The 57,001-nt window shown below is 73.8% G+C and carries 46 protein-coding genes and 2 pseudogenes (2 of these 48 running past the window's edge); 28 read left to right on the top strand and 20 right to left on the bottom strand.

Translation table 11 applies throughout. The features are described 5' to 3' along the window. The 4 genes from AMK24_RS23195 to AMK24_RS23180 form a co-directional block, all read left to right on the top strand. Positions 1–645: the 3' portion of a LytR/AlgR family response regulator transcription factor gene (locus AMK24_RS23195; protein ID WP_073770774.1), read on the top strand. The gene continues 108 nt to the left of window position 1, outside the view; only the last 645 of its 753 coding nucleotides appear in the window; its start codon lies off the left edge, out of view; its stop codon occupies positions 643–645. 102 nt (positions 646–747) lie between these two features. Beyond that, positions 748–1,110, top strand: coding sequence for a hypothetical protein (locus AMK24_RS23190; protein WP_073770773.1), 363 nt, complete (start codon positions 748–750; stop codon positions 1,108–1,110). Then, the gene (locus tag AMK24_RS23185) at positions 1,107–2,612 is read left to right on the top strand and encodes a sodium/solute symporter (RefSeq protein ID WP_073770772.1); all 1,506 of its coding nucleotides are present in this window, start codon (positions 1,107–1,109) and stop codon (positions 2,610–2,612) included. The genes AMK24_RS23190 and AMK24_RS23185 overlap by 4 nt, the downstream gene beginning before the upstream one ends. Continuing rightward, positions 2,609–3,799 (top strand): sensor histidine kinase, encoded by a 1,191-nt coding sequence (locus AMK24_RS23180; RefSeq protein ID WP_073770771.1) that lies wholly within the window; start codon positions 2,609–2,611, stop codon positions 3,797–3,799. Before AMK24_RS23185 ends, AMK24_RS23180 begins: the two co-directional genes overlap by 4 nt. 48 nt (positions 3,800–3,847) lie before the next feature. On the opposite strand, the gene AMK24_RS23175 is transcribed toward AMK24_RS23180, so the two are convergent. Continuing rightward, positions 3,848–4,360 carry a hypothetical protein gene (locus AMK24_RS23175; protein WP_073770770.1) on the bottom strand — a complete coding sequence of 171 codons (513 nt, stop codon included), beginning with the start codon at positions 4,358–4,360 and terminating at the stop codon, positions 3,848–3,850. 112 nt (positions 4,361–4,472) lie between these two features. Here AMK24_RS23175 and AMK24_RS23170 point away from each other — a divergent pair, with 112 nt between their 5' ends. Next, positions 4,473–4,670, top strand: a complete 198-nt coding sequence (locus AMK24_RS23170; protein WP_073770769.1) for a zf-HC2 domain-containing protein — start codon at positions 4,473–4,475, stop codon at positions 4,668–4,670. Here AMK24_RS23170 and AMK24_RS23165 read toward each other — a convergent pair. Continuing rightward, a complete protein-coding gene (locus AMK24_RS23165) occupies positions 4,604–5,176 on the bottom strand; it encodes a sigma-70 family RNA polymerase sigma factor (protein ID WP_073770768.1) in 573 nt (190 codons plus the stop codon). The two genes, AMK24_RS23170 and AMK24_RS23165, sit on opposite strands and share 67 nt — an antisense overlap. A gap of 267 nt (positions 5,177–5,443) precedes the next feature. On the opposite strand from AMK24_RS23165, the gene AMK24_RS23160 reads away from it, so the two are divergent. Next, positions 5,444–6,658, top strand: coding sequence for a CapA family protein (locus AMK24_RS23160; protein WP_073770767.1), 1,215 nt, complete (start codon positions 5,444–5,446; stop codon positions 6,656–6,658). On the opposite strand, the gene AMK24_RS23155 is transcribed toward AMK24_RS23160, so the two are convergent. Beyond that, entirely contained in the window at positions 6,659–7,126 is a 468-nt protein-coding gene (locus AMK24_RS23155; protein ID WP_073770766.1) for a universal stress protein, read from the bottom strand. Between the two features lie 152 nt (positions 7,127–7,278). On the opposite strand from AMK24_RS23155, the gene AMK24_RS23150 reads away from it, so the two are divergent. Continuing rightward, positions 7,279–8,130: a polysaccharide deacetylase family protein gene (locus AMK24_RS23150; RefSeq protein WP_073770765.1), complete on the top strand. Its 852-nt coding sequence runs from the start codon at positions 7,279–7,281 to the stop codon at positions 8,128–8,130. Between the two features lie 280 nt (positions 8,131–8,410). Here the strand turns inward: AMK24_RS23150 and AMK24_RS23140 are convergent, their stop codons facing one another. Further along, positions 8,411–9,073 (bottom strand): class F sortase, encoded by a 663-nt coding sequence (locus tag AMK24_RS23140; protein ID WP_073770763.1) that lies wholly within the window; start codon positions 9,071–9,073, stop codon positions 8,411–8,413. A 327-nt stretch (positions 9,074–9,400) separates the two neighbouring features. Here AMK24_RS23140 and AMK24_RS23135 point away from each other — a divergent pair, with 327 nt between their 5' ends. After that, positions 9,401–9,880, top strand: coding sequence for a hypothetical protein (locus tag AMK24_RS23135; RefSeq protein WP_073770762.1), 480 nt, complete (start codon positions 9,401–9,403; stop codon positions 9,878–9,880). A 91-nt stretch (positions 9,881–9,971) separates the two neighbouring features. Here AMK24_RS23135 and AMK24_RS23130 read toward each other — a convergent pair whose 3' ends face one another. Both AMK24_RS23130 and AMK24_RS23125 read right to left on the bottom strand, forming a co-directional pair. Further along, positions 9,972–10,535 carry a hypothetical protein gene (locus AMK24_RS23130; protein ID WP_073770761.1) on the bottom strand — a complete coding sequence of 188 codons (564 nt, stop codon included), beginning with the start codon at positions 10,533–10,535 and terminating at the stop codon, positions 9,972–9,974. Positions 10,536–10,818: 283 nt separating this feature from the next. After that, positions 10,819–11,583 (bottom strand): bestrophin-like domain, encoded by a 765-nt coding sequence (locus AMK24_RS23125; protein ID WP_073770760.1) that lies wholly within the window; start codon positions 11,581–11,583, stop codon positions 10,819–10,821. A gap of 1,504 nt (positions 11,584–13,087) precedes the next feature. On the opposite strand from AMK24_RS23125, the gene AMK24_RS23115 reads away from it, so the two are divergent. Together AMK24_RS23115 and AMK24_RS23110 are read left to right on the top strand one after the other, a co-directional pair. Further along, positions 13,088–13,906, top strand: a complete 819-nt coding sequence (locus AMK24_RS23115; protein ID WP_073770758.1) for an SAM-dependent methyltransferase — start codon at positions 13,088–13,090, stop codon at positions 13,904–13,906. Beyond that, positions 13,903–16,077, top strand: coding sequence for a putative bifunctional diguanylate cyclase/phosphodiesterase (locus AMK24_RS23110; RefSeq protein ID WP_073770757.1), 2,175 nt, complete (start codon positions 13,903–13,905; stop codon positions 16,075–16,077). Before AMK24_RS23115 ends, AMK24_RS23110 begins: the two co-directional genes overlap by 4 nt. Before the next feature lie 30 nt (positions 16,078–16,107). Here the strand turns inward: AMK24_RS23110 and AMK24_RS23105 are convergent, their stop codons facing one another. Beyond that, complete coding sequence (locus AMK24_RS23105) at positions 16,108–17,004, bottom strand: LysR family transcriptional regulator (RefSeq protein WP_073770756.1); 897 nt, start codon at positions 17,002–17,004, stop codon at positions 16,108–16,110. A gap of 132 nt (positions 17,005–17,136) precedes the next feature. Here AMK24_RS23105 and AMK24_RS23100 point away from each other — a divergent pair, with 132 nt between their 5' ends. The 3 genes from AMK24_RS23100 to AMK24_RS23090 are packed head-to-tail and all read left to right on the top strand — an operon-like array spanning position 17,137 to position 20,499. After that, on the top strand, positions 17,137–17,805 hold the full coding sequence (locus tag AMK24_RS23100; protein ID WP_073770755.1) for a succinate dehydrogenase cytochrome b subunit: 669 nt from the start codon (positions 17,137–17,139) through the stop codon (positions 17,803–17,805). Position 17,806: 1 nt separating this feature from the next. Beyond that, the gene (locus AMK24_RS23095) at positions 17,807–19,756 is read left to right on the top strand and encodes a fumarate reductase/succinate dehydrogenase flavoprotein subunit (RefSeq protein WP_073770754.1); all 1,950 of its coding nucleotides are present in this window, start codon (positions 17,807–17,809) and stop codon (positions 19,754–19,756) included. Beyond that, positions 19,753–20,499 carry a succinate dehydrogenase/fumarate reductase iron-sulfur subunit gene (locus tag AMK24_RS23090; protein WP_073770753.1) on the top strand — a complete coding sequence of 249 codons (747 nt, stop codon included), beginning with the start codon at positions 19,753–19,755 and terminating at the stop codon, positions 20,497–20,499. Before AMK24_RS23095 ends, AMK24_RS23090 begins: the two co-directional genes overlap by 4 nt. 60 nt (positions 20,500–20,559) lie before the next feature. Here AMK24_RS23090 and uvrA read toward each other — a convergent pair whose 3' ends face one another. Together uvrA and AMK24_RS23080 are read right to left on the bottom strand one after the other, a co-directional pair. Then, on the bottom strand, positions 20,560–22,974 hold the full coding sequence (gene uvrA / locus AMK24_RS23085; protein ID WP_073770752.1) for an excinuclease ABC subunit UvrA: 2,415 nt from the start codon (positions 22,972–22,974) through the stop codon (positions 20,560–20,562). Between the two features lie 56 nt (positions 22,975–23,030). Next, positions 23,031–24,146, bottom strand: coding sequence for an MsnO8 family LLM class oxidoreductase (locus AMK24_RS23080; RefSeq protein WP_384579214.1), 1,116 nt, complete (start codon positions 24,144–24,146; stop codon positions 23,031–23,033). Between the two features lie 70 nt (positions 24,147–24,216). Between AMK24_RS23080 and AMK24_RS23075 the strand changes: the two genes are divergently transcribed. Then, entirely contained in the window at positions 24,217–24,705 is a 489-nt protein-coding gene (locus AMK24_RS23075) for a phosphatase domain-containing protein (RefSeq protein WP_073770751.1), read from the top strand. Between the two features lie 19 nt (positions 24,706–24,724). Here AMK24_RS23075 and AMK24_RS23070 read toward each other — a convergent pair whose 3' ends face one another. Further along, positions 24,725–24,940 carry a dodecin gene (locus AMK24_RS23070; protein ID WP_073770750.1) on the bottom strand — a complete coding sequence of 72 codons (216 nt, stop codon included), beginning with the start codon at positions 24,938–24,940 and terminating at the stop codon, positions 24,725–24,727. A gap of 203 nt (positions 24,941–25,143) precedes the next feature. Here AMK24_RS23070 and AMK24_RS23065 point away from each other — a divergent pair, with 203 nt between their 5' ends. The 3 genes and pseudogenes from AMK24_RS23065 (at position 25,144) to AMK24_RS23055 (ending at position 28,393) form a co-directional block, all read left to right on the top strand. After that, positions 25,144–26,400 (top strand): extracellular solute-binding protein, encoded by a 1,257-nt coding sequence (locus AMK24_RS23065; protein WP_073770749.1) that lies wholly within the window; start codon positions 25,144–25,146, stop codon positions 26,398–26,400. Positions 26,401–26,703: 303 nt separating this feature from the next. Continuing rightward, positions 26,704–27,516 carry a GNAT family N-acetyltransferase gene (locus AMK24_RS23060; RefSeq protein WP_073770748.1) on the top strand — a complete coding sequence of 271 codons (813 nt, stop codon included), beginning with the start codon at positions 26,704–26,706 and terminating at the stop codon, positions 27,514–27,516. Then, positions 27,513–28,393: pseudogene (locus AMK24_RS23055) on the top strand (lysophospholipid acyltransferase family protein). Before AMK24_RS23060 ends, AMK24_RS23055 begins: the two are co-directional and overlap by 4 nt. Here AMK24_RS23055 and egtD read toward each other — a convergent pair. Genes egtD through egtA form a run of 4 tightly spaced genes read right to left on the bottom strand, consistent with a single transcriptional unit; the run spans position 28,336 to position 32,922 of the window. Beyond that, positions 28,336–29,298 (bottom strand): L-histidine N(alpha)-methyltransferase, encoded by a 963-nt coding sequence (egtD, locus tag AMK24_RS23050; protein ID WP_073770747.1) that lies wholly within the window; start codon positions 29,296–29,298, stop codon positions 28,336–28,338. The pseudogene AMK24_RS23055 and the gene egtD sit on opposite strands and share 58 nt — an antisense overlap. Next, positions 29,295–30,050: an ergothioneine biosynthesis protein EgtC gene (gene egtC / locus AMK24_RS23045; protein ID WP_073770746.1), complete on the bottom strand. Its 756-nt coding sequence runs from the start codon at positions 30,048–30,050 to the stop codon at positions 29,295–29,297. The genes egtD and egtC overlap by 4 nt, the downstream gene beginning before the upstream one ends. Then, complete coding sequence (gene egtB / locus AMK24_RS23040; protein WP_073770745.1) at positions 30,050–31,468, bottom strand: ergothioneine biosynthesis protein EgtB; 1,419 nt, start codon at positions 31,466–31,468, stop codon at positions 30,050–30,052. Before egtB ends, egtC begins: the two co-directional genes overlap by 1 nt. Further along, positions 31,465–32,922 carry an ergothioneine biosynthesis glutamate--cysteine ligase EgtA gene (gene egtA, locus AMK24_RS23035; RefSeq protein WP_073770744.1) on the bottom strand — a complete coding sequence of 486 codons (1,458 nt, stop codon included), beginning with the start codon at positions 32,920–32,922 and terminating at the stop codon, positions 31,465–31,467. Before egtA ends, egtB begins: the two co-directional genes overlap by 4 nt. A 146-nt stretch (positions 32,923–33,068) precedes the next feature. Here egtA and AMK24_RS23030 point away from each other — a divergent pair, with 146 nt between their 5' ends. Further along, a complete protein-coding gene (locus AMK24_RS23030; RefSeq protein ID WP_073770743.1) occupies positions 33,069–33,890 on the top strand; it encodes a TIGR02452 family protein in 822 nt (273 codons plus the stop codon). 90 nt (positions 33,891–33,980) lie between these two features. Here the strand turns inward: AMK24_RS23030 and AMK24_RS34855 are convergent. Then, positions 33,981–34,229: pseudogene (locus tag AMK24_RS34855) on the bottom strand (type II toxin-antitoxin system PemK/MazF family toxin); the annotation flags it as partial. A 145-nt stretch (positions 34,230–34,374) separates the two neighbouring features. Here AMK24_RS34855 and AMK24_RS23020 point away from each other — a divergent pair. After that, the gene (locus AMK24_RS23020) at positions 34,375–35,397 is read left to right on the top strand and encodes a LacI family DNA-binding transcriptional regulator (protein WP_073770742.1); all 1,023 of its coding nucleotides are present in this window, start codon (positions 34,375–34,377) and stop codon (positions 35,395–35,397) included. A 55-nt stretch (positions 35,398–35,452) separates the two neighbouring features. Beyond that, a complete protein-coding gene (locus AMK24_RS23015) occupies positions 35,453–35,728 on the top strand; it encodes a hypothetical protein (RefSeq protein WP_073770741.1) in 276 nt (91 codons plus the stop codon). Between the two features lie 137 nt (positions 35,729–35,865). Here AMK24_RS23015 and trxA read toward each other — a convergent pair whose 3' ends face one another. Next, positions 35,866–36,264, bottom strand: a complete 399-nt coding sequence (gene trxA, locus AMK24_RS23010) for a thioredoxin (RefSeq protein ID WP_073770740.1) — start codon at positions 36,262–36,264, stop codon at positions 35,866–35,868. 122 nt (positions 36,265–36,386) lie between these two features. Here trxA and AMK24_RS23005 point away from each other — a divergent pair, with 122 nt between their 5' ends. Then, positions 36,387–37,844, top strand: coding sequence for a dihydrolipoyl dehydrogenase family protein (locus AMK24_RS23005; protein ID WP_384578479.1), 1,458 nt, complete (start codon positions 36,387–36,389; stop codon positions 37,842–37,844). Positions 37,845–37,989: 145 nt separating this feature from the next. Then, a complete protein-coding gene (locus AMK24_RS23000; RefSeq protein ID WP_199876484.1) occupies positions 37,990–38,469 on the top strand; it encodes a hypothetical protein in 480 nt (159 codons plus the stop codon). A 329-nt stretch (positions 38,470–38,798) separates the two neighbouring features. On the opposite strand, the gene AMK24_RS22995 is transcribed toward AMK24_RS23000, so the two are convergent. The 4 genes from AMK24_RS22995 to AMK24_RS22980 form a co-directional block, all read right to left on the bottom strand. Continuing rightward, positions 38,799–40,058 (bottom strand): serine hydrolase domain-containing protein, encoded by a 1,260-nt coding sequence (locus AMK24_RS22995; protein ID WP_073770739.1) that lies wholly within the window; start codon positions 40,056–40,058, stop codon positions 38,799–38,801. A 311-nt stretch (positions 40,059–40,369) separates the two neighbouring features. Then, positions 40,370–41,260, bottom strand: a complete 891-nt coding sequence (locus AMK24_RS22990) for a 3-hydroxyacyl-CoA dehydrogenase family protein (protein WP_073770738.1) — start codon at positions 41,258–41,260, stop codon at positions 40,370–40,372. A 161-nt stretch (positions 41,261–41,421) separates the two neighbouring features. Then, positions 41,422–42,330 (bottom strand): hypothetical protein, encoded by a 909-nt coding sequence (locus tag AMK24_RS22985; RefSeq protein ID WP_073770737.1) that lies wholly within the window; start codon positions 42,328–42,330, stop codon positions 41,422–41,424. A gap of 62 nt (positions 42,331–42,392) precedes the next feature. Next, positions 42,393–43,310: a 3-hydroxyacyl-CoA dehydrogenase NAD-binding domain-containing protein gene (locus AMK24_RS22980; protein ID WP_073770736.1), complete on the bottom strand. Its 918-nt coding sequence runs from the start codon at positions 43,308–43,310 to the stop codon at positions 42,393–42,395. Between the two features lie 140 nt (positions 43,311–43,450). Here AMK24_RS22980 and AMK24_RS22975 point away from each other — a divergent pair, with 140 nt between their 5' ends. The 6 genes from AMK24_RS22975 to AMK24_RS22945 form a co-directional block, all read left to right on the top strand. Continuing rightward, positions 43,451–44,389, top strand: a complete 939-nt coding sequence (locus AMK24_RS22975; protein WP_073770735.1) for a LysR family transcriptional regulator — start codon at positions 43,451–43,453, stop codon at positions 44,387–44,389. A 354-nt stretch (positions 44,390–44,743) separates the two neighbouring features. Beyond that, complete coding sequence (locus tag AMK24_RS22965; protein WP_073770733.1) at positions 44,744–45,523, top strand: S1 family peptidase; 780 nt, start codon at positions 44,744–44,746, stop codon at positions 45,521–45,523. A 391-nt stretch (positions 45,524–45,914) separates the two neighbouring features. Then, complete coding sequence (locus AMK24_RS22960) at positions 45,915–46,775, top strand: DUF4132 domain-containing protein (RefSeq protein WP_073770732.1); 861 nt, start codon at positions 45,915–45,917, stop codon at positions 46,773–46,775. Next, the gene (locus tag AMK24_RS22955) at positions 46,772–51,970 is read left to right on the top strand and encodes a hypothetical protein (protein ID WP_073770731.1); all 5,199 of its coding nucleotides are present in this window, start codon (positions 46,772–46,774) and stop codon (positions 51,968–51,970) included. Before AMK24_RS22960 ends, AMK24_RS22955 begins: the two co-directional genes overlap by 4 nt. Further along, positions 51,967–53,190, top strand: a complete 1,224-nt coding sequence (locus AMK24_RS22950) for an AAA family ATPase (RefSeq protein WP_073770730.1) — start codon at positions 51,967–51,969, stop codon at positions 53,188–53,190. The genes AMK24_RS22955 and AMK24_RS22950 overlap by 4 nt, the downstream gene beginning before the upstream one ends. A 3-nt stretch (positions 53,191–53,193) precedes the next feature. After that, on the top strand, positions 53,194–57,001 hold the 5' portion of the coding sequence (locus tag AMK24_RS22945; protein ID WP_079190596.1) for a vWA domain-containing protein. Its footprint extends 197 nt past the window's final position; 3,808 of the gene's 4,005 nt are visible here — the first part of the coding sequence; the start codon lies at positions 53,194–53,196; the stop codon falls past the right edge of the window.

Raw genomic sequence — 57,001 nt, 5'->3', positions numbered from 1 at the left:
ACCGAGGCCCTGCGCCGCATCGCCGGTGCGGTGGACGCCGGCCCCGAGGACCCCTCGGCCATCGACGTGGTCTTCCTCGACATCCACATGGCCGGTCTCACCGGCCTGGACGTCGCCCAGCTCCTCGCCGGGTTCGCCGCGCCCCCGCTCATCGTCTTCGTCACCGCCCACGAGGGCTTCGCCCTCCAGGCGTTCGACCTCAAGGCGGTCGACTACGTCCTCAAACCGGTCCGCCGGGAACGACTCGCCGAAGCCGTCCGCCGGGTCGCCGAGCAGGTGGGGGACCGGTCCGCCCCGGTCCACGACGGCGCCGCCGACCAGATCCCGGTCGAACTCGGCGGCGTGATCCGCTTCATCCCCATCGACGAGATCGCGTACGCCGAGGCTCAGGGCGACTACGCGCGGCTGCACACCGCCACGGGCAGCCACCTCGTCCGCATCCCGCTCACCACCCTGGAGGAGCGCTGGCGCTCCCGCGGCTTCGTCCGCATCCACCGCCGCCACCTCGTGGCCCTCGGCCGGATCGACGAACTGCGCCTGGACGCGGGCAGCATGAGCGTACGCGTCGGAGAGGCCGAGCTCGCCGTCAGTCGCCGCCACACCCGCGCGCTGCGCGACCTCCTGATGCGCCAGGGCGGCCGCTGACGGATCAGGAGGTCGCGATACGGCACGGCGTCGCCGCTGACCTGGGGAGACCTTTCGCGTTCCCTTCCCAGCGCGGCCCGCCGACGCCTACACTCCGAGCCCATGTCCGCAGAGCCAACCCCCCGGCGGGAAGTGGTGACGGGGGAGCCGCGCCGGGTGCGCCCGCTGCCCCGCTACCGCACCCAGGCGGAGATCGACGAACAGACCGCACTCGGCGGGGCCTACGTGCGCTCGCTGATGCGCGGCCAACTGCGCGCCGGGCTCACCGTCTTCGGCGTGCTCGCCCTCGTCACGGGTACCCTGCCGCTGCTGTTCGCCGCGCTGGACAGCTCCGCCCTGGTCTGGGGGGTGCTCGGCTTCGCCGCCTACCCGCCGCTCACCCTCGCCGCCTGGTGGTACGTCCGCCGGGCCGAGCGCAACGAGCGCGACTTCGCCCGGCTGGTGGAGGGCCGCCCCGCGCCGTGAGCACCCCCGACCACACGGCGTCCTGGGTGGCCGTCGCCCTCGTCGTCCTCGCCACCGTCCTCGTCGGCGGCTTCGGCCTGCGGATCTCCCGTACGACCTCCGACTTCTACGTCGCCTCCCGCACCGTGCGGCCCCGGCTCAACGCCGCCGCGATCAGCGGTGAATACCTCTCGGCCGCCTCCTTCCTCGGCGTCGCCGGGCTCGTCCTCGTCCACGGCCCCGACATGCTCTGGTACCCGGTGGGCTACACCGCCGGATACCTCGTGCTCCTCGTCTTCGTCGCCGCGCCCCTGCGCCGCTCCGGGGCGTACACCCTGCCCGACTTCGCCGAGGGCCGGCTCGAATCACGGCGGGTCCGCCGCCTGGTCAGCGCCCTCGTCGTCGGCGCCGGCTGGCTCTACCTCGTCCCCCAGCTCCAGGGCGCCGGACTCACCCTCAAGATCCTCACCGGCGCCCCCGGATGGCTCGGCGACGTCCTCGTCGCCACCGTCGTGACCGCCGCCGTCGCCGCGGGCGGCATGCGCTCCATCACCTTCGTCCAGGTCTTCCAGTACTGGCTGAAGCTCACCGCCCTCCTAGTCCCCGCCCTCTTCCTGGTCCTCGCCTGGCAGGGCGACGGCCGGCCCCGCGTCGGCCTCGACGACCAGCTCGCCGTCTTCCGCGCCGACCACCCCCTCTACGCCACCTACGGGCTGATCGTCGCGACCTTCCTCGGCACCATGGGCCTGCCCCACGTCGTCGTCCGCTTCTACACCAGCCCCAACGGCCGCGACGCCCGCCGCACCACCGTCGCCGTCCTCGCCCTGGTCGGCCTCTTCTACCTGCTGCCGCCCCTCTACGGGGCGCTCGGCCGCCTCTACACCCCCGAACTGCGGTACGGGGGAGACGCGGACGCGGCCGTCCTGCTGCTGCCGGCCCGGGTGATCGGCGGCGTCGGCGGCGACCTCCTCGGGGCGCTGATCGCGGGCGGGGCGTTCGCCGCGTTCCTGTCCACCGCCTCCGGCCTCACCATGGCCGTGGCCGGTGTGATCACCCAGGACGTGCTGCCCTCGCGCGGGGTACGCCACTTCCGCCTGGCCACCGTCCTCGCCATCGCCGTACCGCTGCTGATCTCGCTGCTGGTCAGCCGGGTGCCGGTGGCCGACGCGGTGGGCATGGCCTTCGCCGTCTCCGCCTCCTCCTTCTGCCCCCTGCTGGTCCTCGGCATCTGGTGGCGGCGGCTCACCCCGCCCGGCGCGGCAGCCGGGCTCCTGCTCGGCGGGGGGTCCGCGCTGCTCGCCGTGGCCATCACCGTCAGCGGAGCCGTACGCCCGCCGGGCTGGCCGCACGCCCTGCTCGCCTGGCCCGCCGTCTGGTCGGTTCCCGTGGGTTTCCTCGCGATGATCCTCGTCTCGCTCGCCACCCCCGGACGCATACCCCCGGGCACCAACGCCGCCATGACGCGCTTCCACCTCCCCGAAGCCCTCACCCCGGCGCGGGCGGCCCCCGGGAGGGAGCGATGACCGGAGCCGGGGCCGCCGTCCTCGTCGTCCTGGCCGCGCTGCTGTTCGGGGCCGGTCATCTGCTGGGCCGCCGCACCGCCCGGCCGGTGCGCCCCAGCGACGTCGGCACCCCCGTCGAGCACGCCACCTTCGAGACCCTGCACACCGCGTCGCTGGCCGCCCCGCCGCTGCGGGCCGGACTCACCGAGGAGAGCGCCCGGCGCGCCGCCCGCAGGCTGCGCTCCCTGCTCGGCACGGACGCCCTCTGCCTCACCGACCGGGACCGGGTGCTGGTCTGGGACGGGGCCGGGCACCACCACGGCAAGGACGTGATGGAGCACCTGAAGGCGCTGCTGGACAACGGCCGCGGCACCGCCTTCGACAGCGGCTGCGCCGACCTCGACTGCCCGCTGCGCTGGGCCGTCGCCGTACCGCTCACCGTCGAGAACCGGGTCCTCGGCGCGCTCGTCGCCTACGCCCCGCGCGAGTCGGCGGTGCTGGCCCGGGCGGCGGGGGAGGTGGCGCGCTGGGTCTGCGTCCAGCTCGAACTGGCCGAGCTGGACCGCTCCCGCACCCAGCTCATCGAGGCCGAGATCAAGGCCCTTCGGGCGCAGATCTCCCCCCACTTCATCTTCAACTCGCTCGCGGCGATCGCCTCGTTCGTCCGGACCGACCCCGAACAGGCCCGTGAACTGCTGCTGGAGTTCGCCGATTTCACCCGCTACTCGTTCCGCCAGCACGGGGAGTTCACCACGCTGGCGGACGAACTGCACTCCATCGACCAGTACTTGGCGCTCGTCCGGGCCCGCTTCGGGGAACGGCTCGCCGTGACCCTCCAGGTCGCCCCCGAGGTGCTGCCGGTCGCGCTGCCGTTCCTGTGCCTCCAGCCGCTCGTGGAGAACGCCGTCAAACACGGCCTCGAAGGAGCGGTCACCCGCAGCCGGATCACCATCAGCGCCCTGGACGCCGGTTCGGAGGCCGAGGTGGTCATCGAGGACGACGGGACGGGCATGGACCCCGAGCGGCTGCGGCGGATCCTGCGCGGCGAGGGCGGCGCCTCCGCCGGCATCGGCCTCCTCAACGTGGACCAGCGGCTGCGCCAGGTCTACGGCGACGACTACGGCCTGGTCATCGAGACCGGGGTCGGGGCGGGCATGAAGATCACGCTGCGGCTGCCCAAGTACCGCGCCGGAGTGCACGGTTCCTGAGCCCGGCCGACGGCGCCGAGGCCCCGCTCCCGCCCCGGGGGGCCGCTCTCAGTACAGCTGGACGGCCAGGTGGGCGAGAGGCAGCCCCAACTGCCAGGCGGGTGTCCAGACCCGGACCTCCTGATCGCCCGCGGGGCCGGCGGCGGCCCAGGGCGCGGGGCCGATCGCGTCCAGGTCCGCGGCCGGCAGCTCGGTCTCCTCCAGCCAGCGCCACGCCGACCGGGCCAGCGCCGGATCGGGGTCCTCGGGGCCGGTGCGCGGCCCGGCCTCCGCCAGCCGCTCGCAGATCCAGCCGCGCCAGGCGCACGCGTACGCGGTGAGCTTCCGCAGCTCCTCCACCCGCGCGTCGGGCAGGACGGCGAGGGCCGCTGTCTCCCCGGGGCGCTCGCACAGGAACATCGTCAGCGCGAGCGCGTCGCGCCCGGCGCGGAACTCCGGCGTGCCCGGCTCCATCAGATCGCCGGTCCGCAGCAGCTCGTCGGCCATGTACTCGGTGACCAGCCAGGTCATCGGTACCCGGAGCCCGTTCCCACCGGTCCCCTCCGTATCCTCGGGACGCATCCCGTCTCGCCTCTTTCCTCGCTCGGTGCCGGGCTTCACGCAGCATTGAACCGGGGGCGGGCCTCCGGCGTGGACAGAAGGGGAGGATCGCCCAGGAGATGCGAGGCTGCGAATGAGTGCCGACCCCGGCGACGACCCGCATGTGCGCCTGCTGCTCGGTGCGTACGTCCTGGACGCCCTGGACGCTCTGGAGACGCGCCGCGTCGCCCGGCACCTCCGGGGCTGCGACGGCTGCGCCCAGGTCTACGTGGAGATGGCCGAGGCGTCCGCCCTGCTGGCGCTGGTCCGGGCGGAGGACCTGCGGGAGTAACCGGGCAGGGTACGCGCGAGGACCCGCAGGGCGTAGTACGAACGGGACTTGACGGTCCCCGCGGGGATGCCGAGCACCTCGGCCGTCTCGCCGACGCTCAGGCCCCGGAAGTAGATCTGCACCAGCACCGCGCGGTGCTCGGGGCTGAGGGTGCGGACCGCCTCGCGGACGTCGAGGGCGTGCACGGCGCTGTCCGCGGTGTCCCGGGTGTCCGGGGTGGTCTCCAGAACCGTGTCGGCGACCTCGGCCGGCCGGGCCTGCCGGGCGCGCCGGGCGTCGATCGCGAGGCGGCGGCCGACGGTGAACAGCCAGGGCCGCATCGAGGCGTAGGGGGCGTCGAACGCCTCGGGGTGCTGCCAGGCGCGTACCAGGGTCTCCTGCACCAGGTCCTCGGCCCGCTGCCGGTCCCCGAAGGTCAGGCCGAGCAGGAAGTGGAACAGGGCGGGGCCGTGCTCCCGCTGGAGCTCCGCCAGGGTCCGCTCATCGGTCGTCGTGGTGGTCTTCATGAACGTCCTCTCCCGCCGAGGCCCCTGGCGGCCTCGTTGCCGACTGGCGTATACGAACGCATTCGGCGGCGCGGGAACAGGCGGTGCGCCGAGGCGTGCGACGAGCGGTCGCTCAGTGCGGCGAATGGTGCGGTGAACGGTCGAGGGGCCGTCGGGGTCGGCCGGTACGACCGGTTCAGCTAGGTATGCGGCCATGCTCCTTGCTTATCCGGTATGAAGATCTATGTAGTCGGATAGTCGTAATCATCCGAACATGGAGCCGAGCAGATGACCCAGCGCATCCGACCGGGCGCCGTGGCCGCCCTCGCCCTCCTGCTCGCCGCGGCCACCGGCTGCACCGGGCAGCGGCCCGCGCCCCCCGAGCCGGGCGAGTCCCCCGCCGCGGCCCGTGGCGCGAACGGGCGGCACGCCGAGGGCCCCCGGCCGTTCACGCTGCTCGCCGCGGGCGACGTCCTGCCGCACTCCTCCGTGATCGACCGGGCCGCCGCCGACGCGGGCGGCGCGGGCTACGACTTCGCCCCGATGCTGGCGGGCGTCGCCCCGGTGGTCTCCGGCGCGGACCTGGCGTTCTGCCATATGGAGACGGTCTACGGGAAGAAGGGCGGCCCCTACACCGGCTACCCCAGCTTCAAGTCGCCGCCAGAGATCGCCTCCGCCCTGCGCACCACCGGATTCGACTCCTGTTCCACCGCCTCCAACCACACCCTCGACGACGGTGCCGAGGGTGTACGGCGCACGCTCGACGCCCTGGACCGGGCGGGCGTCCGGCACGCGGGCTCCGCCCGCACCGCCGCCGAGGCCGCCCGGCCCACGATCCTGCCCGCGGGGCCGGGCGAGCACGCCGCCAAGGTCGCCCATCTCGCGTACACCTACGGCACCAACGACATCCCGCCCCCCGCCGACCGGCCCTGGACGGTCGACGTGACCGACGAGCGCGGGATCGTCGAGGAGGCCAGGGCCGCCCGCCGGGCGGGCGCCGACGTCGTGGTGCTCTCCATCCACTGGGGCACCGAGTGGCAGGACGAGCCGGACGCGCGCCAACGGGAGCTGGCCCGGAGGATCACCGCCTCCACCGACCGGGGGCGCCCGGACGTGGACGTCGTGGTCGGTACGCACGCCCACGTGCCCCAGGCGTACGAGAAGGTCAACGGCACCTGGGTCGTCTACGGCATGGGCGACCAGATCGCCGGAGCGATGATCAACGACGAGGGGGTCCAGGACCCGCGCGGCAACCAGAGTTCGATGGCGCGCTTCACCTTCGCGCCGCCCGCCGGACCCGGTGAGCGCTGGACCGTGAAGAAGGCCGAGTTCGTCCCGCAGTGGTACGACACCGTCACCGGCCGCGCCGTCGACCTCAACGCCGCGATCGACGACGGGGCCGAGCACCTGCGCGAGATCCGCGACCGCATCCGTGCCGTCGTCCTCGGCCGGGGGGCGGGGGACGACGGGCTCCTCATGGCCGAGCGGGGCCGAGGGCGGTGACTACGGCACCACGGTGACGGGCCAGCGCCCCGCCTTCACCAGGCGTACGGCCACCGAACCGATGAAGCGGTGCCCCGCCGACTCCGAGGCCCCGACCACGACCGCGTCCGCCTTCAGTTCGTCGGCCGCGGTCACCAGCCCGTTGTAGGGGTCGCCCCGGAAGGTGTGGAACTCCCAGCGCACGTCCCACGCGTCCCGGAAGCGCTCGGCGGCCTCACGGATCTCGGAGACCAGGCCTTCCGCGACCTCGGTCGTCGTGTCGGCCACCGGCACGCCCAGCGCCGCGCCCGCCGTGATGACGGGCTGGACGTACACGAGGGCCAGCACGGCGTTCTGCCGGCGGGCGAGCCCCGCGGCGTAGGCTGCCGCGCGCATCGACGAATCGGAGCCGTCCACCCCCGCGACGATCACCTTGGGGCCGTCCGTCCCGCGTTCGAACCGATGAGGGTGGGGTCGCTGCTCTGTCACGGCTCCGAGGCTATCGGCTCGGCCGAAGGGCGGGGCCCGGGGGCTGCGGCGGGCTCCGAAGATGATGAGCATACTGCGTCGAATGGGTACAAAACGGTCAATGCTTGGTGTCGGCGGCCGGACGAGACCGTGGGCCGTGCGAGCAGTTGGCCATGAGAAGTGATCTCCCCCGACCCGAGCGCCGCACGCTGCTGAGGATCGCCCTCGGCCTCGGAACCGCCACCGCCGTCCACCTGGTCGCCGCCGGTCCGGCGTCGACGCCCACGCGCCCCGCACACCCCGCCGGGGCCCCGCCCGCCGCGGCCGCGGGGCCCCCGGCCGCCGTGCGGGGCCGCCCCTCCCCCTACCGGCTCGAACCCATGACGGGCCACGCCCCGCCCCGGTTCAGACCGGCCCGGCCGCCCGTGCGGAACCGGCCCTTCGAACACCTCCCCGACCTCGGGCACTCGATGGTCCTCAGCTTCGACGACGGCCCCGACCCGCTCTACACCCCGCACATCCTGGCCACCCTGCGCAAGCACCGGGTCCGCGCGATGTTCTTCGTCTGCGGCGAGATGGCCGAGGGCAACCCGGACCTGCTGCGCGAGATGGCCGACGACGGGCACGTGGTGGGCAACCACTCCTGGTCCCACCCGCTGATCCCGAAGCTCTCCCGCGCCGCGATCCGCGACGAGCTGGGGCGTACCAGCGAGGCGGTGGACCGGACGCTCGGGGGCCCGCCGCTGTGGTACCGCGCCCCCTATGGGGCGTGGAACCGCAACTCCTTCGAGATCGGGGCCGAATTGGGCATGGAGCCCATGGCCTGGACCGTGGACACGCTCGACTGGAGGACGCCGGGGACCGGCGTGATCGTGCGGCGGGTGCTGGACGGCGCGGCCCCCGGCGTCGTCGTCCTCTCGCACGACGCGGGCGGCGACCGCTCGCAGAGCGTCGCGGCCCTGCGCCGCTACCTGCCCCGGCTGCTGGAGAGCGGTTACCGCATCACGGTGCCCCACCGCGTCTAGGGCGTGTTTCGAAAGTCCCGCCTGTTCGGCGACGCCCGGCACGCACGCTCGCCGCGTTGTCGGGACCACCCCGATACATCCGGTATCGGGGCGGCCCCCCGCCTTGCGATCGCACGCACCGGACGCCGCCGAGCCCGCCCTCCAGGCGGACGGCGCTACTTTCGAAACACACCCAGAGCGGACCGGCGTGGCGCGCGCGACGGCGCCCCCGACAGGACCGGCGCCGGCGTGATCGCCGGGGGCGCGGCCGTGCGGGGGCGCGGCGTCCGTCGCCGCCGGGTCAGCGGGTGCCGACGAGCCGGGCGAAGACCACCACGTTGCCGTCGTAGCCGTCCGCCTTCGTGTAACCCCCGCCGCAGGTGATGACCCGCAGCTCCGCGTGGCCGGTGTCGCCGTAGACCCGGGGCCCGGGGAAGTCGTTCTTGGAGAAGACCTCGACCCCGTACACCTCGAAGATCCCGACCCGGCCGTCGTACCGGGTGACCTCGACGCGGTGCCCCTTGCGGAGCGAGCCGAGACCGTAGAAGACGGCGGGCCCGGAGTTGTTGTCGACATGGCCGACGACGACGGCGGTGCCGCGCTGACCGGGGGCGATGCCGTTCTGGTACCAGCCGGCGAGGTTGGGGTCCTCGGCGGGCGGGGCCTCGATCCAGCCGGCGGCGTCCAGGTTGACGTCGATGATCGGGGCGTCCACGTCGATGGAGGAGATCTTCACCCGGGAGGCCGGTGCGTACGGCAGCGGCTGTACCGGCTCGCCCTCCACCGGCGGTCCCGCGGCGTCCTTGTCCAGGTCGAGCGAGGCGGCGGCGGCGGGCTGGGGCGGTCCCGCGTCGCCGAACTCCGTCCCGTTGCGCATGAGGGCGAGGCCGCTGAGCAGCACCAGGGCGATCGCCCCCCAGGGCACACGTCTGGTCCGCTCGCCACCGGCGTAGTCCCGGCCCATGGTTCTCCCTTCGTCGCGACGCTGTGAACGTTAAGGGCGGGGCGCGGGAGCGGCGATCGGAGAGGGGCGAACGGGTGGCGGGGGCGCCCGGGGCGGTGCCGGGTGCTGCCCATCGGAGTAATGAACAGATAAAAATCCTGACGGCTCGTGACCTGCGAATCCGTCAGGTTCAGGGGGCTCCGCGCGGCGTGTCGCGTCACCGGGGTGGCGCAACGCCGAAGTGCGACTCCCCGGCCTACTGGTGAGTGTTCGTCATGGGAGGCGTTCACGTCGATCCATCCCCGGGGGAGCAGCCCCTGGGGGCGTTTCCCGCTGGAGGTTCACACGATGCGTGCTTCACGCGCTCTCGCGGTCACCGCGACCGCCTTCGCGGCTGTCGGGCTGGCGGCCCCCATGGCCGCCGCCACCAACGGTCCGAGCAACATCACCGTCAACCCGTACTCGGTCCACCAGGGCGCGACCATGAAGGTCACCGCGCAGGGCTGCGGGCACGGCGGCAAGGTCTGGTCGAACGCGTTCCCGACGACCGAACTCTCCGCAGGCGGCACGGGATACGCCACGGCGCACATCCGTCACAACGCCACGCCGGGGCACTACAACCTCTCGGTGAAGTGCAACGACAACAGCCGGGTGGAGACGCACAAGTTCACCGTGCTCGCCGGCAACGGCGCCCAGGGCGGGCTCGGCGGCTCGATGGGCCCGAGCTCCGTGGAGATGCAGGTCGGCGGCGGTCTGGTGGCCGCCGCCGCGGTCGGCGGCGCGGTCTTCCTCGTCCGTCGGCGGCGGACGGGCCATGCGGCGTTCTAGGGTGTCGAACCTCCTGCCCGGCCCGATACGCCCGTCGCCCCGAGTCCTGGATCAGGACCCGGGGCGACTGCCGTACGCCGCATGAGCGCGGTCAGTGGCGGCGGTCGGCGGCGCGGCGGCGCGCGAAGTAGAGGGCGCCCGAGGCCGCCGCGGCCACCAGGGCCGCTCCCGCGGCGATCTCCAGCGTGTCGGTGGAGGCGGCGCTGCCGCCGAGGCCGCCGCGCACCCCGCCCGGCACGAGCGCCGTCGAACTGGCGGTGGGGACCGTGGTGGGCCTCGTGGTCGGGGTGGGGGTGCTCGTGGCGCCGCCGGTGATCGTCAGGTTGACGTTCCGGGAGGTGCCGGTGGAGCCGCACGAGAACGTCACGGCGTAGACGGCGCCCCGGCGGGCGTCGGTGTCGACGGTGGCGGAGCCCGTCGTGCTGCCGCTGGGGATCACGGTCGTGTCGAAGACGCCCGAGCTGACGGTCGTCTCGCCCGTGCACCCGCCGGAACCGAGCGTCACCCGGCCGCCCGGTGCGATGACCGAGGGCGTGATGGTCGGGTTGAACGTGCTGGAAGCCCCGTCCGGCGCGGCGAAGGCGGCGGACGGGGCGATCAGCGCCAGGGCGCCGGCGCCGAGCAGGGCGAGCGGTGCGACACGTATCGCGCGCATGGTGGATCCTCCGGGTTCCCCGAGGGGCAGCTGCGGAACGAATTTCCACATAGCAGGAAAAATGCACCTCGATGCCCGACACGCTAAGAGGGGTCTCCCCGGCCCGCGATCGGGGTCCGGCGAATGGGGCAGCGGGGTCCCCCGGCCGGCCCACCCGCCGACTCCGCCCTCCGGGGACCGCACCTGTTCACCGGACCCGCCCGCCGTGCTCTCTCCGGGCCTGTTCGCCGCGCTCGTCCCGGGCCCGTTCGCCGCGCTCGCCCGTCACCCCATGGAGCCGTCCTCAGTCGGCGACCCCCGGAAACATGGCGAGGAACGGCTCCGCGGTGGCCGAGATGCCCCGGCCGAAGGGCGCGTCGAAGTCCCAGATGAGGAAGAGCAGGAAAGCGATGAGGGCGCTGAACAGGCCCGCCAGGAGCAGTTCGCGGAACGTTCTGCGGATCTGCAGCGTGAAGACCAGCCCCACCGTCACCAGGGCCCCGATGATCAGCCCGAACCAGACCACCCCGGGCATCGTCGCCCCGGCGTTCTGCCCCCGCGAGCTGCGGGCGTCGTCCGCCGCCGCCACCTGGTCGACCAGCGGCTGGTACGCCTGCCCCTCGTGGTCGTTCTGCGGTACGTAGTCGGTCACGTCCGCCCGTACCTTGGCCAGCAGTTCGGTGCCGTGCTCGGTGAGCGTGTGCTGTTCGGACATCACCTTCCACTCGTCGTGGACCACATGGCCGACATAGGCGTCCACGTCCGCCCGGATGCGGTCGCGGACCTCCGCCGGGTAGACCGAAGCCCGCTCCCGCACCTCGTGCAGCGCCTGCGCCTCGATGCGCACGGACTCCTGGGCGGCACTGCGGCCCTCCCAGACGCCCGCGATGGCGAGGCCCAGGACGATCGCGTAGACCACGCCGATCATCATCGTCATGTACTCGATGACGTCAGGTGTCTCGGACGGGTCGTCGTCCTCCCCGATCCGCCGGTTGTTCAGGACGGCGATGGTGAGGACCACCGCGCAGGCGGAGGCCATGGCAATGCTCAGGACGAGCCATTCGGACATGCGTCTCTCCAGGTCAGCGGGATGATCGCGGGCGCAGTACGGCGACGGCGAACACCGCCGGGGCGGTGATGAGCAGCGTCAGGGAGACCAGCGACGGCCCGCTCCTCGGCTGCTTGCGGACGGTTTTGCGGTACGTGGGCAGGGCGACGGCCCGGGGCGACGGCGGCCCGGTCCGCGCCGGGGGCTCCGGCGCGGGCGAGGGTTTCGGCGGGGGAGCCGGGGCCGGCGGTACCGGTCGTGCCGGTGGCGGGGGAGGAGAGGGCGACGGGGGTGGCGGAGGCGGCGGTTCGGCGGCCACCGGCGGCGGTGGATCGGGAGACGGGGGAGCGGGAGGCGGCGGCGAGGGCTTCGGCGGCGGAGGCAGGGGCTTCGGCGGTGGAGGGGGTGGAGACGGAGGAGGCGGGGGTGGCGGAGGTGTGGGCGGGGGCGGTGTGGGCGGTGGCGGGGTGGGGACCGGATCGCAGTCCCCGCTCCCCGCCACCGCGACCGCCGTAATGCCGCCGTCCTGCCCGACCGTGGCCACCGCGCAGCTGTCGGCGGCGGCCGGCAGCGGTACGGCTGTCAGCCAGAGGAGTGCGGCGACCGTCGAGAGCCGCGCGATGCGTGATCCGTGCACGACGGGCAGCATGAACCGTGAAACCGGACGACACGCCGTTCGAGTGGGTGATTCGCCCGATCGTGCGGTTATTGGGTCATTCGTGTTTACGTGGCGGTCCCGGGGCCTCCCGGTGTTTTCGGGACTTTCTTCGAACAAGGCTGACGGCGGCCCCGTCGACTCCCCGCCCCCCCGGGGGGCCTGCGCGGGCCGGCCCCTCAGAGCCGACGGAGCGGCCGGGGCCGAACCGGTCGCCCCCGCCGGGCTTTCGGTCCGAGACGCCCCGGAACGCGGCGACATCGGGGGTGCGGCACGGGCATGACGGTTTACCGGTTCACCGAGGGTTCCCGCCCATGAAGACCGCGTGCAGAGGTGGCTGTTCCAGGAAGTGGCCGGTAGTTGCTCTCGTGGCCAGAAATGCGGTCGTCGGAGTGGGGTGGGAGGGATACGTCGCTTTCGGCCGCCCCCGGTGTCGAGCGGCGGGCCGTCGACTGCCGGCCTCTCTCCCCCTTCGGGTGCGGCGAGAAACCCGGCGACGCCCACGGGCGGTGCGTCGCCGGAACCGGGTGCGCCGTTTTCCCGGATGCGGAACTCCTCGGAGCTCCGGAGTAATCCCGGGTCCCGGCGGACCGCCGTCCAGGATCCCCAAGTGCCCCCGGGCCACCGCCGAACCGCCGCCCAGGAGCCCCAAGTGGCCCCGGACCACCGGCAAACGGCCTTTGGAGTGCCGGTCCGTCGCCGTCCGTATACGCGCAGCGACGGGTGGGCGGGAGATGCCACCGGAGTGTGACCAATAACGGATCGCGAATTTCCGTTTCCACTCGCTCTCCTGGTGGACGATCAGTAGCCTCTGGTCAACACTGACCATGAACATGGCCGGATCGCCGTGGCGACTTGTTGGAGACATCGATGGAGCGTCCCGCCTGGGCACCGCAGGGCATTGACCTTTCGGTGCCGAGCGTGTCTCGCATGTACGACTTCTATCTGGGCGGATCGCACAATTTCGAGGTGGACCGGGAAGCCGCGCGCAAGGCCATGGAGTTCCTTCCGGGCCTTCCCAAGATCATGCAGGCCAATCGCGCCTTTATGCGCCGGGCCGTCCGCTATGCCGTCGATTCGGGCATCGACCAGTTCCTGGACATCGGCTCCGGCATCCCGACGTTCGGCAACGTCCACGAGGTCGCCCAGGCCGCCGACCCCGACGCCAAGGTGGTCTACGTCGACCACGACCCCGTCGCCGTGGCCCACAGCCAGGCCGTCCTCGACGGCGACGACCGCGCGGTCATCGCCGCCGCCGACCTGCGCCGCCCCAAGGAGATCCTGGACCACCCGGAGATCACCGGCCTGCTCGACCTCGACCGCCCGGTGGCCCTGCTGCTGGTCGCGGTGCTCCACTTCATCGAGGACGCGGACGACCCGCGCGGGGCGGTCGCCGAACTGCGCGAGGCACTGGCCCCCGGCAGCCTGATCGTCCTGACCCACGCCTCGTACGAGGGCATCCCGCGCTCCAGGGAGGAGGCGGCCGGCACGGTCGGCGTCTACGAGGACATCCGCAACCCGCTGGTCATGCGCTCGCGCGAGGAGATCGGCGAGTTCTTCGAGGGCTGCACGATGGTCGAGCCGGGACTCGTGGCGATGCCCGAATGGCGGCCCGACACCCCGCAGTCGCCGGCCCAGGAGGACCCGTACGCCTTCTCGGGCTTCGCAGGGGTCGGGCGCAAGGCGTGAGCATCCCCGCCCAGGCGTCCGGAGAGCAGGACGCGGAGCCCGACGGTCCGGAGGGCCGGCTCCGGAGATTCGCCAGGATCTGGAGCCGCGCCATCTTCCCCCTGACGGCCACCTCCCTCACCCGGCCCGAGTTCGAACAGCATCTGCTGCCCCTGGCACGCGAGCTGAACGGCATCCTGCACGCCCACCCCTTCGACGCCTCGCCCGCGCAACGCGTCGGCGCGGCCCTCGTCGAGGCGCACTGCACCGACCCGGACGCCCTCAGCTCCACGCTCGGCGTCGTCGACTCCTACCTCGTCCTCTACTGCGGCGGCAACGGGCCCGGTGCGCTGTCCACCGAGGACGGCCGGGCCCGCTGCGCCCGCATCCAGCACACCCTCGCCGCCGGATTCACCGCCGCCCTGCGCGAGCGCACGCTCGCCGAGCAGGAGGCCATCGCCCGCTCGGCGCTGACGGCCCGTTCGCAAGCCGAGCAGGCCCTGCACGCTACCCAGGCACGGTTCCGCGCGGTCTTCAAGGACGCGGCCATCGGCATCGGCATCGCCGACCTGGACGGCAACATCCTGGAGATCAACGACACGCTCACCAAGATGTTCGGCGGGCTGGAGCACCACGTCCGCAGCCACAAGGTGAACGAGTGGGTCCACCCCGAGGACTCGCCCCTGGTGTGGCGGTACTACGACGAACTGGTCCGCGGCGAACGCGAGCACTACCGGGTCGAGAAGGCGTACTACCGCAACGACGGCACCGTCCTGTGGACCAACCTCACCGTCTCGCTGCTGCGGGACTCCGAGGGACGGCCCGAGTACCAGCTCGCGCTGATGGAGGACACCACCGAGCGGCGGCTGCTGAACCTGCGGCTCCGCTACGAGGCCACGCACGACGCGCTCACCGGGCTGCCCAACCGGACCCTGTTCTTCGAGCGCCTGGAGAAGGCCCTCACCGCACGGGAGGGCGTCGGCTTCGGCCTCTGCTACCTGGACCTCGACGGTTTCAAGGCCATCAACGACAGTCTCGGCCACGCCGCCGGCGACCGCCTCCTGGTCGAGGTCGCGGACCGGCTCCAGAGCTGCGCCACCGCCCCCGGCGAGATGGTCGCCCGGCTCGGCGGCGACGAGTTCGTCGCCCTGACCACCGGCCCGAACACCGCCGAGGAGGTGCACGAACTGGCGGGCCGCATCCTGAACGCGCTCGCCACCCCCATGCGCATCGACGGCCGCGAGCTGACCGTCCGCGGCTCGATCGGCATCGTGGAAGGCCCCTCCGGGGAGCGCAGCGCCGCCGAGGTGCTGCGCAGTGCCGACATCACGATGTACCGGGCCAAGGCGGCGGGCGGCAACCGCTTCCAGCTCGCCGACGCGGAGGCCGACGCCCGCGCCATCACCCGGCACGGGCTGACCACCGCCCTCCCGGCCGCCCTGGACCGGGGCGAGTTCTTCATCGAGTACCAGCCGCTCGTCCACCTCGGCGACGGCACGGTGCACGGCGCCGAGGCCCTCGTCCGGTGGTGCCACCCGCAGCACGGGGTGCTCGGCCCCGACCGGTTCATCCCGCTCGCCGAGCACACCGGGCTCATCGTGCCGCTCGGCCGGTGGGTACTGGAGGAGTCCGTGCGCCAGGCGAACTTCTGGCAGGAGCGGCACAGCGACGGCGGCCCGCTGCGGATCAACGTCAACCTCTCCCCGACCCAGCTGCACCACCCGCGGCTGGTCGCGGAGACGGTCGACGTGCTGGAGCGTTCCGGTCTGGAGCCGGGCGCGCTCTGCCTGGAGGTGACCGAGTCGGCCCTCATCGGCGCCGACGACGATCTCCTCAAACCGCTGTGCCAGCTCGCGGAGATGGGCGTCGACATCGCGCTCGACGACTTCGGCACCGGATACTCGAACCTCGCGAACCTGCGCAGACTGCCGGTGAGCGTGCTCAAGCTGGACCGCTCCTTCACCCGGGGCATGCAGCAGCACCCGGCGGACCCGGTCGACCTGAAGATCGTCGAGGGCATCGTGTCGCTGGCCCACAGCCTGGAGCTGGCCGTCACGGTGGAGGGCGTGGAGACGGGCGCCCAGGCGGAGCAGCTGCGGGCGCTGGGCTGCGACACCGCCCAGGGCTGGTACTACGCCCGCCCCGGCGCACCGGACCGCATCCACTCCCTGCTGCTGGCGGACGCGGTCTGAACCCGGCCGGGGCCCTCGCGCCCCGGCCGGTCAGCCGGAGGCCGGACGGTGCTCCAGCAGCATCCGCTGGAGTTCGCGCGCGGCCCGGGGCGGGTCCACGTCGCTGCGGTGCGCCAGGGCGATCGTGCGCCGCAGCCCCTCGCCCGCCAACCGGGTCCGGCGCAGGTCGTGCCCCGCCCGGGCGGCTGCCATGCTCGGCACCACGGCGATGCCGAGCCCCGCCCGTACGAAACCGAGCACCGCGTCCATCTCGCCGCCCTCGACGGTGAACGAGGGCTCGAAGCCCTCCGCGCGGCACGCGGCGAGCGTCAGCTCCCGCAGGTTGTACCCGTGCCGGAACATCACCAGCGGCGCCCCCTCCAGGTCCGCGATCCGGATCGGGCCGCCCCGCCCCGGGGGTGGCTCCGTCGACGCCGACACCACCACCAGGTCCTCCCGCAGCAGCTCCACCGTGGTCAGCGCTGGGGAGGCGGCCGGCAGGGGCAGCACCACCAGCGCCAGGTCGAGCGCCCCCCGCGCCAGCTGGCGTACCAGGTCGTGCGAGCCGCCCTCCTCCAGCAGCAGCCGTACCCCCGGGTGCCGGTCGTGGAAGGCGCGCAGCACATCCGGCAGCAGTCCGGTGCACAGGCTGGGCGTGGCGCCCAGCCGCACTCGCCCGCTGCGCAGCGACACCACCTCCTGGACCTCCTGGCGCGCGGTCTCCGCGTCGGCGAGGATGCGCCGGGCCAGCGGCAGCAGCGCCTCGCCCGCGTCGGTGAGGGTGATGTTGCCCCGGGCGCGGCTGAACAGGTCCGCGCCCAACTCCGTCTCCAGCGACCTGATCTGCTGGGAGAGCGAGGGCTGCGACACGTGCACCGCCTCGGCGGCCCGGGTGAAGTGCCTGGTCTCGGCGACGGCCACGAAATAGGTGAGCTGCTGGAAGTGCACGAGCCGACGATACCGTGGGTCGATAGCCTCTGCCTATGGAGATCAGCCAGACCATGTCTTGGACTGATCGGCACCCCGCCCCCTACGGTCGTGTGCATGGCATTGGCAACGCGGACGGACCGACGGCCGTCGATGACGCGTACGCTCTGGAACTCGACCGTCGGCAAGAAGACGATCATGGCCGTGACCGGTCTGGTCATGCTCGGATACCTCGTCGCCCACATGGCGGGCAACCTGAAGATCTTCTTCGGGCCCGGCGAGTTCGACGGCTACGCCCACTGGCTGCGCACCATGGGCGCCCCCGTCCTGCATCACGAGTGGGCGCTCTGGATCGTCCGGACGGGGCTCGTCGCCGCCGTCGTGCTGCACGGCGTCTGCGCGTACCAGCTCAGCCGGCGCGATATCCGGGCACGCCCGGCCAAGTACGTCCACCAGAAGCCCCGCGCGAGCTACGCCACCCGGACCATGCGCTGGGGCGGGGTCATCCTCGCGCTCTTCATCGTCTGGCACATCCTCGACCTGACCACCGGCACCGTGCACCCGGGCTTCGAGGCCGGGCGCCCGTACCGGAACGTCGTCGACACCTTCTCGACCTGGTACGGCAACGCGATCTACATCGTCGCGGTGCTCGCCCTGGGCCTGCACGTCCGGCACGGGTTCTGGAGCGCCGCGCAGACCCTGGGCGTCGGCAACGCGACCCGCGACCGCATCCTGAAGACCCTCGCCGACCTCCTCGCGGCGGTGCTGACGGTGGGCTTCGTCTCCGTACCCGTCGCCGTCATGACCGGAGTGGTGAGCTGACATGCCCGACTACACGCAGTACCGCACGGGCGAGCCCGTCGTCGACACGAAGGCCCCCGCGGGCCCGGTCCACGAACGCTGGGACACCCGCCGCTTCCAGGCGAAGCTCGTGAACCCAGCCAACCGGCGCAAACACACCGTCATCGTCGTCGGCACCGGGCTGGCCGGCGGCGCGGCCGGCGCCACGCTCGCCGAACAGGGCTACCACGTCGTCCAGTTCTGCTTCCAGGACTCGCCCCGCCGTGCCCACTCGGTGGCCGCCCAGGGCGGCATCAACGCCGCGAAGAACTACCGCAACGACGGCGACTCCGTCCACCGGCTGTTCTACGACACCGTCAAGGGCGGCGACTTCCGCGCCCGGGAGTCCAACGTCCACCGGCTCGCCCAGATCTCCGTCGAGATCATCGACCAGTGCGTCGCCCAGGGCGTCCCCTTCGCCCGCGAGTACGGCGGCCTCCTCGACAACCGCTCCTTCGGCGGCGTCCAGGTCTCCCGTACGTTCTACGCGCGCGGCCAGACCGGACAGCAGCTCCTCCTCGGCGCGTACCAGGCGCTGTCCCGGCAGATCGCCGCGGGCGGCGTCGAACTCCACGCCCGCACCGAGATGCTGGACCTGATCGTGGTCGACGGAAAGGCGCGCGGCATCGTCGCCCGCGACCTCGTCACCGGGAAGATCGACACCTACTTCGCCGACGCGGTCGTCCTCGCCACCGGCGGCTACGGCAACGTCTTCTACCTGTCGACCAACGCCATGAACTCCAACGCCACCGCGATCTGGCGGGCCCACCGCCGCGGCGCGTACTTCGCCAACCCCTGCTTCACCCAGATCCACCCCACCTGCATCCCGCGCACCGGCGACCACCAGTCCAAGCTGACCCTGATGAGCGAGTCGCTCCGCAACGACGGCCGCATCTGGGTTCCCAAGGCCAAAGGCGACACCCGCCCCGCCGATCAGATCCCCGAGGACGAGCGCGACTACTACCTGGAGCGCGTCTACCCCTCCTTCGGCAACCTGGTGCCCCGCGACATCGCCTCCCGCGCCGCCAAGAACGTCTGCGACGAGGGGCGCGGCGTCGGCCCCGGCGGGCAGGGCGTCTACCTCGACTTCGCGGAGGCCATCGACCGGATGGGTCGCAAGGCGGTGGAGGCGAAGTACGGCAACCTCTTCGACATGTACCAGCGGATCACCGACGAGGACCCGTACACGGTCCCGATGCGGATCTACCCCGCCGTGCACTACACGATGGGCGGCCTCTGGGTCGACTACGACCTCCAGACCACCGTTCCCGGCCTCTTCGCCATCGGCGAGGCCAACTTCTCCGACCACGGGGCCAACCGGCTCGGGGCCTCCGCCCTGATGCAGGGCCTCGCCGACGGCTACTTCGTCCTGCCGTCCACCATCAACGACTACCTCGCCCGCAACCCGCACACCGAGGACGTCGACGCCGCACACCCCGCCGTCGCCGAGGCGGTGGCGGAGACCGAGGACCGGCTCCACCTGCTGCTCTCCGTCGACGGCGACCGCACCCCCGACTCCTTCCACCGCGAGATCGGTGAACTCATGTGGGAGTACTGCGGAATGGCCCGCACCGAGGACGGCCTGCGCAAGGCGCTCGCGAAGATCCCCGGCATCCGCGAGGAGTTCTGGCGGCGCATCAAGGTCCCCGGCACCGGCGAGCAGTTCAACCAGTCGCTGGAGAAGGCGAACCGCGTCGTCGACTACCTGGAACTCGCCGAGCTGATGTGCCTCGACGCCCTCCACCGCGCCGAGTCCTGCGGCGGCCACTTCCGCGAGGAGTCCCAGACCCCGGACGGCGAGGCCGAACGCCGCGACGAGGAGTTCTCCTACGCCGCCGCCTGGGAGTTCACCGCCACCGGCGACGCCCCCGTCCTGCACAAGGAAGACCTCGTCTTCGAGTACGTCCACCCCACCCAGCGGAGCTACGCATGAAGCTCACCCTGCGCGTCTGGCGTCAGAAGGACGCCGCCACACCCGGCGCCATGGCCACCTACGAAGTCGACGGCATCTCCGCCGACATGTCGTTCCTGGAGATGCTCGACACCCTCAACGAGGAACTCGCCCTCGCCGGGGAGGAACCCGTCGCCTTCGACCACGACTGCCGCGAGGGCATCTGCGGCGCGTGCAGTCTCGTCATCAACGGCGACGCCCACGGCCCGGAGCGCACCACCACCTGCCAGCTCCACATGCGGTCGTTCTCCGACGGCGACACGATCGACATCGAACCCTGGCGGGCCTCCGCCTTCCCGGTCATCAAGGACCTGGTCGTGGACCGCTCCTCGTTCGACCGGATCATCCAGGCCGGCGGCTACATCTCCGCCCCCACCGGCACCGCCCCGGACGCCCACGCGACCCCGGTGCCCAAGCCCGACGCCGACTTCGCCTTCGAGCACGCCGAGTGCATCGGCTGCGGCGCCTGCGTCGCCGCCTGCCCCAACGGCTCGGCGATGCTGTTCACCTCGGCCAAGGTCAACCACCTGAACGTCCTTCCGCAGGGCGCGCCGGAGCGCGAGACCCGCGTCCTGGACATGGTGGCCCGGATGGACGAGGAGGGGTTCGGCGGCTGCACCCTGGCCGGCGAGTGCGCCACCGCCTGCCCCAAGGGCATCCCGCTGCCGTCGATCGCCGCGATGAACAAGGAGTGGCTGCGGGCCGCCCGCAAGGTCCGCCGCTGACGCGGAAGCCGATCCGTCGCGTTCCCGGCCCCGGCCCGGCTGGAGCCGGGAACGCGACGGTCAGCGGCGCAACGCCTTCGCGAGGTACGGCGCCGTACGGCTTCCCGCGGTGGCCGCCACCTCCTCGGGCGTGCCGGCCGCGACGATCCGCCCGCCCCGGTCCCCGCCCTCGGGACCCATGTCCACCACGTGGTCCGCGCCCGCCACCACGGCCATGTCGTGCTCCACGACCACCACGGTGTTCCCCGCGTCGACCAACGAGTGCAACTGCCGCATCAGCACCTCCACATCGGCCGGATGCAGCCCGGTCGTCGGCTCGTCCAGCAGATACAGCGTGTGCCCCCGCCGGGCGCGCTGGAGCTCCGCCGCCAGCTTGATGCGCTGCGCCTCGCCGCCCGACAGCTCCGTGGCCGGCTGCCCCAGCCGCAGGTAGCCGAGCCCCACGTCCAGCAGGGTCCGCAGCGGACGTTCGGCGGCAGGCGTACCGGAGAAGAACTCCGCCGCCGACTCCACGGTCAGGTCGAGGACCTGGGCGATCGTCAGCCCCTCCAGGGCGACCTCCAGGGTCTCCGGGTTGTACCGCGCGCCGTGGCAGTCCGGGCACGGCGTGTACGTGCTCGGCAGGAACAGCAGCTCCACCGAGACGAAGCCCTCGCCCTGGCAGGTCTCGCACCGCCCGCCGCTCACGTTGAACGAGAACCGCCCTGCCGTGTACCCCCGCTCCCGCGCCGTCTCCGTCCGCGCGAACAGCTTGCGCACGGCGTCGAACAGGCCGGTGTACGTGGCCAGATTGGACCGGGGCGTGCGGCCGATGGGCTTCTGGTCCACCTGGACGAGCCGGTCCACCGCCTCCAGACCGGTCGCCGTCGCGCGGTACAGGTCGCCCGTCCCGGGCTCCTCGCCCGCCTGCCGGTCGGCCAGCACCCCGGCGAGCACCTGGCCCACCAGCGTCGACTTGCCCGAACCGGAGACACCGGTCACCGCCGTGAACACCCCGAGCGGGAACGCCGCGTCGACGCCCCGCACATTGTGCCGCTCCACCCCGGTGAGCCGGATCCACCCCGAGGGCGTCCGCTTCCGCCGCAGGGGCTTGTCCGGCTCCTCCCCGGGGAAGAGGAAGCGGCGCGTCGCCGACTCCGGGACCAGGGCCAGCCCCTCGGGCGGCCCGCTGTGCAGCACCCGCCCCCCGTGCTCCCCGGCCAGCGGGCCCACGTCCACCAGCCAGTCGGCCCGCCGCACCACGTCCATCTGGTGCTCCACCACGAAGACCGAGTTCCCGGCCTCCTTCAGCCGGCCCAGCACGCCGAGCAGCGCCTCGGTGTCCGCCGGGTGCAGCCCGGCCGACGGCTCGTCCAGGACGTAGACGACGCCGAACAGGCCCGACCGCAGCTGGGTGGCCATCCGCAGCCGTTGCAGCTCGCCCGAGGAGAGCGTCGGAGCCGTCCGGTCCAGGCTCAGATAGCCCAGTCCCAGCTCCGTCACCGTCCCGATCCGCGCCAGCAGATCAGCGGTCAGCACCCGGGCCGTCTCCTCGCCCCCGGCCTCCGCCAGCACCCCGGCCAACGCCGACAGCGGCATTCCGGCCAGTTCCGCGATGGTACGCCCCGCGAACGTCACCGCCATCGCCTCCGGCCGCAGCCGGCTACCGCCGCACACCGGACACGGGACACTGGTCAGGAAGCGCTCCGCCTTCGCCCGCAGGGACCGGCTCCTGGTGTCGGCGAAGGTGTGCAGCACATAGCGCCGGGCGCTCATGTACGTGCCCTGGTAAGGGCGTTGGATCCGCCCGGCCTCCCGCACCGGATGCACCGTGACCACCGGCTGCTCGTCGGTGAACAGGATCCACTCCCGGTCCTCCGCGTCCAGCTCGCGCCACGGCCGGTCCACGTCGTACCCGAGGGCGTCCAGTACGTCCCGCAGGTTCTTGCCCTGCCAGGCGCCCGGCCAGGCGGCGACGGCCCCCTCGCGGATCGACAGGGAGGGGTCGGGGACGAGCAGCCCCTCGTCCGTCCGGTGGATCCGCCCGAGCCCGTGGCACTCCGGGCACGCCCCCGCCGCCGTGTTGGGCGAGAAGGAGTCGGAGTCCAGCCGCTCGGCCCCCGGCGGATAGTCGCCCGCACGGGAGAAGAGCATGCGCAGCGAGTTGGAGAGGGTGGTCACCGTCCCCACCGACGACCGGGCCCCCGGGGCCGAGCGCCGTTGCTCCAGCGAGACGGCGGGCGGCAGCCCGGTGATCTCCCCGACGGCGGGCGCGCCCACCTGGTGGATCAGCCGTCGTGCGTAGGGGGCGACGGACTCGAAGTAGCGCCGCTGCGCCTCCGCGTAGATGGTCCCGAAGGCCAGCGAGGACTTCCCGGACCCCGACACGCCCGTGAAGACGGTCAGGGTGTCGCGCGGGATGTCCACCCGCACGTCCTTGAGGTTGTGCTCGCGGGCGCCGCGCACCCGGACGTACGGATCGTGAGGGGAGGGCATAGGGCTCGGCTCCGTACAGGTGGGGTCTGACGCCTGAAGGGACAAACAGTTCGATTCTAGGCGTCGGCGCCGGTAGGGGCCCTGCGGGGCCGAGCCGAGGCCGGCGTCCGGCCACCGGGCCCCGCCTCTATCGGGCGTCGGCGCGCGGGTGCGGGGCCGGCCCCGCACCCGCGGTCCGGCAAGCGGGCGATCCTGGCGAGTCCGCGCAGCGATTCCACCAGCGCCTCGCGGTCGTACGTGCTGGTGGTGACGAGCACTTCGTCCGCCCCCGTCTCCTCGATCGCGCGCTCCAACTGCGCGGCCACCTGCTCCTCGGTGCCGTGGACGTGCCCGTCGAGCCCCCGTTCGTACAGCGCCCGCTCCTTGGCCGTCATGGCGAGGGCCTCGACGCGCTCGGCCGGGGCCAGCGGAGGGAACTCCCCGTGCGTACGGGAGTACGCCATGGCCCACGCCTCCGGTACGAGCAGCCGGCGGGCCGCCTCCTCGGTGGCCGCGACCGCCACCGTGCCGGCCACGATCACCTCGGGCCGCTCGGCGCGGGCGGAGGGGCGGAAGTCGCGGCGGTAGACCTCGACGGCGCGCAGCACCTTGTCCCGGCCGCGCAGATCGCCGATGACGAGGGGCAGCCCGGCGGCCGCGGCGACCGCCGCGCCCTCCCCGACCGCCAGGACGTACGCGGGGATGTCCAGGCCCTCCGCCGGACGGGCGTGCACCCGGGGGTGGGCCCGTTGGGAGCCGTCGATCCAGCCGAGCAGTTCCGCGAGACGCCCGGGGAAGTCCTCGGCGTCCTCCTTGCCGTGGCCGAGCGCCCGGCGGACGCCCTCGGTGAACCCCACCGAGCGGCCGAGCCCCATGTCGATCCGGCCGGGGAAGAGGGAGGCGAGCACCCCGAACTGCTCGGCGACGACCAGCGGCCGGTGGTTGGGCAGCATCACCCCGCCGGTGCCGACGCGGATGGCGGAGGTCGCGGCGGCGACGGCGGCGGCCAGCACGGTCGGCGCGGACCCCGCGACCCCCGGCACGCCGTGGTGCTCGGAGACCCAGAAGCGGTGGAAACCGAGCGCCTCCGCCTCCCGGGCCAGTTCCACGGTGTCCCGCAGCGCCCGGGAGGCGTCGTGGCCCTCACGGGTGCGGGAGCGGTCCAGGACGGAGAAGCGGGTCGAGGCGATCAGCGCGTTCACGCTCTCTTCAACACCGCAGCCCGCCCAGGATTCCCGCGGGCGGGCTTCCTAAGCTGGGGGAGTGGACGACGACGCACGGCCGCTGGCCGTATTCGACCTGGACGGCACGCTCGCGGACACCGCGCACCGGCAGCACTTCCTGGAGGGCCCGCGGCGCGACTGGGCCGGCTTCTTCGCGGCGGCCCCGGACGACCCGCCGCTCCCGGAGGGCGTACGGATGGCGCACGCGAGCGCCGAGGAGTGCGCGATCGTCTATCTGACCGGACGGCCCGAGCGGTGCCGCCGCGACACCCTGCGCTGGCTGAGCCGTCAGGGCCTGCCCGAGGGCGAACTGCTCATGCGGCGCAACGACGACCGGCGCCCCGCGCGCCGGACGAAGCTGGACGTCCTGAAGCGGTTGGGGCGCTCGGGGCGGGTGCGGGTGCTGGTGGACGACGACGAACTGGTCTGCGATGCGGCCGAAGTGGCCGGATTTTCCGTGGTCCGGGCCCGCTGGGCCGACCCGTCGGCCGTGTTGAAGGACGCCCAGGAGCGGGAGGGCCGTACCTGATCAGGCGTTCATGAGGAGATCAGGCGTTCTCGTCGAGGCGGAAGCCCACCTTCAGACCGACCTGATAGTGCGCGATTCGGCCATCCTCGATATGTCCGCGAACTTGGTTGATTTCGAACCAATCGAGATTGTGCAACGTTTCCGCCGCTCTCGCGACGCCGTTCCGGATCGCTTCGTCGATGCCCTCCTGGGAGGTTCCTACGATTTCGGTGACCCGATAGGTGTGATTTGACATGATTTATCTCCTCTCCTGTGACCACGTTGCATCAATTCGTGGTGTCCCGCGAGGGCAGAGATCGGATGAAATCCGAACAGGTACGCACCTTGACCTCCCGAATGGTCCATACCAAAATTCAGCCAACCACCCGTGCGAGCGACGCCCGCAATCCCCCACACCGGGTCGTGATTCCGTAGTGCCGTTTCGCAGAAGGTGACCACGTGAAGAACCGCATACTGGCCGGCGCCATCGCGCTTGTCTCATCCGTCGCACTCGGCGGATGCGGCTACATATCGGGCTCGGGCAGCGGTGACCGCACGGTGACGGTCTGGCTGATGAAGGACAGCGTCTCGTCCGGCTTCCTCGACAAGTTCACCCGTTCGTACGAGGAGGAGAACCCCTCGGTCGAGCTGGAGTTCAAGGTCCAGGAGTGGAGCGGCATCGGCCCCAAGGTCCTCTCCGCCCTGGAGGGCGACGACGCCCCCGACGTGATCGAGGTCGGCAACACCCAGGTCGCCCAGTACGCGGAGAGCGGCGGGCTGCGCGACCTGACCCTGGAGTCGATGCGCGACCTCGGCAGCGAGGACTGGCTGCCCGGCCTCGCCCAGCCCGGCAGCATCAACGGCATCCAGTACGGCATCCCCTGGTACGCGGCCAACCGGGTGGTGATCTACAACAAGGACATCTTCGAGAAGGCGGGAATCGACTCCGCCCCGAAGACGCGCGCCGAGTGGATCGCCGCCACCGAGAAGCTCAACAGCGGGGGCGACCAGGGCATTTACCTGGCAGGCCAGAACTGGTACGTGCTCGCCGGATTCATCTGGGACGAGGGCGGCGAACTCGCCGACGAGAACGGCGGCGACTGGCAGGGCGCCCTGGACACCCCCGAGGCCCTGGCGGGCATGAAGTTCTACCAGAAGCTCCAGGCGCTCGGCGACGGTCCCACCGACGCCGACGAGGAGAAGCCCCCGCAGACCGACGTGTTCGCCAAGGGCGATGTCGCCCAGATCATCTCGGTTCCCGGCAGCGCCGCGCTCATCGAGCAGAAGAACCCCGAACTCAAGGGCAAGCTGGGCTACTTCCCCATCCCCGGAAAGACCGCCAAGGCCCCCGGCTCGGTGTTCACCGGAGGTTCCGACCTCATCGTCCCGAAGAACGCCGACCAGCGCAGCGAGGGCATCGCCGTCGTCAAGGCGCTGGCGAGCGAGAAGTGGCAGACCGAACTGGCCCGGAGCATGAGCTACGTGCCCAACAAACCGAGCCTCGCCCATGTCATCGAGGGGGACGAGGGCACAGCGGCGATGGCGGAGGGCGCCACCCGGGGCCGCGCCACCCCCAACTCGTCCCACTGGGCCAGGGTCGAGGCGGAGAACCCGATCAAGCCCTACATGACGGCCGTGCTCGAGGGAGGCGACCCGGCCCGGGAGGCCAAGGCCGCGTCCGAGCGCGTCACCGCCCTGCTCACCGGCAGCGGCTGACCCCTCCCGCACGCCGCTCCCCGCCGCCCGCGGCCGGGACGGCGGCTTCGGGGGGAAGACGGTGCTCCCGGGCCCCGCCCCCGTCCCCGGAGGCCCGGGCGTCCCCGGACGCTCCGCGTCCCCGCCGGGCCCACGCCCCCGGGACTCGCGCCGGGACCCCGCGTTCCTGGGATTCAGCCTTCGCACATCCGCCCTCCCCGCGGCGGTCACGTCGAATCCAGGCGGTGACGGAAGAAGTGAGAGGCCGGCACGTCGCGCCCGCGACGGCCCGGCCCCTGACCGCTTCCGTCACCGGAGACCGCCATGACCGTGCTTCCCGCCGCTCCGATCCCGGCTCCCTCCCACGCCCCGGCCCCCGCTCCCCACCCCGCCGGCGCCCCGGCCCCCGCCTACCGGGTCTTTCTCGCCACCGGCCGGGAGGACGTACGCGCGGCTCAGCGCCTGCGTCACCTCGTCTTCGCCGGAGAGCTCGGCGCCCGGCTGGAGGGGCCCGAACCCGGCCTGGACGGCGACGCGTTCGACGCGTACTGCGACCACCTCCTCGTCCGGGAGGCCGCCACCGGGGAGACCGTGGCCACCTACCGGCTGCTGCCGCCGGACCGGGCCCGGCTCGCCGGCCGCCTCTACGCGGAGAGCGAGTTCGACCTGACCCGGCTCGCCCCGATCCGCGACGACCTCGTGGAGGTCGGCCGCTCCTGCGTCCACCCCGCCCACCGCGACGGTGCGGTCATCGCCCTGCTCTGGGCCGGACTCGCCCGCTACATGGAGCGCACCGGCCACACCTGGCTGGCCGGCTGCTGCTCCCTGCCGCTGGCCGACGGCGGCGCGCGGGCCGCCCGCAGCTGGAACACCGTGCGCGCCTCCCACCTCGCACTCCCGGAGCACCGGGTCACCCCGCACCGCCTCTGGGACTCCTCCGCGCACGGCCCGGAGACCGGCCCCCGGGCCGGCCTCCCGCCGCTGCTGCGCGGCTACCTCCGGCTCGGGGCCCAGGTCTGCGGGGCCCCGGCGTACGACCCCGACTTCAACGTCGCCGACCTCTACGTGCTGCTCTCGATGCGCCGCGCCGACCCGCGCTACCTGCGCCACTTCCTCTCGCTGGCCCCGCTGCGATGAGCCCCTGGCTGCCCGCCGCCCCCTGCACCCCGGAGGGCTGCGCCCGGCACACCGGCGCCGCGCGCGCCCCGCTGCCCGCCGCCCTGCGGCTGCTGGCGGGATGCGGACTGGTCCTCCTCGGGGCGACGTGCCTCCCCCTGGTCCGGCTGCTCGGGGCGGGCACGCGCACCCGGCTGACCCGGCGGTGGGCGCGGACCGTCGTCCGGGCGTTCGGCGTACGCGTCACGGTCCGGAGCCACGCCCCGGGCCCGGTCGCGGGCGGCGAACTCGTCGTCGCCAACCACATCTCCTGGCTCGACATCCCCCTGATCGCCTCCGTGCTGCCAGGCCGGACGGTCGCCAAGAGCGAGATCCGGCGCTGGCCCGTGCTCGGCCCGCTCGCCGCGCTCGGCGGCACCCTGTTCATCGACCGGGACCGGCTGCGCGCCCTGCCCGCCGCCGTCCGGGCCGTCACCGACGCCCTGCGCTCCGGCTCCCGGGTCGTGGTCTTCCCCGAAGGCAGCACCTGGTGCGGCCGGGGCGGCGGCGCGTTCCGGCCCGCCGTGTTCCAGGCGGCGATCGACGCCGACGCGACGGTCCGGCCGGTCCGCATCGCCTACCGCACCGCGCGGCACGCCACGGGACCGGCCGCCGGGGCCGTCGCGTTCGTCGGGGCCGACCCGCTCGCCGCCTCCCTGTGGCGGGTGGTGCGGGCGGCCGGGCTCACCGCCCGCCTCGACGTCCTCGCGCCGATCCCCGCGAGCCGGGAGGCGGGGCGCCGCGCCCTGGCCCGCGGGGCCCGGGCGGCCGTCCTCGGGCCCGGCAGCCCCGCCGGCCCCCTCAGACCGCCGTGGCAAGCGACAGGGCGAACCGGCCGGCCGCGTCCGTCCACCACTGAGCCAGTCGCAGGCCGGCGGCCTCCAGCTCCGCACGGACGTCCTCCCGCCGGAACTTCGCCGACACCTCCGTACGCAGTTCCTCACCGGCCTCGAACGGCACCACGAGGTCCAGCTCCCGGATCTTGACGTTCAGCGCGCGCCGGGCCCGCAGCCGCATCTCGATCCACCGGTCCCGCGGGTTCCACACCGCGCGATGGTCGAAGTCGCCGAGCGGGAAGTCGGCCCCCAGCTCGCGGTTGACGACGTTCAGCACGTTCTTGTTGAACGCCGCCGTCACCCCGGCCGCGTCGTCGTACGCGGCCACCAGCGTCTCCTCGTCCTTCACCAGGTCCGTACCGAGGAGCAGCGCGTCGCCGGGGGAGAGCAGGGCCCGCACGGACCGCAGGAACGCCGCCCGCTCCTCGGGCAGCAGATTGCCGATCGTGCCGCCCAGGAAGACCACCAGCCGGGGGCCCGGCGTCCCCGGCAGGGCCAGGCCGCCGGTGAAGTCGGCGATCAGCGCGTGGACGGACAGTCCGGGCCGTTCGGCGAGCAGCGACTCGGCCGCCCCCGTCAGCGCGCTCTCGCTCACGTCCACCGGGACGTAGCTGTGCAGGCCGGGGAGGGCGTCCAGCAGGTGACGGGTCTTCTCCGAGGACCCCGAGCCCAGCTCGATCACGGTCCGGGCCCCCGAAGCAGCGGCGATCTCCCCGGCGCGGGCCTCCAGGATCTCCCGCTCCGCGCGGGTCGGGTAGTACTCCGGCAGCCGGGTGATCTCCTCGAACAGCTCGCTGCCGCGGGCGTCGTAGAACCACTTCGGCGGCAGCGACTTGGGGCGCCGGGTCAGACCGGTGAGGACGTCGGCGCGCAGCGCCGCGCCCGTCGCGTCCTCCGGCAGGGTGCGGGTCAGCAGGAAAGGACTCACGCGGTGGGCTCCTTGAGCGGGGTGAGCAGGACGTCCGTGCGGGTCGCGACCAGCAGGGTGCGGTCGGGGACCTCGCGCCAGAGCGGGTCGTCGTCGTACGGCTCCGAGGCGACCGCGGTGCGGCGGCCCGGCTCCGTGAGGTACCAGAGGGTGTCGCCCCAGGCGGTCGCCGTGATCGTGGCGCCGTCGGTGACGAGGAGGTTCAGCCGGGATCCGGGCGCGGCGGCCGCGACCTCGCGGACGGTCTCCGCGACGGCGTCCGGCACGTCGCCCCCCGCGTCGGTCCGGTGGCGGATCAGCGCCCATATCAGCGCCGAGTCGTTGCGGGCGGCCAGCGACAGGAGCCGCTCGGCGGGCAGGGCGGCGGCCGGGCCGGAGAGCGATCCGGGCCAGCCCCTCACCGCCCCGTTGTGGCTGAACAGCAGCCGCCCGGCGGCGTACGGCGCGGCGGCGGCCTCCCCGTCCGCGCCCGCCTCGGTGGCGTCCCGTACGGCCGCGAGCAGCGCGCGACTGCGGACCACCCGGGCCAGGTCGGTGAACGTCTCGTCGCCCCATACGGGGCCCCGGCGGCGGTAACGTCCCGGCGCCGGATCCCCGTCCGCGTACCAACCGACCCCGAAACCGTCCGCGTTGACCGTGCCGTGCCGCTGCATGCGCGGCTCCCAGGACTGCCGCACCAGCGCGTGCTCGGGCAGCAGGAGAACCTCGCCGAGCGCGACCGGATCGCCCACATAGGCGATGTGACGGCACATCAGGCGTCCCGCGCGGTGCGGAATCCGGAGAAGATCTGCCGCCGCACCGGAAGGTCCCAGTTGCGGAAGGTGCCCCGGCAGGCGACCCGGTCCACGGCGAACGAACCGCCGCGCAGCACCTTGTGGCCCGGGCCGAAGAACACCTCCGAATACTCCCGGTAGGGGAACGCCGCGAACCCCGGGTAGGGCAGGAAGTCGCTGGCGGTCCACTCCCACACGTCACCGATCAACTGCCCGGCCCCCGAAGGCGCCCGCCCTTGCGGATACGCCCCCGACCGCGCCGGACGCAGATGGCGCTGCCCCAGGTTGGCGTGCTCCGGGGTCGGGTCCTCGTCGCCCCACGGATAGCGCCGGGACCGGCCGGAGGCCGGATCGTGCCGGGCGGCCTTCTCCCACTCGCTCTCCGTGGGCAGCCGCCGCCCCGCCCAGCGGGCGTACGCGTCGGCCTCGTACCAGCTGACGTGCAGCACCGGCTCGTCGTCCGGCACCGGTTCGGTCACCCCGAACCTCCGGCGCAGCCACCGGCCCGCTTCCCGCCGCCAGAACAGCGGTGCTTCCAGGCCGTGTTCGCGGACCATGGCCCAGCCCTCGGGAACCCACCAGCGCTCGTCCCGGTACCCGCCCTCCTCGATGAAGCGCAGATACGCGCCGCAGGAGACCGGGGAGGCGTCCAGGTGGAAGGCCGCCACCTCGCGCACGTGCGCGGGGCGTTCGTTGTCCAGGGCCCACGGCTCGGTGGAGGTCCCCATGGTGAACGGCCCCCCGGGGACCAGGACCTCGTCGGGCAGCTTCCCGCCGTCGACGGGGCCGGGCGGCGGCGGAGCGGTCAGCGCGGCCGGACCGGTGCGCAGCTGATGGGTGATCAGCATCGTCTCGTCGTGCTGCTGCTCATGCTGGGCGATCATGCCGAAGGCGAACCCGGCCCGTTCCAGCGGGCGTCCTCCCTCGTGCAGCGGTGCGGCCTCCAGCAGGTCCAGGGCCCGCCCCCGGACGTCCGAGGCGTACGTCCGGGCCTCGGCGGGGGCCAGCAGCGGCAGCGAGGGACGCGCGGCGCGCGAGTGCTCGAAGGCGTTGTACAGGCCGTCGATCTCCGGTCGCAGTGCCTCCCGGCCGCCGACCGCCCGCAGCAGCCACTGCTCCTCCTGGTTGCCGATGTGCGCCAGGTCCCAGACCAGCGGTGACATCAACGGGGAATGCTGGGCGGTCAGTTCGCCGTCGTCCACGCTGTCGGTGAGGAGGGCGGTGCGTTCCCGCGCGCTCACCAGCGCGTCGAGGGCGCGCCGCCGCAGGGCTTCCGGATCGATGTCCGGCGCGACGGGGAAGCCGGCCGCCGCGGGGGAGCGGGCCGGATCGAAGCCGTCGGAGCGTCGGCGCCCGGTGGCCGCACGGCCTTCGGGGACTTCATGGCGTTCGGTCATGCGGAAGCCGCCTTTCCGGGGTGCGGCGGGGCCGTCGGCGGCCCGGGGACAGGGCTCTCGGGGTCGTACGGCGGCCGCTCGGCCGTGCGGCGCGGCACGCCGTGGCCGGTCGGCCCGGGTGGAGCGGCGAGCAGGCCCGGAGCGTCCAGCAGAGCCGGCCCGGTCAGCAGAGCCGGATCGGTCAGGGCGTCCGGTTCGGGCAGATCGTCGGCCGGACATCGGCCCCGGGCCGTATAACGGTCGGCGAAAGCGGCCACCGCTCCGCGCACCGCGTCGCTCGCGCCCATCCGCTCCAGCGCCGGGAGCGCCGCCCCGAAACAGGCCACGGCCGCGGCCCGCAGCTCCGGGTCCGCCAGGCCCTCGCGGGCCGCCGCCGTCCAGAGCGGATTGCGCGGGGCCGCCCCCGGCCCCGCCGTCTCCGCCAGCGGCTTCACGGCGCGGTACACCGACTCGGCGGCCTCCGGGTCGTCGAACAGGGCGGTGGCGACCGCGAGCGGGACCACCCACCCCTCGGGGCCGCGCTGCGCGTCGATCATGCGCAGTTCGAGATGGCCGCGCGGCCGGACCGGCGGGAACAGCGTGGTGAGGTGGTAGTCGAGATCGGCCCGCGTCGGCGGCCTGGGCGACCCGGTACGGATCCACCGGCGGAAGGTGAGGCGTTCGGGGACGTCCCAGGGCCCTTCGTCGCGCCGGATGCACAGCACGGCCGCGTCCAGCACATGCGCGGCCCACTCCTCGCGAGGCGTGGGCCCGGGGCGCGGCGCGAGCGTGCGGCCCGGGTCGAGATCGGCCCACAGCGACTGCCGGGTGGAACGCCAGCCGGTACGGAGGCCCCGCCGGTAGGGAGAGTTCGCGAACGCCGCCACCAGCACCGCGCCCAGCAGGTGCGCGAGCTGCCAGCGCCGCCCGTGACCCAGCGGCCCCGGCTCCTCCTCGCCCGCGTCCAGGCAGACCTGGACCGAAGCGGAGGTGCACATCATCGCCCGCCCGGCCGGACCCACGCGGTCCAGCGCGGCCTCCATCGCGGCGTAACGGGGCTCCCGCAGCAGGCGGCGCGGCGGTCGCCACGGGTCCACGCCGAGCCCGACCGGCGCGAGCCCGGCCGCGCCGAGCGCGGCGCGGACCGCCGCCAGATCGGCCGCGGTGGTCTCGACGCACTCCATGAGCGAGCCGGCCGGCTGGGAACTGAGCTCCAGCTGCCCGCCGGGCTCGAACGTCAGCGCCGCGCTCAGCGGCAGCGCCCGCACCGCCGCGACGGCGCTCTCCAGCCGCTCCCGCCCGACCGGCAGCTCAGGATGTTCCCGGTCGTGGATGAGCCATTCGAGTTCCACCCCGACCGTTCGCGGGGGGCCCGTCTTGAAACATATGCCGCGCAGTAAATCCTCGGCCCCGCTCTCGTCGAGGGGGGCGGCGTCCGGGTGCGATCCGGGCCCGCCGGGGTGGTCCACGGTCATCAGGGGCTCCTTCGCCGTTGCGTACCTACCAGCGAAACCCGTACCCGGAGATCGCACAAGGGTGCCCCTGAGCCACGGGAATCCGGTTGCGCCCGGAAGGAGTTCCCCCGGAGCATGCCCTGTATGCACCACACGGGGGAGCGCGCGTGAGCGCGCGGCTGCGCGGCATCGCGCGCGGGACGGAAGCGGTCGTCGTGGCCGGGCGGTACCGCAACGCGGCAGGCCAGGAGGTGTCCATCGAGCGCGCCGTGACCGCCGCGCTGTCCGGAACCAGGCTCTACGGCCCGGACCCGGTGCCCGTCGCCGCCCTGGACACCGACCGCGCCCCGCGCTTCGAGGTCACCGGCGAGAGCAGCCTGGCCGCCGCCCGCCGGATGGCCGGCGAGGCCCCGGGCCGGATCGCCGTCCTCGCCTTCGCCTCGGCCCGCAACCCCGGCGGCGGCTACCTCAACGGCGCGCAGGCCCAGGAAGAGGCCCTGTGCCGCGGCTCCGCCCTCCACACGACCCTGCTGCGCGCCCCCGAGTTCTACGCGCACCACCGCGCCGAACGCGACGCCTTCTACACCGATCGGGTGATCCACTCCCCGGCGGTGCCGGTCTTCCGCGACGACCGGGGCGACTTCCTGGACGCCCCGTACACCGTCGGGTTCCTCACCTCGCCCGCTCCCAACGCCGGGGTGATCCGGCGGCAGGCCCCCGGGGAGGCCCACCGCGTCCCGGCGGTCCTGGCCTCCCGCGCCGAACGGGTGCTGGAGGTCGCCGCCGTACGGGGCTACCGCAGGCTCGTCCTGGGCGCCTGGGGCTGCGGAGTCTTCCAGAACGATCCGGCCGCGGTGGCGGGGGCCTTCCACGGCCTCCTCGGGGAGGGCGGCCGGTTCGCCGGCCACTTCGAGCAGATCGTCTTCGCGATCCTGGACCGGAACCCCGACTCGCCCGTCCGGGCCGCCTTCAGCCGGATCTTCGCCTGACCCGGGGCCGAACGCGCCGGGGCCGGGCGGAGGAAGGGGCCGGGCGGAGGAAGCGGACGCGTCGGGCCCCGTGCCGGGGGCCGGACGGGGAAGCGGACGTGCCGGGCCGCGTGCCACGACGAGCACCGGCCGGTCCTTCCCGCGCCCGTCCTCCTCCTCGGGGGGCGTCCAGGTCCGGACGATCTCACCGGGGTGGGGGTCGCCGTCGCGATCGGGGGCGTAGGACGTGCGCACCGGGCCCGCGTCGTCGGGACCGGTCCGCGCCGTGGCGGTCGGGCCACCGCTGCCGGGCACGTCAAAGGGGTTGCCGGAACGGTGGGCGGGGCCGTGGGAAGCCATCGCCGCACCGTGGGAGCCCGACCGTCCGGCCCAGGGAGCGGGGCGTCGGCCCGGCGCGGCGGGGCGGCCTTCCGGCCACCGTGACCGGACCTGCCGCACCCGGGCCGAAACCCGCTCCCACAGGTCTGGAAGACTGCCCGGAGCCATGAGCCAGTTACCCAAGCAGCCCGCCGAAGTATCCGTTCCGACCAGCGCCGACGTCGCGCGCCTCGCCGGAGTGTCCAGGGCCACCGTGTCGTACGTACTGAACAACAACGCCACGGTCCGGATCAGCGATCCCACCCGGCGCCGGGTCAGGGAGGCCGCCCTCCAACTCGGCTACGTTCCGCACGCGGCCGCCCGCAGCCTGCGCGCCGGACACAGCCGCATGGTCCTGCTGCCCTCCGGCCACATACCGGCGGGACCGCTGCACCAGTACTTCTTCGAGGAACTCCAGTCGGGGTTGCGCCGACTGGACTACACCGTCGTCCAGTACGGCAGCGGCGGCCTCACCGCCGACGAGGCGGCCACCGCCTGGGCCGAACTGCGGCCCGTCGCCGTCGTCGTACCGCCGGGCATCGCCCTCACCCCGCACGGCACCGGCATCCTGACCCGCTCCGGCGCCAAAGCCGTGATCACCCTGGGCCCCGACCCGGTGGCCGGAGCGCACGGCCTGGTCATGGACCAACGCCGGGTCGGCAGCAGCGCGGTGGAACACCTGCTGGCCCGGGGCCGCCGCCACATCGGCGTGGTCATGCCCCAGGAACCGTCCCGGGAGGCGTTCTCCGAGATCCGCCTCGCCGGCGCGCGGCGCGCGGCCGAAGCGGCGGGAGCCCGCATACGCCCGCTCCCGCTGCGGTACGAGGAGGAGTCCGCGCAACGGCTGGCCGCCCGCTGGCCGGAGCTGGGTCTGGACGCGGTGTTCGCGTACAACGACGAGTACGCCATGCTGCTCATGCGGGCCCTCCAGGACGCGGGCGTGGCGGTGCCCGCCGACACGGCGATGATCGGCGCGGACGACTCCCTGATCGCGAAACTGCTGCGCCCCCGGCTGAGCACCGTCCGCATGGAGCTCGCCATGCCGCAGCCGCTGGCCGAGACGATCGACCGCATGGTCCAGCACCCGGGCGGCCCGCCGGTCCACCACGACCTGTTGCGCACCAGCGCCGTCCACCGCGAATCCAGTTGACCGCCTCCGCCGCGACGACGTGCGCCGTACGGGGCGGGTGTCTAGCGTCGGAGGCATGAGCCATCCGCAGAGTTACGAACTGCTCCTGATCCCCGACCACAGCCGGACGCGGTCGGGAGCCCCCGGCCGGCCGATCCGGTCGGCGGTGGTCGCCGCCACCGGGGAGACCGGGGCTTCGGGTTACCCCCGGTACGCCGGGGAGGGCATGGAGGCGGACGTCGACCCGGCGACGCGCACGGTGGAGGCCGTGCTCGTCGACGGCGAGGAACTGGACTACGGCATGTCGGTCCAGGTCGCCGCGGCGGACGGCGAACGCCCCGCCCCCCGGTGAGGCCGGCGCCTTCGCCGGGCCGGCCCCGGACACGGCGGAGGCCCGGACGCCGCACCCCGTGCGGTCCGGACACGGCGAAGGCCCCGACCGGCGCGCCGGTCGGGGCCTTCGGGCTGTGTCGTGCGCGGGACGGACGGCTACGGGGTCTCCGGCTGCCCCTGGCCCGCCTCGGCGGCCCGCTTCTGCTCCTCGACGGACTTGCGGACCTCGTCCATGTCCAGGTTCCGGGCCTGCCCGATGACATCCTCCAGAGCCGCCTCGGGCAGCGCGCCGGGCTGCGAGAACACCGCCACGTTGTCGCGGACGATCATCAGCGTCGGGATGGAGCGGATCTCGAACGCCGCCGCCAGCTCCTGCTGCGCCTCGGTGTCGACCTTGGCGAAGACCAGGTCGGGGTGGCGCTCGGACGCCGAGTCGTAGACCGGCGCGAACTGCCGGCAAGGGCCGCACCAGGAAGCCCAGAAGTCGATCAGGACGAAGTCGTTGTCGGTGACGACCTGATCGAAGTTTTCCTTGGTGAGCTCGACGGTGCTCATACGGGGTACCTCTTCCTCTGCCGGTGGGTCCTGACGGTCCTGTCCGGCACAACGGTGACTGCACTTGAGCTATTCCGCCTGCCCATGTGGCCGGGGCGCACACCCCCGAGGACACTGTTCCCATGACTGATTCCCTGGCTGATGCAGGAAAGACCGGCGCGAACACGCCGTACGACGTCGTGGTCGTCGGGGCCGGCCCGGTCGGAGAGAACGTGGCTGACCGGGCCCGCGCCGCCGGGCTCACCGTCGCGATCGTGGAATCGGAACTGGTCGGCGGCGAATGCTCCTACTGGGCGTGCATGCCGAGCAAGGCGCTCCTGCGCCCCGTCGTCGCCCGTGCGGACGCCCGCCGGACCCCGGGGCTGAGCGCCGCCGTGCGGGGCCCCCTCGACGCCGGCGCCGTCCTCGCGTACCGGGACGAGGAGACGAGCCACTGGAAGGACGACGGCCAGGTCGCCTGGCTGGACGGGATCGGAGCGGACGTCTTCCGGGGCACGGGCCGGCTCACCGGCCCCCGGGAGGTCGCCGTCACCGCCCCGGACGGCACGGAGCACCGGCTCACCGCCCGGCACGCGGTCGCCCTCTGCACCGGTACCCGCGCCGTCGTCCCCGGCCTCCCCGGCGTCGAGGAGGCCCGCCCCTGGACCAGCCGCGAGGCCACCAGCGCCGAGCGGGCCCCCGGGCGGCTCGTCGTGGTCGGCGGGGGAGTGGTGGGCGTGGAGATGGCGACCGCCTGGCAGGGGCTCGGCTCCGAGGTGACCCTGCTGGTCCGGGGCGACGGCCTGCTCCCGAGGATGGAGCCCTTCGCGGGCGAGCTGGTCGCCGACGCGCTCCGGGAGGCCGGGGCCCGCATCCGAACGGGTGTCTCCGTCACCGCCGTACGCCGTCCCGACCCGGACGGCCCGGTCACCGTCGAACTGGACGACGGCGACCGCGTCGAGGCCGACGAGATCCTCTTCGCCACCGGCCGGGCCCCCCGCACGGACGACCTGGGCCTGGAGACGATCGGCCTCGAACCCGGAGCCTGGCTCACCGTGGACGACAGCTGCCGCGTCGAGGGCACGGACTGGCTGTACGCGGTCGGGGACGTCAACCACCGGGCCCTGCTGACCCACCAGGGCAAGTACCAGGCCCGCATCGCCGGCGCGGCGATCGCCGCGCGCGCCCGCCGGGCCCCGGTGGAATCGGCCCCCTGGGGGGCCCACGCGGCCACCGCCGACCACGCCGCCGTCCCCCAGGTCGTCTTCACCGACCCGGAGGCCGCCTCGGTGGGCCTCACCCTGGCCGAGGCCGAACGCGCAGGCCACCGCGTACGCGCCGTCGACTACGACCTCGCCTCCGTCGCCGGGGCCGGCCTCTACGCCGACGGCTACCGGGGCCGCGCCCGGATGGTCGTGGACCTGAACCGGGAGGTCCTGCTCGGCGTCACCTTCGTCGGGCCGGGCGTCGGCGAGCTCCTGCACTCCGCGACGATCGCGGTCGCGGGCGAGGTCCCCATCGCCCGCCTGTGGCACGCGGTCCCGGCGTACCCGACCATCAGCGAGGTGTGGCTGCGGCTGCTGGAGACTTTCCGGGGGTAGGAACCGCCGTTGAGCACGGAGCGGGGAGCATCTCGCCGACCACCGTGCCTCGGGGGCTTCACGGACTTCCGCGAACGGGGCGGGCGCACGGTCCTCCACCGCGGTCTGCTGCTCGTCCAACGAGGCGACGCCGGACGAGCAGCGCATGCCGGCCACAGCGCAGAACTGCCGGACACTGCTGGACGGCTGCTTCAAGGAGCAGTCCACCAGGCCGCAGACCATCGGCTACTCACTCGCCGACTCGCCCGCCGGGCTGGCCGCATGGATCTACACACTCTTCCAGGACGTCACGGACAGCGGTGCCGACCCCGAATCGGTCATCGACCGCGACGAAATTCTGGACGACATCATGATGTATTGGCTGCCCGACACCGGTGCCTCCTCGGCACGCCCGTACTGGGAAGCACGGCAAGAGGCGCCCGCACCGTCCGGGCCGAACCACGTGCCGGCGGGATTCAGCATCTTCCCCGGCGAGGCCGTCCAGGCTTCCCGGCGGTGGATCGAACGGCGGTACGCCAACGTCCTTCACTACCGCCGACTGGACCACGGCGGGCATTTCGCGGCCCTTGAGCAGCCCACGGTCCTCACTGAGGAGATCCGGACGACCTTCCGCTCGCTCCGCTGAGACGAGCCGGGCGGACCCGACGAGACGTTCCGGGTGCCGAAGGCGACGTCGGAGGGCCGCCCGCGCCGTAGGAGCGCTCCGATGCCTTCGGCGGGCCGAGGCGGGGTGTGCGGGGCCGCACCCCCTTGGACCCGCTCCGCGACCGCGTCATCGCCCCGCTCCATCGCTCTGCGGGCCGGCGCCGGGCAGGACCGGCCGCCCCGGCGCCCCGCGCCGGCCGGCAGTCGCTGCGCCGGGACCGGCGAGGGGTACGAACAGCGCGTCGGCACACGGGAACGATAGGTCGCGCTCCAGCGCGCGGGGGGCGGGGCAGCCGGTCCTGCCGGACCTCAGTAACGCTCGGGCAGGTCACGCTCGGCGGGCAGCGGCGCGTGGTCGCGGGCGCCCGACGGCGCCGTGGAGCGCGCAGTCGGGGCGGCTGCCGGCTTCTTACCGCAGAAGGCGGCCTCCAGGGTGCCGCCCAGCGCGGTGTTCGCGGCACCGTGGTTGGAGGTGTTGGCCACCGCCGAAAGGCTGCGGCGGCCGTCGCGGGTGGAGAAGGCGTAGGTGTAGAAGCCCTGGACCGTGCCGGTGTGGCCGAACACCTGGGTTCCGCAGGACAGGTCGTAGCGGCGCAGACCGAGGCCGTAGAACCGGGTGTTGGTGGCGTCCGTCGGCGTGACCGTGGTCATGGCCTCCAACGTCGCCGGAGACAGGAGCCGGCCGCGCATCAGGGCGCTGGTGAAGGTGTTGAGGTCGACCGGGTTGGAGATGACGGCGCCTGCGGACTGCGCCCAGGACACGGTCTGCTCGGTGGAGTCGACGAGCGGGGCGCCCGCCTCGTCGGGGTGCAGGTAGCCGCGCACATGTGCGCCCTGGATGCGCGTGTCCGGGTGGACGTACGCGGTTCTGCGCAGCCCCAGCGGCTCGATGATGCGCCGCTGGTAGGCGTCGGCCACCGGACGTCCCGTCAGTTTCTCGATCAGCATGCCGACGACGACGAAGTTGGCGTTCGAGTACTTGTACGCGGCGCCGGGCTCGGTGGTCCGGGGCTCGGCGAGGGAGAGGTCGACCAGTTCCTGGTAGCTGAACACCCGGTTTCGTACCGCCTCGAAGCCCGGCACGGTCTGGTTGAACATGGCGTTGGTGTAGTCGGCCAGACCGCTGCGATGGGTGAGGAGGTGACGGACCGTGATCCGTTCGTCGGGCAGGAGCCCCGGAAGGTACGTGTTGACGGGCGCGTCCAGCTTCAGCCTTTCCTCTTCCACCAGTTGAAGCAGCACGACACTGGAGAACGTCTTGCTGACGCTGCCGATCCGGAACCGCGCCCGGGTGTCCATGGCCGCGCCCGACTCCCGGTCACGGACGCCGACGGCCCTTCCCCTGGTCCCGTCCGGGCCGGAGTAGCGGGCCATCGCCCCCGGCGCCCCGTTGGCCACCGAGGACTCAAGAGCGGCGACGATGCCGGCCATGTCGGGCGCGGGTGTCTGGATCGGTGTGGCGGTGGGGGCCGCGTGCGCGCTGGTGGCGGGGGCGAGACCGCCGGCGAGTGCTGCCAGCAGAGCGGCACTCGCGGTCAGGCGGCGGTGTGACGACAGGGGCACGGTCATCCTCGGTTCTTCTTCGGCTGGCTCGGTACGGCGCCACCGCGGGGACCGACTACGGGCACCATGGAACGCCATGGAAGGGGAGTCCCGAAGAGCCGGAACGGTTCCCGCACGAGGGGTACGGTATCCGGATGGCCCGGTTCCGCTCGGCCGCCCTGCGGCCCGGGTGGAGCTGAAGCGGTCTGCTCGCCGACAGGTTCGGCTGAGCCCGACCGCCTCGCCCCCGGCGAACCGTAGCGGTCACAGCGCCAGCCACACCCGATGCGCGGTGTGTTCTGTACGCCGGCTGCGGAGAGGCGCCGCGGCCCAGACCCTCAGGACCCGGCCTGCCGCCCGGTGTTCTCGCGGTAGTCGTCGTAGAAGCCCTGGCCGGTCTTGGCGCCCAGGCGCCCGGCGGCGACGTACTTCTCGAGCAGCACGCGCGGTCCCTCGGGCAGCCCGGGGTTCTCCTCGGCGTAGTGGTTCTCGATGTCGAGCACGACGTCGAGGCCGACCTGGTCCATCATCCGGAAGGGGCCGGCCGGGGTGCCCATGTTGATCTTCCACATGGCGTCCACGTCCTGTGGGGTGGAGACGCCCTCCGCGACGACCCGCAGCGCCTCCCGCTTGATGGCGGCCCAGACGCGGTTGAAGATGAACCCGGTCGACTCCTGGAGCGCGACGAAGGGGTGGACCCCGTATCCGGGCAGCTCCTTCCGCAGGAAGGAGATGACGTCCGGGTCGGTCCTGCCGTCGCTCATCAGGTCGACGGCGTTCTGTACGGGCGGCATGTAGAAGTGCATGTTCAGCACCCGCTCCGGGCGCCGGACGTGGTCGATGAACTGCCGCGAGGCGTAGGAGGAGGAGTTGCTGGCCAGGATGGCGTCCGGCTCGGCGAGTTCGTCCAGCCGGCGGAAGATCTGCTTCTTCAGATCCAGCCGCTCGGGTACCGCCTCCACCGCCAGCCAGGCGCCGGACAGCGCGTGGGACAGGTCGTCGGTGACGATCGCCCGGCCCGGACGGCCCCCCTCCACCGTGGCCGCGACGCGGTCGATGTTCTGCTCGACATAGGTCACGGCCTCCTTGCCCGCAGCGAGGGACGTGTCGTAGATCCGTACCGCACCACCGCGGGTGGCGAACATCAGGGCGATCCGGCGCCCGAGGGTGCCCGAGCCGATGACGGCGACCGGACGGTCATGGATGCCGCCGGGAAGGGTGGAGGACATGGCGCTCCTGCTTTCTGCGGTTGCTGGGGGTTCCGCTGGGATGTCGTTGGTGGTGCGTCACCGGGCGGCCGGGCGGCCGGACGGTCCACGCGGGGGGCCGGGGCGGGCGCGATGAGCCGCGAACCCTGCCCGGTTCGGTGGAGGCTCCGGAGACCGGCCGGTCAGGGGAGCAGGCACAGCCCGGTCAGAGGGAACGGCACTTCGGCGACTTCGTACGGCTGCCGTCCGGCAGCGGGGCCGCCGGGCAAGGGGCAGGCGCGCAGATGGCCGCCGAGGTCGGAGACGTAGGCGATGCCCGCCTCGCCGTCGACGGCGAGGCCGATGGCTTCGGCGAATCCGGCGGCGAGGATCTCGGGGCTCCGCCCGTGCTCGCCGGGTTCCGGGACGGGTGCGCGGTTGAGCGTGTTGCCCGAGGGCGGTGCGCCGCGGTCGGTCCAGTAGAGCCAGTCGCCGTCCAGGTGGAGGTCGATGGGTTCGGGGAGCCCGTCCCACAGCACCTCGATGTCGGAGCGGTTCTCGGGGGTCTCGCTGGCCGGGAGGCGAAGGCCGGCACGGAGGATCCGCCCCTTGCCGCCCTTGGTCGGGCCCTTCTGGGTCCAGTACAGGTGCCCGCGGGCGGGGTCCACGGCCACGCCGACGCACTCGCCCATGACCCCGTCCCCGGCAGGGGTGACCACGAGGTCGGCGGGGTCGCTGCCGTCGGTCCGGACACGGCTGACCCGGTGGCCCTCGCGGTCGCCCCAGTACAGCGTTCCGGCGCCGTCGGAGGTGAGCTGCTTGCCGGTGGTGACCGCCCCGGCCGCGAGCACATCGCGCTGCGGTCCGCCGTCCAGACCCAGGGAGTGGACGCCGCCATTGCGCCGGGAGAAGTCCTGTCCGGCTTCGCCCGGTACATCGGGGACGACGGTGGGAGTGCCCATGGTGGTCCAGTACACGGTGCGGGAGTCCACGACGATGCCGTCCGGGGCGGCCCCCGCATCGTCGAGGAGAGTCGTCACGCGGCCGTCGGAGGTGTCGATCCTCAGAATCTTTCCGGGGATCACCTGGAGTGCCAGCAGTGATCGCGGCATGGTGCTTTCCTTTGCTGCGTCGTTCATGAGGGCCGGCCCCTCGTTCGCGGCCGGCGGTGAAGTCACCGTGAGTGGTCGTCCCGGTCGTCGCCGGATGGCGGCTCGGTCCAGCCGAGCGGTCCGAGGACGGCGCGGGTGCGGCCGTCGCGCAGTTCGGCGAGCCGCTCGTAGGCGGGTTCGCCGGTGCCGTACGCCTCTTCGACGGCGTCGAGGACCTCGCCCATCCGGGCCGGGTCCGGAGTGCCGGTCTCGAAGGTCATCTGGGAGCCGACGTGCCGGGCCAGGTGCCGCATGCCGCCGGGGCCGCCGCCCAGGATGCCGCTCTCGAACGGGCCGACGGTCGCCCAGCGCAGCCCGAGCGAGGCCCGCACCAGGTCGTCGAGGTCCCGGACGTCGATGACCCCCTCCTGGACGAGGTGGGCGGCCTGGTCGTTGAAGACCTTCTGGAGGCGGTTGCCGACGAAGCCGGGGACCTCCTTCCTCAGCCGGATCGGCAGCTTGCCGAGCCCCCGGTAGACCTCGACCGCGCGGTCGGCCGTGCGGTCGGACGTACCCGGCCCCGGCACGACCTCGACGAGCGGCATCAGCTCCGGCGGATTGAACGGGTGGCCGATCACGATGCGGTCGGCCGCCGGGTTGCCCCGTGCGATGACCGAGGGCAGCAGGGAGGACGAGGAGGAGGCCAGCACCACGCCGTCGCGCGTGTGCGCGGCCAGCGTGGCGAACACCTGCTTCTTGACCTCGACGCGCTCGGGCCCCGCCTCCTGAACGAAGTCCGCGCCGTCCGCGGCCCCGGCCAGATCGGCGGTGGCCGTGACCGCCACATCGGCCAGCTCCCGCGCCACCACCTCCTGGAGATCGGGCCGGGGGTCGCTGACCCGGACCTCCCAGCCACCCGCGGCGAACAGCCGCGCCCAGGAGACACCGATGACGCCCGCACCGACGATCGTCACGACCGCCACGAAGACCACCCCACACATACGGCGGAAAATCGGCAAGCCTGCCGACAGCTCCGCAGGTCACGGAGCCGAACAGCCGCCCCTGGGGGCGCGCTGCTGTACGACCCAGTCGACACCCGCCCCGTGAGGTCTGTCCAATATATGATTGTGTAGTGGGCAATATGGCTGATGATATCGATTTCTCTCGAAGGCTCCTGGAGCAGTTCCTGGTCGTGGTGCAGGAGAAGCACTTCGGCCGGGCTGCCGAGCGGCTCGGTATGAGCCAGCCGCCGCTCAGTCAGTCGATCCAGCGTCTGGAGCGGGCGGTGGGCACGCGCCTGCTCGACCGCGGTCCGGGCGGCGTACGGCTGACCGCGGCCGGTCGGGTGTTCGCATCCGACGCCCAGCGGCTGCTCGACCTGCGGAGCGCCGCGGTCGCACGTGCCCGGCGGGTCGCCAACGGCCTGGAAGGGGATGTCCGGATCGGCTACGTCAGCCTCCTCAGCCACCTCTACCTTCCTGCGGTGCTGCGAGCGGCAGCCGAACAGCTGCCCGGACTCCGTGTGCACCTTCACCACGGATCGTCGGCCGGCGTGGTCGACCTGGTGCGCACCGGCGCACTGGACCTCGGCTTCCTGCGCGACCCCTCGCGGCTCTCCGAGGACCTGGTCGACATGGTCATCGCCACCGAACGAATCGGCGTCGCGGTGCCGCGCGACCACCGGTTGTCCGGGGCCGGGTCGGTCGACCTGGCGGAGCTGGCGGAGGAGGATTTCGTGCTGCCCGATCCGACCGCGCTGCCCTTTCTCGCCCAGCAGCTCCAACTCGTCTGCCACGAAGCCGGGTTCACCCCAAGAGGAGTGGCGGTCGCGGATGATCTCAGCGGACTGTTCAGCTATGTGGCCGCGGGCCTGTGCGTGAGCCTCGTGCCCGAAGGCATGCGGCACCTCGCCGTGGCCGGCGTCAGCGTCATCGCCCTCCGGGGACGGGCGAGCGCTCTGGACACCGCCGTACACGCCATCCACCGGCCCGACGCCGATCCCGCGGTGGTCCGTCTGCTCGATGTGGTCACCGCCCTGCCACCCGAGTCCTACGACCTGGGCGTCCCGCCGAACGGCTGACCGTGGTGGCCGTCCTGCCCCGGCCCATCCGGTCCGGGCCTCCGGTCCTGGCGGGCGGCAGTCCCGGTGGTCCGGCCGTCACCGCAAGCGCGTTGGTCCGGGCCGCGCGGTGGGGGGAGGCCCCGCACGCCTTCGTGCGCCTCACCGAAGACCTGGTCGTCCTCCCGGCCCATGGCGGCTCTTTCTCCGGCTGAACCCGTGTCATCGGCGGATCCCTCCGGTGTTGGCCGAAAAGTGTGCCTTGTGTCGGCGGTCATCCGTTCCCGACAATCGGAACGCTTTGACGGGTGCATGACCAATGTGTCGTCGTGCCCCTGCCGTGGTTCCCACAGCCCCCACGAAAGAAGGCAGTCCGTGAAGCAACTCCTGCGTGCGCTGAAGAGATGTTCCGTCGTCGTCGCCACCGTCGCCATCGCGGTCGTCGGCCTCCAGCCCGTCACCGCCTCGGCGGCCCCCAACCCCGTCGTCGGCGGAACCCGCGCCGCCCAGGGCGAGTTCCCCTTCATGGTCCGGCTCTCCATGGGCTGCGGCGGCGCCCTCTACACCCAGGACATCGTCCTCACCGCCGCCCACTGCGTGAGCGGATCGGGCAACAACACCTCGATCACCGCCACCGGCGGCGTCGTCGACCTCCAGTCGTCCAGCGCGATCAAGGTCCGCTCCACCAAGGTCCTCCAGGCCCCCGGCTACAACGGCACCGGCAAGGACTGGGCGCTCATCAAGCTCGCCCAGCCCATCAACCAGCCCACCCTGAAGATCGCCACCACCACCGCCTACAACCAGGGCACGTTCACCGTCGCAGGCTGGGGCGCCAACCGCGAGGGCGGCAGCCAGCAGCGCTACCTGCTCAAGGCCAACGTCCCGTTCGTCTCCGATGCCGACTGCCGCTCCGCCTACGGCAGCGAGCTCGTGGCCGGTGAGGAGATCTGCGCCGGATACCCCGACACCGGTGGCGTCGACACCTGCCAGGGCGACTCCGGCGGCCCGATGTTCCGCAGGGACAACGCCGGTGCGTGGATCCAGGTCGGCATCGTCAGCTGGGGCTACGGCTGCGCCCGGCCCGGCTACCCGGGCGTCTACACCGAGGTCTCGACCTTCGCGGCCGCCATCGCCTCAGCGGCCGCCACCCTCTGACGCCGCGCACCACCGTGCCGTCGCCCCCGGGTGAGCACGGCTGAACCGCCCCGGGGGCGCCCGTACGGAAGGGCGCCCCCGGACCCGTCTCCCGGGCCGGCCCGCGGACAGGCGCGATGCGCCCGCGGGCGAGCGGCCTGTGCGGAAGATCCGGTGCGACGGCCTCCCCGCCCGGCGCTTCGGAAGGCCGGGCGCCCGGTACCCGCCCCGCGAGCCGCGGCGGCAGCCCCCTCGCGGGGCGGGGCCGCAGGCCGATGCGGCAGGGCCCCGAACGCGTTGTCACTGGGGCCGCCTAGAGTCTCTCCCACTCGTCACGGTGCGTCGCCGTCGACGGGATTCTTCAGCGTGCCGCCGGTGTGGCGGCCGTCCGGAACCACGGGGAGAACAGCGCATGGGGTGGGTGTCGGCGGGCGACTACGAAGTCGCTCTGGAGGCGGGCAAGGTGGTCTGCCGCAACGGCAAGGGCCGACGGCTGAAGTCCGTTCCGGCGAAATTGAAGGATGATCCGGCCGTCGTCGGCCTTCGCCAACTGACCGAATGGCTGGACCGGCACGAGCGCCGGTGCCTGAGCGACGTCGAGCAGTGGATGGTGCGTTCGCTGCCCGTCCCCACCGCCGTGCTCGCCCGGGTCTGGCCCGACCCGGCGTGGCAGGCGGCCCTGAGGGACGTGGTGGTCACCGGCGCGGACGGCGGAGTCGCCGGCTTCCTGCGCGACGTCGACCCCGAGCGCGGTCTCGGCCTCGTCGACCTGGACGGCGACACGGTCCGCATCACCCCGGACGTCGTCAGCGTCCCCCACCCCGTCCTGCTCGACGATCTCGACGAGCTGCGGGAGTTCGCGGTCGAACTGGAGGTGCGCCAGAACGTGGAGCAGTTGTTCCGCGAGGTGTGGCGCCGCCCGGCCGGCCTCGCCCCGGACACCGCCTCCGTGGACACCTACGCCGGAGGCGTCTTCAAGGAACTGCGCTTCCTGCACGGCCGCGTCACCCAGCTCGGATACCGGTCGCGCGGCGGGTACGCGGTCTGCCCCGTCGTCGAGGACGGCGCCGGCGTCGAGGCGCGCATCTGGATCGGCGAACACGACGGATACGGCGCGTACGACACCGAGACGGGCCCGCTGGGCTGGACCGACGCCTCGGGGCGCGCCCTGACGGCCGCCGAGGTCGGCGCCGTGGCGTGGTCCGAGGGCATGCGCATGGCGGCGGCGCTCTACGCCGGCCGCGACGTGGAGAACGAGGAGCGGGCGGCATGAGCACCACGACGAACACCGCAGCGAACACGGCGGCAGCGGCCCCGGCGCCCCTTCCCGACCAGAACCGGGGCCCCGGCGCCTCCGCCCGCGCCGCCGAGGTCCGCGCGGCGACCCTGCTGGACGCGGGCGCGGTCCTCCCGGCCGGCACCACCGACCGGGACGACGCCGACACGCTGACCGCCCGCACCTACACGCACACCGCCCTCGGGGCCCGCCCGGTGGTCCGGCTCGTGCCGGGCACGCTGGGCGAGGCCGAGGACCTGGCCCTGGAGTTCCTGGGACTGGCCCGGGCCCCGGAGGCCCCCGTGGTGGGACAGGTCCGCCGCGAGACGCTGGGCTTCCCTGCCTGGGCCCTGGTCAACGACCCGGCCAACGGGCACCACGCCCTCGCCCTGGTCAAGGACATCGAGCGGCTGGGCCGGCAGGCCAAGACCCGTGCCGGTGCGGCCAAGGAGGGCTTCGACGAGCTCGGCGCCCGCCTCGGCCGGGCCGTGCCGCACTTCCTCCCCACCTACTACGAGCAGGTGGCGCGCCTCTTCCTCCAGGCCGAGAACGCCACCTACGCCGCCTCCTTCTTCGGCAAGGCCCGTGAGGCCGAGCGGGTCCACGGCCTGGTCGTGGACGAGGACCGGCAGCGCGCCGTCTTCCTGGAGTTCGCCCTCGCCGGCGCGCTGACCGTCAAGGCGCTGCGGCAGTACGTGCGCGACCTGGTGGCCCGGCTCGCGCCGGTGGACGCCTGGGCGCAGTTCCGCCGCCTGCTGGTCGAGCGCTGCGCGGCCGGCATGCCGCCCTACGCGGCGCTGCCGCAGGACGTACGCACCCTGGTCAAGGCCGCCGGGCTGGACCGCGAGAGCGCCGAACGCGAACTGGTGGCCGACCTGATCGGCTCTCCCGGCGTCGTCCGGGCTCCCGCCTCGTTCTGGGCGACCTACGGTCCGGCGCTCACCGCCCTCGCCCGGGCGGACGCGTCCGTCCGGACCCGGCTCCTCGGGTTCTTCCCGGAGACCTTCAGCGAGGACGGCGGGGCCGCGGACGGCGAATCCGGCTGGCTCGCGCTGCTGGCCGAGTCCGGCGCCGAGGAACTGCTGACCGCCCTCCCGGGTGCTCCGGACCCGGCCGCCCCCGGTTCCCCCGCCCCCGACGCCTCCGTCTCCCCGGCGGACTGGCTCGCCCGCTGGGAGGCGTACCGGCAGCGCAGCCGGGCCACCTCGGGCCGCAGCCCGCGCACCCTGGACCTGGCCGCCCGGATGGCGGACCGGCTGCGCGCCGACGGACGCCCCGTCGACCTGTTCCAGGGCCGCTGGCGGCGCACCGCCGACCTGGACCTCCTCGACCTCTTCCTCGCCGCCGGAGTTCCCGTGGCCGAGCCGGACGAGGAGGGCGCGCCCCAGGGCCGCACGCGGTCGCACGGCTTCGCGCTGGCCGACTGGCTCGCCGACGACGCACCGGGACGCCGCGACCTCGCCGCCGTCGCCGGCCACCCGGACTTCCGCGACCTCCTGCGCCGGACCGTCGGCGGCCTCGGCAACAGCCGCGGCCAGCGGCTGAGCGACGTCGGTATGGCGAAGCTGGCCGCACACCCGGTGCTCTCCGGCCTCCTGCGCGAATGGCTCACCGGCTGCGCCGAGGAGTACACCTCCGCGCGAGGCATCCCCGGACTGCGCCTGGCCTTCAACAAGCTCTCACCGTTCCGCTCGGTCATCTCGGACGTCGCCCCCGAGGCCGCGCGCCTCCTGGAGCGGCACGACGTCGTGCCGCTGCTCGTCTCCACCCTGCGCACCGGCGTCTTCGACGAACTGGGCTGGCCCGCGCTCGACGAGACCTACGACGAACTGGCCTCCGAGGCCGCCGCCGCGTCGCGGGGGCGCAACAACCGGTCGCAGAACGTCGGTGTCACCGGTGCGTGGCCCGCGCTGATCCTGAACACGCAGGAGAGGGCCGTCGTCGTCGGCCCGGAAGGCGTGCTGCTGCGGCACACCCTGCGGCTGCCCCCCGCCACCGACCAGTGGCGGACACCCGCCTTCCGCTACGTCGACGGCGAACTGCTGGTGATCTGGTGGGAGGACGACAAGCAGCGCGGCTACTGGTCGCACCGCCCCGCCGAGGTGTTCCCCGTCGGCGGCGACCAGGTCCCCCGCTGGGGCCGCCCCAGCCTCTCGGACGAGGTCTCCGTGCCGCTGCCCGGCGGCGGCCGCGCCACGGGCGGCAAGGCCCTGCACGCGGGCGACACCACCCTCCCGCCCCAGCGCGCCGTCCTCTCCGACGGCGCCGGCCTCTGGCGGGAGGGCCACCAGGGCACCCGGCCGGTGTGGCTGGAGTACGACCCGGCCACCGGCACACACGGCCGCGCGTCCCTCCCCGCCTTCCTCCGCTCCGGAATCCAGGACGGCACCCGGCTCCTCGCCGAGCACTGCCAGGTGCTGCCCCTCCAGCCCGGCCTGGAGGCCACCCCGTTCGGCACGGACGGCACGATCCTCGGCCGGTGGGTCCGCCGCACCGCCACCGAGCCCGGTGCCGCAGCCCCCGCGGACGGCTCCCGGACCGTCGCCGGCGCCCCCGACGGCCACACGGTCGCCCTGCCCCACCCGTTGCCCGACGGAACCGTCGCGGTACCGCTCGGCGCCCTCACCCTGCCCGGCGGGTCACGGACCGTGGCGGCCCTGCGCCACCGCTCCGTCGAAGTACACCCGGCGGACACCGACGGCACCGCCTGCCTGTGGTCCGTCGGCACCGACTCCTCCGGCGGGGGCGACGCGGCGGGCACCCCCTACGTACCTCCCGTCGCCTACTGGCACGCCCTGCGCCCGAGGGACGAACAGGGCTCCGCCGCCCTGCGGAAGCTGACCGACGACCGTGGCCAGGAACTGTTCGACGCGGTCGCCGCCGCGGTCGTCCAGCACGCGCGGGAATCCCGGGCCGTCGAGAAGTACACCGGGCCCTCGGCGTGGGAGATGAGCGAGGAGGCCGTCGCCCGGGTCCTGCCCGAGGTGTCCGACGAACGGCTCCTCACCGGCGTCACCGCGGTCGCGTGGAACGCGGTGGACCGGGCCGTCGAGGTCATCCGGTACCTGGACCCGCCCGCACCCGCGCAGCCCGCCACGCCCCAGCACACCGCACGCACCAAGGGCATGTTCTTCGACCACGAGCCCGAGCACGGCGACGACACGACCCTGCGGGCCGCCACCGCCTGGGGCTCCGAGCAGATGCGCGGCTCCTGGTGGGGAGGCGGCAGCCGGTGGACGGCGATCCGGCAGATCCTCGCCGTCAACCACGTCCTCGGCGGTGAACCGGCGTTCGGCCCGCCCCCGCCGTCGAAGGTCCCCTTCACCCCCGTGGACGGCTGGCGGCGCGACGAGTACACGGTGCCCGGCGATTCCCCCGCCTGGGCCCCCCTCCTCGACAAGCTGCCCGAACTGGCTTACCGAGCCGCCTCCGAGGCGACCCTCCCCGGCCACCGCGCCGGACTCCTCGTCCTGCTGGAAGCGTTGGCGGCCGGTCCGCTGGCCGACCCGGCCGGCACGGTCCGCAGGGTGGTGCTCGTCGAACCGCTCGACACGGCGGCCCCCGGGCGGACGGGTCGCCCCGAAGCCGTGCACCGCCTCGGCCAGGTACTGCGCAAGGGCCCCCGCACCGTCGTGATCATCGCCGACCAGGGCCGCAACTCGCGGGACGACGCGGCCCACTGGCTCGCCCTGGACCACGACCCGACCGGAGCCTTCGGTCCCGTCCCCGGCTTCACCCTCGATCGCGAGCACGTCTACCGGCAGGGCATCGCCCGCGACCGGCTGACCCGGCTCACCGCCCTGGTACGGGAGAAGGGCCCGGCCCCCTGGCGTCCGGAAGCCGCCGAGGCGTTCCACACGGCCACCGGGATCGGCCCCCTCCAGGCCACCGCGCTGCTGTCGGCGGCCGTCGAGGAGCCCGGCGCCGAGGCGCTGGCCCTGCTCGGTGCGAAGACCCGCGCCTTCGAAGCCGCCCAGGAGCGGCTGGACGCCCTGCCCCGCGACGACCGGCACGCCGTGCTCCGGGCGCTGCTGCCCGCGGACCCGGCCGAGCTGTGGTCCACGGGCCCCGACGTCCCGGCCGCCGCCGAAGCCTGGCGGGAACGCCTCGGCTCCCTCGTCCGCGTGCCCGAGGAACTGGACCTCGACCTCACCGGGGCCTCGGCCTCCTCGGTCGACCTGATCCTCAACGCGGGCTCCCGGAACTGGCTCGCCCACGGCGCCCCCGTACCGGAGGGCGGCGACCGTCCCACCCTCCGCCGCGTGAGCGCACGCGGCGGGATCTCGGGCGCCCTGACCGCCCTGCGCACCCTCGCGTACACGCTGCCGCACGGGCACCCCCTGCGGGCCCACCTGCCCGTCGGCCTCGCGGCCCTGCGCAGCCGCCTCGCCGACCCCGGACTGGTGCTGGACCTCGGCCTGGACTGGAGCGACTCGGGGGGGTCGGTCGCCCCCGCCGTCCGCGCCGCCCACGGGCTCCCCGAGTCCGGCGGAGCCGAGGCGGACGGACTGGTCAGGGCCGGCGCCGCGCTGCTCCTCGGCCCCGGTTACGGCAACAGAGAGAAACTGCTGATCCGCCCGGCCGGACTCGAAGGCCCCGACGATCCGGCGTTCGGCCTGATCGAGGGCATCGTCAGCTCCCATGCCACCGGCGACCTCCACGCCCTGCGCTCCCTGCTGGGCCGGGAGACCGACGCCCTGGCCGCGGCGGGCGCACCGGACGGCTCCCCGCACCACCCGGCCCAGGACCCGACCCGTACGGTGCCGGACCTGGTGGCCGAGGCCGCCGGCGCCCTCGCCCTGAGCGCCGACGCCGCCGCGCTCTACCTGATGCTGCTCGCCCTGCCCGACCCCACGGACCGCAACTGCGTCCGCTGGACCGAGTGGAAGCCGGCACGGATCAAGAAGGCCCGCGCGGAACTCGCCGCCACCGACCTCGTCGTGGAGGCGAAGCGCTCCCGCGCCGGCCGCACCCTCTTCCTGCCCTGCGGCTGGCTGGAACGCGGCGCCCCCGGGCTGCCGCTGGAGACCTGGAAGGAAAGCCTGTACCCCGTGGCGGGATCCGCCCGCACCCTGCCTCACATCCCCGTGCCCGCGCTGTTCGCAGCCGCCTGGGAGCGGGTCCGGGGCGGCGACGCCCCCGCCTTCGAAGAACTGGACACCCGCGCCACCCGGAAGGGCCGCCGTCGATGACGAACGACACCACGACCACCTCGGATAGCACCACCACGCGAGGTCTGCCGGACCGAGCGACGGCGCCCGGCCGCCCGCCGCGGCAGATCACGCCGCCCGAGGACCGCTACGCCACCGAGCTGGCCTTCCTCGCCGCCCACGACTCCGGACCCCGTCCGCCCGGCTGGCTGCTCACCCCCCGTGCCGTCGTCACCTTCGTGATGGGCAGCTCGGGCGACGCACTGAGCCTGCCCAAGGGGGCCCGCCCCGCAGCCGGAGTGCCGCGCCGTCTGGTGATCGAGCAGAAGTTCGTCGGCGAGCGCGCCCTGGTCGAACGGTGCGTGGTCACCCTCGCCGGGGAACGCGGGCTCCTTCTCGTGGGGGAGCCCGGCACCGCCAAGTCCATGCTCTCCGAGCTGCTGTCGGCGGCCGTCTGCGGGACCAGCGCGCTCACCGTGCAGGGCACCGCGGGCACCACCGAGGACCAGCTCAAGTACGGCTGGAACTACGCGCTGCTGCTCGCCCAGGGACCCACCGAGCAGGCCCTGGTGCCCTCACCGGTCCTCGCCGCCATGACCCGGGGGGCCGTCGCCCGCGTCGAGGAGGTCACCCGCTGCCTGCCGGAGGTCCAGGACGCCCTCGTCTCCCTGCTCTCCGAGCGGCGGATCGCCGTGCCCGAACTCGCAGGCGGCGAGGGCGCCCAGGTGCACGCCGCCCCCGGCTTCACCCTCATCGCCACCGCCAACCTCCGGGACAAGGGCGTCTCGGAGATGTCCGCGGCGCTGAAGCGGCGCTTCAACTTCGAGACCGTGGGGCCCATCGGGGACGTGGACGCCGAGACCGCGCTCGTCCGGAGCCAGTCGCGGGCCGCGGTCGAACGCGTGGGCGCGGCCTACCAGGTGGACGACGCGGTGCTCGAAGCCCTGGTCACCGCTTTCCGGGACCTGCGTGAGGGCCGTTCCGCGGAGGGCTGGGAGGTCGAGCGCCCCTCCACGGTGATGAGCACGGCGGAGGCGGTCTCCGTCGCGGGCGCCCTGGGCCTGGCCGCGGCGTATTTCCCCGGCGACCGGGACGTGCTCTCCCTGCTCCCCGGCCACCTGCTCGGCGTCGTCCGCAAGGACGACCCCGCCGACGCGGCACGGCTGCTGGGGTACTGGGACGGGCCGGTGCGCAGGCGGGCGGAGCAGGGTTCGGCCACCTGGCGCGCCCTGTGGGACCTGCGCTCGGTGCTGGAGAGCTGACGGATGACCGAGTCGACCATTCCCGGGCAGGGCCCGGGGCCGAGGGCGGGCTCGGGCGCCGCCCGCGAGACGTCGCCCGCCTCCGGCGCGCGGGCCGCCGCCCCCGCGCCGGGCCCGGCGGGCGGACCGGCCACCTCCGAAGCCGCGGTGGAGGCCCTCGCGGAGGCCGGCCCCGGCTCGCCGTTCCTGATCGGGGTGCGCCACCACGCGCCGTCGTTGGCGGCCGCCTTGCCGGCACTGCTGGACGCGGCGGCCCCCGACGTCCTCCTCGTCGAACTGCCCGCCGAGTTCCAGCCCTGGCTGGGCTGGCTCGCCCACGAGGAGACCGAGGCCCCGGTGGCGCTGGCCGCCGTGCCCGCGTACGGGCCCGGAGCCGGTCCGGCGGGCGAACGGGGCCCGGCCTTCTACCCGTTCGCGGACTTCTCACCCGAACTGGTCGCTCTGCGCTGGGCCGCGAGAAACGGCGTTCCCGCCGTGGCCTGCGACCTGCCCCTGGCCGACCGGGCGTGGGCGGAGGGGGACGGCGTCCCCGCACCCGTCCCCGGGGCCGCCTCCGCACCCGTGCCGGGGGAGGGGCACGGACTGTCCGCCGCGCTCAGGTCCCGGCTCACCGGCCGGGACGGGGACGACCTGTGGGACCGGTTGGTGGAGGCCCACGCACCCGGTTCGACGCCCGAGGCCCTCCGCCGTGCCGCCCTGCTCACCGGCTGGGCGCTGCGCTACGAGGCCGAGGCGCGCGGCGGGGTGCACGGCACGGACCTGGCGCGCGAGGCGTGCATGCGCGGACACCTCGCCGAGGCCCTGGCGAGCGGTCGGAGGCCGGCCGTCGTGGTGGGCGCCTTCCACACCCCGGCGCTGCTTCCGTCGGCCACGGAGGCCGCCAGGGCTGCCGGAGCTGCCGGGGCCGCAGGGGGGCCGGGCCCGGCCGGCCGTGCCGGGGACGCCGCGGGGGCGGGGGACTGCACGGTCTCCCTCATCCCCTACACGTACCCGCTGCTCGACTCGCGGTCCGGCTACCCCGCCGGCATCCGGGATCCGGAGTGGCAGCACATCGTCCTGGAGGCGGCCGGGGATCCGGCCGCGGTGCACGAGGCGTTGATCCGCACCGCGGTGCGCCTCTGCGCCGCTCTGCGCGAACAGGGTCACCCCTATGGTCCGGCGGACGGCAGGGAGGTCGTGCGGGTCGCCGGCGACCTGGCCCGCCTGCGCGGCCTGCCCGCGCCGGGCCGCGGGGAACTCCTGGAGGCCGTGCAGACGGTGCTGGGGCGCGGTGAGACCTACGGCACGGGTCGCGCCGTGGCCCAGGCCCTCGAACGCGTGCTCGTCGGAGCCCGTACCGGACGACCGGCGCCCGCCGCCCCCCGCGGCGGACTCTGCCCCGCCGTCGAGGCCGAGACCGCGGCGCTCGGGCTCCCCGGGCCGGGGGACGCGCACGAGAGGACACCGCGCGACCTGCGACTCGACCCCGCGCGCTCCACCCTGGACCGCCGCCGCGAACTGCTGCTGCGCAGACTGACGGTGTGCGGCATCCCTTACGCCCAGGAGCAGGGGGTGGCCGGGGCGGCGGGCGGTGAAGGGCTGACGACACGCTGGCAGGTGCGGTGGACCCCGGCGACGGCCGCGATGCTCACCGCGGCCGGGGCCCGCGGCGTCACCCCGGCCCAGGCGGCCGAGGGCGTGCTGCGGCAGCGTCACGCGGCTGAGCGTGCGGCGGGCGGCCCGACGGCCGCCCAGGTCGTCCGCGGTCTCGCGGAGGCCGCCGCGTGCGGGCTGCCGGCCCCGGCCGACGAACGCCTGACCGAACTGGCGGCCGTTCTCCCGGCCGGCGGCACCCTCCCCGAACTCCTCGCCGGGCTCGATCTGCTGGACCGCATCGAGGCGGGCCATCTGCCGGGCCTGACCGCGCCCGAAGACTCCACAGACTCCACAGACCGGTCCGAAGGCTCCGCGGCCCGGCCCGACGGCCCTGCGGACCCGTCCGACGGCCCTGCGGTCCCGGGCGGTGGGGACACTCCTGCGGTCCTGGCCCCCGTCGACACCGCACGGGCCGCCCGCACCGCGCACGCGGCGGAGCTGCTGACCGCCGCCGCGGTGCGCCAGATCGACGGCCTGACCGGTTCCGAGAAGCCCGAGGACGCCCGCGCTCTGCTCGAACTGGCGCAGCGGGCCGACCGGCTGGGCGGCATACGGCTCACCGACGCCCTCGCCCGACTGGCCGCCGAGGGCGCCCCGCTGATCGCCGCCGCCGCCGGAGCGGTCAGGGTGCTCACCGGACACGAAGAGGCCGAGGCGTTCGGGGAGCGCGTCGCCTCCTGGGTGGACGGAGCCGTGGACGGCGCCTCCCGGACCACGCTCACCGCGCGCCTCACCGGCGTCCTGACGGTCGCGGGCCCGCTCCTGAGCGTCGGCGTGGCAGCCCTGGACCCGTTGCTGGAACGGGTGGTCGAGCTGGACGACTCCGCGTTCCTGGCCCGGCTCCCCGCCCTGCGCGGCGGCTTCGACGCCCTGAGCCCGGCCGCCCGGGACCGCCTGCTGGGCACCGTCGAGGAGCGGCTGGGCGAACGGGTGGACGCCCTCGACGGGGACGACCCGGCGGAGCTGGCCCGACGAACGGCCGCCGACCTCGCGGCCCGTGAGCTCCTGACCGCTCTCGGCCTTCCCGTCACGGCGTCCGTCCCCGACGACCGCCTCCCGCCTCGGCCCGGCGGCCCCGCGGCGACGCGCCCCGCCGCCGCCGGGGCGGCGCACCCCGCGGGGGCGGCCCCCCGCACCGCGGCCCCGACCCAGGAGACCGCCGCCACCGCGCCTCCTGCCCGGGCCGCCTCCACCGCGGCGCCCCCGCCCGGCGCGGCCCCCGGTACGGCGCCCTCCACCGGCGCGGCCCCCGCCCGGACCCTCGCGCCCGCCGACCGGTGGCGGCTCGTGCTCGGCCGGAGCACCGACCGGCTGCCGTCCGGCGCCGCCCGCCTGGCGACCGCGCTGGACGAGCTCTACGGAGCGGGCCGCGGCGAGGGTTCACGCGGCGGCCTTCCCGGGCACGGCGGCTCCGGAGCGGGCGGCGGCCGGGAGCCGTCGTTCCCCGGCGTCCGCGAGTGGTCCGAGGAGCTGGCCGCCCTGTTCGGCCCCGGCGTCCGCGAAGAGGTCCTGGCCGCCGCGGCCATGACAGGACGCCAGGACGTCCTGGCCGCACTCGACCCGGCGGCCGTGACCCCTTCCGTGGAACTGCTCCGGACGATCCTGCAGTACGCCGGCGGGCTTCCCGAGGCCCGTCTCGCAGCGCTCCGCCCGCTGGTGCGCCGTCTGGTCGACGAACTGACCCGGCAGCTCGCCACCCGGCTGCGCCCCGCGTTGACCGGTACGACGACGGCCCGGCCCACCCGCCGCCCCGGCGGACGGCTCGACCTGCCGCGCACGCTGCACGCCAATCTGGCCACCGCCCGCCGGACGGCCGACGGCACGATCCGGGTGGTTCCCGACAAGCCGGTCTTCCGCAATCGCGCCCGCCGGTCGGCCGACTGGCGCCTGATCCTGGTCACGGACGTCTCCGGATCGATGGAGGCCTCCACCATCTGGTCCGCGCTGACCGCCTCCGTGCTCGCCGGAGTGCCGACCCTGAGCACCCATTTCCTGGCGTTCTCCACCGAGGTCGTCGACCTCACCGGCCATGTGCGCGACCCCCTCTCCCTCCTGCTGGAAGTGAGCGTGGGCGGCGGAACGCACATCGCCGCCGGGCTCCGGCACGCCCGCGGCCTGATCGAGGTGCCCTCCCGCACCCTCGTCGTCGTCATCAGCGACTTCGAGGAGGGGGCGC

The sequence above is a fragment of the Streptomyces sp. CB02366 genome (genome assembly GCF_001905905.1).
Classification (GTDB): Bacteria; Actinomycetota; Actinomycetes; order Streptomycetales; family Streptomycetaceae; genus Streptomyces.
The sequence above is the reverse complement of the archived record's forward strand: the minus strand, read 5'-3'. Positions and strand labels throughout refer to the sequence as shown.

Excerpts from the sequence above, each read along its gene's own strand:
- AMK24_RS23190 (WP_073770773.1), top strand. The coding sequence starts at position 748 with ATGTCCGCAGAGCCAACCCCCCGGCGGGAAGTGGTGACGGGGGAGCCG.
- AMK24_RS23180 (WP_073770771.1), top strand. The coding sequence starts at position 2,609 with ATGACCGGAGCCGGGGCCGCCGTCCTCGTCGTCCTGGCCGCGCTGCTG.
- AMK24_RS23175 (WP_073770770.1), bottom strand. The coding sequence starts at position 4,360 with ATGCGTCCCGAGGATACGGAGGGGACCGGTGGGAACGGGCTCCGGGTA.
- AMK24_RS23170 (WP_073770769.1), top strand. The coding sequence starts at position 4,473 with ATGAGTGCCGACCCCGGCGACGACCCGCATGTGCGCCTGCTGCTCGGT.
- AMK24_RS23165 (WP_073770768.1), bottom strand. The coding sequence starts at position 5,176 with ATGAAGACCACCACGACGACCGATGAGCGGACCCTGGCGGAGCTCCAG.
- AMK24_RS23160 (WP_073770767.1), top strand. The coding sequence starts at position 5,444 with ATGACCCAGCGCATCCGACCGGGCGCCGTGGCCGCCCTCGCCCTCCTG.
- AMK24_RS23150 (WP_073770765.1), top strand. The coding sequence starts at position 7,279 with ATGAGAAGTGATCTCCCCCGACCCGAGCGCCGCACGCTGCTGAGGATC.
- AMK24_RS23140 (WP_073770763.1), bottom strand. The coding sequence starts at position 9,073 with ATGGGCCGGGACTACGCCGGTGGCGAGCGGACCAGACGTGTGCCCTGG.
- AMK24_RS23135 (WP_073770762.1), top strand. The coding sequence starts at position 9,401 with ATGCGTGCTTCACGCGCTCTCGCGGTCACCGCGACCGCCTTCGCGGCT.
- AMK24_RS23130 (WP_073770761.1), bottom strand. The coding sequence starts at position 10,535 with ATGCGCGCGATACGTGTCGCACCGCTCGCCCTGCTCGGCGCCGGCGCC.
- AMK24_RS23125 (WP_073770760.1), bottom strand. The coding sequence starts at position 11,583 with ATGTCCGAATGGCTCGTCCTGAGCATTGCCATGGCCTCCGCCTGCGCG.
- AMK24_RS23115 (WP_073770758.1), top strand. The coding sequence starts at position 13,088 with ATGGAGCGTCCCGCCTGGGCACCGCAGGGCATTGACCTTTCGGTGCCG.
- AMK24_RS23100 (WP_073770755.1), top strand. The coding sequence starts at position 17,137 with ATGACGCGTACGCTCTGGAACTCGACCGTCGGCAAGAAGACGATCATG.
- AMK24_RS23095 (WP_073770754.1), top strand. The coding sequence starts at position 17,807 with ATGCCCGACTACACGCAGTACCGCACGGGCGAGCCCGTCGTCGACACG.
- AMK24_RS23090 (WP_073770753.1), top strand. The coding sequence starts at position 19,753 with ATGAAGCTCACCCTGCGCGTCTGGCGTCAGAAGGACGCCGCCACACCC.
- uvrA (WP_073770752.1), bottom strand. The coding sequence starts at position 22,974 with ATGCCCTCCCCTCACGATCCGTACGTCCGGGTGCGCGGCGCCCGCGAG.
- AMK24_RS23070 (WP_073770750.1), bottom strand. The coding sequence starts at position 24,940 with ATGTCAAATCACACCTATCGGGTCACCGAAATCGTAGGAACCTCCCAG.
- AMK24_RS23060 (WP_073770748.1), top strand. The coding sequence starts at position 26,704 with ATGACCGTGCTTCCCGCCGCTCCGATCCCGGCTCCCTCCCACGCCCCG.
- egtC (WP_073770746.1), bottom strand. The coding sequence starts at position 30,050 with ATGTGCCGTCACATCGCCTATGTGGGCGATCCGGTCGCGCTCGGCGAG.
- egtB (WP_073770745.1), bottom strand. The coding sequence starts at position 31,468 with ATGACCGAACGCCATGAAGTCCCCGAAGGCCGTGCGGCCACCGGGCGC.
- egtA (WP_073770744.1), bottom strand. The coding sequence starts at position 32,922 with ATGACCGTGGACCACCCCGGCGGGCCCGGATCGCACCCGGACGCCGCC.
- AMK24_RS23020 (WP_073770742.1), top strand. The coding sequence starts at position 34,375 with ATGAGCCAGTTACCCAAGCAGCCCGCCGAAGTATCCGTTCCGACCAGC.
- AMK24_RS23015 (WP_073770741.1), top strand. The coding sequence starts at position 35,453 with ATGAGCCATCCGCAGAGTTACGAACTGCTCCTGATCCCCGACCACAGC.
- trxA (WP_073770740.1), bottom strand. The coding sequence starts at position 36,264 with ATGAGCACCGTCGAGCTCACCAAGGAAAACTTCGATCAGGTCGTCACC.
- AMK24_RS23005 (WP_384578479.1), top strand. The coding sequence starts at position 36,387 with ATGACTGATTCCCTGGCTGATGCAGGAAAGACCGGCGCGAACACGCCG.
- AMK24_RS23000 (WP_199876484.1), top strand. The coding sequence starts at position 37,990 with ATGCCGGCCACAGCGCAGAACTGCCGGACACTGCTGGACGGCTGCTTC.
- AMK24_RS22995 (WP_073770739.1), bottom strand. The coding sequence starts at position 40,058 with ATGACCGTGCCCCTGTCGTCACACCGCCGCCTGACCGCGAGTGCCGCT.
- AMK24_RS22990 (WP_073770738.1), bottom strand. The coding sequence starts at position 41,260 with ATGTCCTCCACCCTTCCCGGCGGCATCCATGACCGTCCGGTCGCCGTC.
- AMK24_RS22985 (WP_073770737.1), bottom strand. The coding sequence starts at position 42,330 with ATGCCGCGATCACTGCTGGCACTCCAGGTGATCCCCGGAAAGATTCTG.
- AMK24_RS22980 (WP_073770736.1), bottom strand. The coding sequence starts at position 43,310 with ATGTGTGGGGTGGTCTTCGTGGCGGTCGTGACGATCGTCGGTGCGGGC.
- AMK24_RS22975 (WP_073770735.1), top strand. The coding sequence starts at position 43,451 with ATGGCTGATGATATCGATTTCTCTCGAAGGCTCCTGGAGCAGTTCCTG.
- AMK24_RS22960 (WP_073770732.1), top strand. The coding sequence starts at position 45,915 with ATGGGGTGGGTGTCGGCGGGCGACTACGAAGTCGCTCTGGAGGCGGGC.
- AMK24_RS22955 (WP_073770731.1), top strand. The coding sequence starts at position 46,772 with ATGAGCACCACGACGAACACCGCAGCGAACACGGCGGCAGCGGCCCCG.
- AMK24_RS22950 (WP_073770730.1), top strand. The coding sequence starts at position 51,967 with ATGACGAACGACACCACGACCACCTCGGATAGCACCACCACGCGAGGT.